We start from the raw sequence: 57,671 nt of genomic DNA on the forward strand, positions 1-57,671 counted from the left end.
GAAGGTGGTGACGGTGAAGCGTTCCGGATCGCCGTTGGGGATGAGGATACCGACCTGCTCCGCCGACACCGCGCCATCGAAGCGCCAGCGCACCAGATTGCCCGGGTAATAAGCATTGCGGCGATGCGCGACCCCGCCAAGCCGGGTGCGTTGCAGGATCTCGCTCGGCACCGCCACGCGGTCCGACCACAGATGCGCGTCGGTTAGGACCGGCATACGGTGGCGATCGGCAAGGATTTCCGCGCCATACAGATCGGCGAGGATGCCGGTGTCGCCGCGCTGCTGCCATGTCACGAAGCGCGCGAAATCCTTGTCGGTCGATCCGCCGAGATTGCGGTCGATCTCGCCGCCCGCGCCGGTGATCTTGCCCGCCGCGACCGTGGCGGCGAGCGACGCGCCACCCGGCGTGCGCGCCATCAGATCGGCGTTGAGCGCCGACACCCCACTGAGGTCATGTCTCGCCATGTCGCTGGCCATCGGCCGCAGATAACGCGTGTCCCCGGTCCAGTCCCATGCTGCCCAGAACGCATTCGCGGCGCTCGCCACGCCAGTGCCGGTGGCGGCGTCGGTCTTCCATTCGATCTCGGCGGGGAAGCGCCAGCCACCCTTGTCGTCCTGCTTGCCATGCGCGAGCCAGCCGTCGAGCACGCCGAGCACGGTGTCCTTCACCGCCGGTGCGCCGTTGTAATTGACCAGCAGCAGCCCCGGGTGCAGCACCAGCAGGCTGTACGGCTTCTGCCACCCCCACACGCCTTCACGGACAACGTCGGTGCCGCTGTAATAGGAGGTGACGAAATGGCGGTGCCCGGCGGGATTGACCTCGGTCAGCCGCTGATAGTTGCGCGCCACCGCCATGCCGCGCTCGATCGCGCTGGGGTCGCCCCAGTCGAGTTGCATCGCCTGCGCGACGGTGTTGATGCCGTCCTCGTAGCTGTGGAGCTCATCGGCGCGTATGCGGCTCAACCCATTCGACCACATGCCATTCTCGAACGTCGCGTCGAGCACGCGGCGCTGCGAGGCGGCGAGCCGCTCCGGCTCGACCCCCATCAGCGCGAGCGGCACCCATTGGTTGACGAGATCGGTATCGTCGGACAGCCCGCCGCCGAACTCGCCGTCGGCGATCTGGCGGTGGTCGATCCACCAGTCGACGAACTTGCGGTAGAGCTTTAGGTCCTCGGTCTGGCGGAACGCCCATAAAGGCACGCCGGCGGGAGCTGGCTCCAGCGCGAGCGGGGCGTAGGGCTGATCGGGGTTCTTCTCGACCCAATAGGCGCGCGCCACCGCGTTGTCGGGATCGACGCGCAGCACGTCGCCGATGTCGCGCGCGTAGCGGGTGAAGATCGGATAGGTGTCGGTGTTGGGCTGTTCCTCGACCAGGAAGGCGAGGTTGTCGCGCGACTGCTCGAGCCGGTCGGCGACGTGTTCGGCCTTAGCGGCGGCGGCCGGTTTGTAGACGAGGCGGACGTGTGTGCCGGCGAGTGCTGCGGCATCGAAATCGGGCGCGGCCGAGGCGATGACGATGTGCAGGCTGGCGCTTTCGGGCAGGATACGGTCGCGCGTGTCGAGCCACAGCGTGCGCGCCTCGCCCGGCTTCACCGCGACGTTGATGTCGAGCAGGTCGCGGTCGTCCCACGTCGGGTCCTTGACGCGGATGTTGAGCGGCACGAGGCCGTCCGCCCCCGCCGTCACCTTCAGCGCGGGCAAGTCGATCGCCACGCCGTCAAGGCCACCGCCGAGATTGACCGCACCGTAGGAGAACCGCCCGCCCTGCCCGATCCGGCTGGTATCGCGGAAATCGCAGGGGACGAGGATGTGAACGATCGGCATCCCGTCGCTAGCGCTGGCAACGACAGGCCGCCGCGGCGCACCGGCAGGCAAAGCGACGGCGATGCGGCGCTCGTCCGCGACGAAGCGGCCGGCGATATGCGCGCGCACATCGTCGAGCGGCGGGTAAGCCGATGGGTCGGCGGTCGGGTCGACCACATAGTCGAAGCTAGCGAGGCCGGCGGGCACTTGGCCGGGTGCGACGTGGTAGACGCCGATCTCCTCGATCGGGGTCTCCTGCGCGATATTGTCGAAGCGGATCACGCCACCGTGACGGTCGCCGCCAAGCTGGGTGGAGGTGCGCTCCAGCCCGGCGGCGCGGGTCAGCACGGTGGCGGCGCCGTCGCCGCTCTCGCGCGCCAGTGTGCCATAGGCGGGGCCGTTGATCTCGACGCGGTTCCACGCCTCGTCAGGCAGGGTGAGCGTGTAATGCTGGCCGCCAGTCGCGTAGACGTTCCAGTCGGGCAGCTCGAAATAATCATGCCGGCCGAGCAGACGCGAGCGGTTGTAGACGCCGGGCCACGTTGTCTCTCGGATGCCGTCGGCGCCGCGGAACATCTTTTCCTTCTCGTCGCGGGTATCGGTGAACTCGACCTTGCGGATCGCGGTGACCGGATTAGCGAGGTAAAGCGGCGCACTGCGCTGGTTCCAGCCGTAGCGCTGTGCCCAGTCGGCGCGCACCGCCGCATCGGCGAGCGCGCACGGCGGCGCGGCGGCGGCGGGCGTCTCGGCTTGGGCGAGCGTCGCGACGGCGGCGTCGTCGAGCGCATGGTCGTAGACACGCACCTCGTCGATATCACCGGTGCGCAAATAATTGTACGCGCTCTGCACCTGATAGGGGGCGATGACGCGCTGGAACGGGCCGAAGCCGAACAGCCCGGCGTCATACACCGCCTTGCGCTCGTTCCGCGCGACCGGCTTGCCGTCGATCCACAGCCGAACGCCGCCCTGCTCGTCCCACGCGAAGGCGATGTGCGTCCACGCATCCGGCGCGGGTGGCGTGGCGACCCGGAACGACACGCGGGTGCGCGCTAGGCCGGTGTCGGTGACGAAGGCGTCGAAGCCGTGGCCGTTCCAGTCGATACGCAAGAACGTCATGTCCCAGCTCGTCCCGTCCGCGCTGCCCGCGCGGAAGATCGGGAACGGGGTGGTGCCGACCGGCGTGCCGGCGCGGAAGAAGAACGACAGCGTGCCGTGCTGGGCATACATGTTGCCGGGCGCCGGCCACGCCAGCGCGAAGCCCGACGCCGGCCGCAGCGCTTTGCCGACGCGCCCGTCGGGCGTGGTGCCGACCTTGCTGACGATCAGCGGCGCGGTGCCGCCATGCCCGGTCTCGGCGGTGGTGCCGTGTTCGCCCGACAGCGAGAACAGCAAACCGTCGTCAGGACTGTCCTGCGCCATCGCCGCACCGGCCCAGCAGGCCGAGGCGAGGATGGCGATGCGAAGCGTGCGAGCGAACATGAGCACCCCTTCAAAGATGGTGTCAGGCGGGGATCGTCACCCGCGCGAGGCGTGGCGAGAGGACCTGCACCACCAGCAGCGCGACGAAGTACGCGGCGGCGGCGACCAGGAAGATCGGCGCGTAGCTGCCGAGCTTGTCGAGCACCTGCCCGATGTACAGCGAGAAGATCATACCCCCGACCCCGCCGAGTGCCCCACCGATGCCGATCACCGACCCGACCGCCGAGCGCGGGAACAGATCCGAGGGCAGCGTGTAGAGGTTGGCCGAGAATGCCTGATGCCCCGCCGTCGCCAGCCCGATGATGCCGACCGCCACCCACAGGTTGTCGACCGACTGCACCGCGAAGATCGGCAGGATCGCGAACGCACAGATCAGCATCGTCGTCTTTCGCGCGGCGTTGACGCTCCACCCCGCCTTCATCAACCGTCCCGACAGCCAGCCACCCGCGATCGAGCCGACATCCGACAGCAGATACACCACCACTAGCGGCGGCCCGAACGATTTGAGATCGAGATGATAGCGGTCGCCGAGATAGCCCGGCAGCCAGAACAGATAGAACCACCACACCGGATCGATGCAGAACTTGCCGATCGCAAACGCCCAAGTCTCACGGAAGCGCATGATGTCGCGCCAGCGCATAGGGGTGGTCGGGTCGGCCGGGTCCTGCTCGATCCACGCCAATTCGTCCGGCGTGACGCGGCTGTGCTTGGCGGGCGAGCGGTACATGATGACCCAGGCGATCAGCCATACGAAGCTGACCACGCCGGTGATGACGAACGCCGGGCGCCAGTTGCCGCCGTAGATCGCCACCAGCCACGGCACCAACAGCGGCGTGACGATCGCGCCGACGTTGGAGCCGGCGTTGAACACGCCGATCGCCAGCGCACGTTCGCGCGCGGGAAACCATTCGGTGACGGCGCGGATCGCGACCGGGAAGCTGCCGGATTCGCCGATGCCGAGCGCGAACCGCGCAATCGCGAATTGCGTGATGGTGTTGACCGCGCCGTGCGCGATGTGCGCCAGCGTCCAGATCGTGAAGGCAACGGTATAGCCGATGCGCGCGCCGACCACGTCAACGAAGCGCCCGAACCCGATATAGCCGATCGCATAGGCGCACTGGAACCAGAACACGACGTTGGCATAGTCGATCTCGGTCCAGTGGAGATCGTTGGCGAGCACCGGCTTCAGCACGCCGATCATCTGGCGATCGACATAGTTGATCGCGGTGACGGCGAACAACAGGCTACAGATTACCCAGCGGTAGCGGCCGGAGGGGGGCGCCATTGCGGCAGCACCATTGCCGGAAACCGGTGTCAATGCTTCATCGGCCGAACTGCTCATCCATCTCCCTTCCACGTGTCTGGTCGGTTCTGTGTCGAAAGCTGTTCGCCTCGATCTGCCGATTCATCAGTGATTTCCAATATATGGGCTGTCTGCCAGATACTGTCGTTTTCCGCCGCTGTATAGCCGTTTCACCAGCGTCAGGCGCGCGTCACAGCGTAACGCCCCGTTTCCAGATAGCCAGCCCGCGTTCCTCGTTCCGTTCGTTGCGGGTCGGTTCTCCGGAGGCGATCGCGACGATCCGATCGAGCAAGCGATCTGCGGCGACGTCAAGCCCGTCGTCGAGCACCGCGCCCGCATCGAAGTCGATCCAGCCGGGTTTGGCGGCGGCGAGCGCGGCATTGGAGGCGATCTTTACAATCGGCACCGGGCTGCCGAGCGGGGTGCCGCGCCCAGTGGAGAACAATGTCAGCGTCGCACCGGCGGCGGCAAGCGCGGTGGTCGATACGGCATCGTTGCCGGGTGCCTCCAGCAGGGTCAGGCCCGCACGGCGGGCTCGCCCAGCATAGGGCAGCACGTCAGTGACAGGAACGTGCCCGCCCTTTTGCACCGCGCCGAGCGACTTCTCCTCCAGCGTGGTGATGCCGCCACGGATGTTGCCGGGGCTGGGATTCTCCGACACCGGCTCACCGTTGCGGACGAAATAGGCTTTGAAATCATTGACCAGATCGACCAGCGCATCGAACGTATCGCGGCTGGTGCAGCGGTCCATCAGCATCTGTTCAGCGCCGAAGATCTCCGGGATTTCGGTGAGGATGACGCGGCCGCCCGCATCGCCCACCCGGTCGGCGATGCGGCCGATCACCGGGTTGGCGGTAAGACCGCTCAAGCCATCCGAGCCGCCGCACTTCACCCCCAGCGTCAGCCGGGAAAGCGGCACCTCCGTGCGCACATCCTGCGCGGCCAGCGCGACCAGTTCGGCGATCGCCGCCTGCCCCTCCGCCATCTCGTCCGCCGAAGCCTGTGCGCCGATCACACGAACCCGCTCCCGCCGCTCCGCTGGGATCAGATCGAGCATACCGGTCAACTGGTTGGATTCGCACCCAAGTCCGACCAGCAGCACACCACCGGCATTGGGGTGCGACGCCAGCGCGCTGAGGATGCGCGTGGTGCCGGCAAGATCGTCGCCAAGCTGCGAACAGCCGAACGGATGCGGGAAAGCGACCACCGCATCCACCCCGGCGGGCAGTCCCTCGTTCGTGCGCGCGGCGAGCCGTTCGGCGGTGCGACCGACGCAGCCGACCGAGGGAATGATCCAGATCTCGTTTCGTGTACCGACCGATCCGTCGGCGCGGACATATCCCCGGAAGGTCGCCGTGCTCGGCGCCTGCACCGGCGCAGGCGGTGCCGGATCGTAGCGATAGCTGCCGTTGGTGGCGAGCGCGGTGGCAACGTTGTGCGTGTGAACATGCATGCCGGGCGCAATGTCGGATCGCGCGGTACCGATCGGGAAGCCGTAGCGCAGCACCGGCTGCCCAGCTGCCACCGGTGTCACGGCGAACTTATGGCCGGCCGGAATTGCATCGGTCAGCACCACGTCGGCGCCATGCACGTGGATCACCTCGCCCGCCGCGAGCGGCTCCATCGCGACCGCGACGTCATCCTCGTTCTTGACCTTGATCGCCCGCATTTCGCACCTCTTTTGTCTGAGTAATATGTGTAACCCTGGTTTTCAAGCAGCGCGGTCACGCACCCAGGACGGTTCGCGTATCGTCCAGCGCGAGCGACACCAGTGCCGTCATCGTCTCACGCGCTTGTGCAGCGTCCCCTAGCGCGATCGCTTCGAACACCGCGCCATGATCGTCAATCGGACTCCGCGGAATCGCGTTCTTGCGATACTTGAACACGGTGGTCCACCGCACCGCCGCCGTGATCGTACTCGACAGGGCGGCGAGCGGTTCGTTGTCCGCCGCGAGCAGGATCAGGTTGTGAAAGTCGTGATCGGCCTGGCGCCCCGCTGGCGTGGAAAGGCCGTGCCGCCCCATTTCTTCCAGCGCATGACCAAGCTTTGCGAGCTGCGCCGCGCTGCGACGCGTCGCCGCCAGTGCCGCCGCCGCCGGCTCGATAATGAGCCGCAGTTCGAACAGGCTGCGCACGAATGCCTCAGGCGGCTCGTTGACGAACGCCCAGGCGAGTACTTCGGGATCGAGCATGTTCCAGCGCGACCGTTCGCTGACGCGCGTTCCGGTCTTGGTGCGGCTTTCGACCAGCCCCTTGGCGGCGAGGATTCGCACCGCCTCGCGGTAGGCGCTGCGCGATACCTTGAGCTGCGCGCTGAACTCGACCTCACCGGGCAGGATATCACCCGGCTGATGCTGACCGCTGACGATCGCCACGCCGAGATCGCGGGCGATGGTGGTGTGGATACGCGTGACCGGCTGCCTGCCGGACGCGCCCGATGCGCCCCCGCTCGACCTGTCCGTCACGTCCGTTTCCTCGCCATGCCCCGCTATGACCATACCGGAACCGGCTGTCGAGGCCACCGCGCAGGCGGTGCCCTCGACGCCGACAGAGCACGGTCGATCAGAAGCGGTACGATGCGCCAAAGCTGATCGTGCGGCCGATGTTGGTCTGGAACAGCGTGTCCTGCCGCACGCTGTCGGTATACAGGTTGTTCTGTTCGTTGGTGAGGTTCTGCCCCTCGACGATTACCTTGATATGGTCGTTGAGGTTGTACGAAGCGGAGGCGTCGACATAGAGCGTCGGCGCGTTGCCTTGCAGATCGCTGCCGGTCGAGGCCGGGATGCCACGGATGAAGCGGTCACGCCAGTTGGCCGTGCTGCGGATGCTGAACTTGCTGTCCTCGTAATAGATCGTGCCGGACGCGGTATTGCGCGACAGGCCGACCAGATCGGCGGTGGTGGTGACGGTCGGCACGCCGTTCACGCTCGCCAGGATGTAATTGATGTTCGAGGTGACGTGCGTGTAGTTCCCCAGCACGCCGAGGTTGTGCAGGAAGCCCGGCAGGAAGGTGAGCGGCACCTGCGCGTTGATCTCGACACCCTTCAGCTTGCCGCCCGGCGTGTTGAACGGCTGCGTCACCGTGAACAGTTCGTTGGGTGAGGTGTTGGTGTTGTTGAGCAACGCGACCGGCAGGCCAAGCTGCGTGAACGGCACCAGCGACGTCACGTTCTGCACGAAGCTGCCGATGTCCTTGTAGAAGAACGCCGCCGACAGCAGGCCACCCGGCTTGTAATACCATTCGAGGCCGGCGTCGAAGGTCTTGGCGCGGATCGGGTTCAACTGCGGGTTGTTGATCGTGCCGGTGCGCGTCACGCCGTTGACGCCGCTGGTCGGCGTGAGCACGCCGAGTTCCGGCCGCGCCAGCACCTTTGACCCCGACAGGCGCAACAGCACGTTGTGGATCGGCTCGATCACCAGATTGGCGGAGGGCAGCCAGTCCTGATAATCCTTCTGCGCGGAGGCGAACTGGCCGATCACGCCGGTCGGCGACGCCGCATTGGCGACGTTGATATAGCCGGACGAATGCATCTCGGTCTTGATGTAGCGCACGCCGGCGTCGCCGCGGATGCCCCAGCCGATCACGTCGCCGAGGTTGAACTCGGTCATCGCGTAGGCGCTCGACTCCTTTTCGAACACGCGGGAGCGCACCCCGCCGCAGCGGTAGTCGCAGTAGCGCACGCCGGCGAAGTTGAACGCCTGTTCCCACTTGGTGTGGTCGATCACCGCCCAGCTTGCAGGCGCGCCATTGCCCCACAGGTTGTTGACGCCGCTCACCTGCGTGGTGATGCTGGCGAGCGACGTGCCGGCCGGCAGCGCCTTCACCGCGAGGTCAGCGGTGTATGGCGCCAGCGAACTGGCGAGATAGTTGCTCGACCGGTACTGGCCGCCGAACTTCAGCTTCACGACCGGCGAGAACGTCCAGATGCCGTTCAGTTCGCCGGTCAGGCCGGTGGTGCGGTTCTTGGCCGGACGCGCCTGGAAGCTGAACCCGCCCAGCACGGTGCCATCGCTCCGACCCGGCGCATAGTTGAAGTTGTTTGGGTTGGAGACGTCGAAACCGAAGCCGAGCAGCGGGGTGCTGCCGCCATTGCGGTAATCCAGCGTGAACGGCTGGTCGATCGCATCCATATAAGTTTGCAGCCGCTCCTTACCATCGAGCAGCGACTCGTTCATGCCGAACAAACCTGAAATCTCGAGGTGCTCAGTGAAGCGGTGATAGAAGTTGAGGTTGGCCTGTTTGAAGGTCGAGACGAAGTGATCGTACAGGCTCTCCGCGCGGACATCGACACCCTTGAACGCGCCGTATACGATCGAGCCGTTCTTATCGAACTGCACGTCCGTCACCGAGGTCATCGGCTGGCCGTTGTTCGAGGCCGAGCGACCGAACGACACCGCCTCGATATAGCTGTCGGTGCGCTTCACGTCGAAACGCGAATACAGCAGATCGAGCGAGATGTCGGTGTCTTCGTCCGGCTTGAACTGTAATGAGACCGTGCCGCCGATGCGCTTCTGGTCCTGCTGCGAGTTGAGATACCGCGGGATGCGCGGGAAGAACGCGCCGCTGCCGGGTGCGCCACCATTCTTGGTAAGAGACCGGATCGTGTTGTACGCCGCGACGCTGCCGCTGCGCGGATTGCCGGTCGAGCAGTTCGCCGCGTCGGTGCCCTTAGCCACGCTGGTCACTGGGTTCTGCGGCGTCACGCCGATCGGCGAACAGAAGCCGCCGTTAACCGTCGAGGGCAGTAGATCGACCGCCGAATATCCGACTTCGCGGATGTCACGCTGCTGATAGGCACCCGAAGCGAGGATGCCGAAGCCGGAATCGCCGAACTTCTTGGAGATCAGCCCCGAAAAGCGCGGGTTCACCTGCTTGGAGAGCGTGTTGTAGACGCCCTTGCCGGTGGCGGTGAACACGAAATCCTGCTTACTGTCGAACGGCTTGGGCGCCTTGAGGTCGACAGTCGCGCCGAGCGAGCCTTCCTCGACATCCGCCGAAGGAGTCTTGCGCACGGCAAGCTGCGAGAAGATTTCCGAGGGGAACACGTTGAAGTCGAAGCTGCGCCCCACCGCGCCGCCGCCGTAGATGTCCGACGATCCGGTCTGCGACGTGCCTTCCATGCCGTTAATGCGGATGCGGGTGAAGCCGGCGCCAAGGCCGCGCACCGAGATGTTCTTGCCCTCGCCGCCGTCGCCGCGCGCCAGCGCGATGCCGGGGATACGCTGCATGGACTCGGCGAGGTTGGTGTCGGGGAACTTGCCGATGTCCTCGGCGACGATGCTGTCGATCGCAGCCGTCTCGGTGCGCTTCTCGTTGAGCGCGGCGTTAAGCGAGGCGCGGAAGCCAGTGACGATGATGTCCGGGGTCGCGGTATCGGATGCTGGCGGTGCGCCGTCCGCTGTCGGCGGAGCAGGTTCGGCAGGCACCTGCGCCGGGCCGGTCTGCGCGACAGCCGGATTGGCAAGCGCGATCATCAACGCGAAACCGGAGACGGCAGCGCAATAGACGGCAGACGACGTGACTTGCTTGGACACTTGCAGATCCTCCCCATGTAATCCCGGCGTTTTCGCCGGCGTGCCATTCACGTCTCGTGATGGCAGGCGCCACTATGCCGAGCCAACCATCCCGATCAATCATGTTTTGCAACCAAGTACCACAAAGTGGTACTAAACGTGACAAAATAGTCACGTATGGCAGCCTCTCGGAAAAATTGTGCCGGATCGGCTCGATTCGTGCTCAGCCCAGCCCGACTGCCGCCACTGCTTGACCACTGCCTAGCCAAGGACTTCGGGACCTAAGGTAGCGCAGGTGCCGAGCGGAATATGTCAATCGAGCACCAACTGCTGTTGCCAGGACCGCAGACGTAGCGCTGGCACTTTGCGAGGTCGTGTTCCTACAATATGGCGGACTCGTTCAAAACGTGAAAACAAGCTGACGGCTACGATAGGAAATCCATGGGCTTCCCTGCTGCAATCGCATCTGTGCTGCTCGTGCTATCGGGGGTCACCCCTCCGGTCAGCTTCGCGCTCGATGGAAAAATCAGCGGCCCTGCTTACGAAGCCGGTACCGCCGGGTTCGAACCAGGCGGCGATGCGGGCGGCTTCCTGTGGTCGGCGCCGGTCGCGGAGGGCAACTACCGCGTTACCGTGACACTTGGAGATCCGCGACACGCCTCAGTGACAACGATCAAGGCGGAATCGCGGCGGTTGATGCTGCGAAACGTCGTTACCCGACCGGGCCAGATCCTGACCCGCAGCTTCATCGTCAACGTGCGCCGGCCGGAACTCGCGCCACCGCCGCCGACCGCGCCGGGCGGCACCGGCGTCCGCCTCAACACGCGCGAGGATGGCAGCTATGATTGGGATGAGAAACTGACGCTTGAGTTCCTCGGCAATCCCAAGGTGCAGAGCATCTCAATCGCCCCCGTCGACGTGCCGACGGTTTACCTGGTCGGTGATTCGACGGTGACCGATCAGCGCTTCGAGCCGGCGGCAAGCTGGGGGCAGATGCTACCCGCCATGTTCGACACGTCCGTCGCGGTCGCCAATCACGCGGAATCGGGAGAGACGCTGAAGTCGTTCATCACCGAACTGCGGCTCGACAAGGCGCTGTCGCGGATGAAGGCAGGCGATTACCTGTTCATCCAGTTCGGCCATAACGACCAGAAGCAGCAGTGGCCGCAGACCTATGCCGATCCGAAGCTGACCTACCCCGCTTACCTGCGCGCCTATATCGCCGAGGCGCGGCGGCGCGGGGCGCAACCTGTCCTGGTGACGCCGCCCGATCGCCGCAACTTCGATGCGGCCGGCAAGATCACCTCGACACTGACCGAGTATGTCGCCGCGATGAAGCGCGTGGCGACGGAAGAGCACGTGGCGCTGATCGACCTCAACGCCGACAGCCGCATGCTTTACGAAGCGCTCGGTCCGGCGGTGTCGCCACGCGCGTTCAACGATGGTGGTGCGGACAAGACGCATCACGACAATTACGGCGCGTTCCTGCTGGCGAACGCGGTGGCGACGGACATCAAACGTCAACTTCCGTCGCTCGCCGGTCACATCATCGCCGCACCGCTCGATCTCGCACACCCGCCGTTACCCGACGCGCTGATGATCGCGCCGAGCCTCGCGCGTAGCGCACAGCGCCCGGCGGGAAGTTGAGCCCGTTCGGCACCAGTTCGTGACAAAAGCTTCATCAATCCACATTGACGCGCCCGAACCATTGACCTACAAATTATAGAATATAATCCCATTTATTGGGAGACTAAGGAGGGGCAATGTCGATTCACGCCTTCAGGATGCAGCTCAAGCCGGGCGTGCTCGACGAATATCGTGCGCGCCACGATGCGATCTGGCCCGAACTCTCCGCCCTGCTTACGGCAAGCGGCATCTATGATTACTCGATCTTCCTCGACGAACAGACGCTGAGCCTGTTCGCGGTTCTGAAACTGGCCGAGGACCATGATCGCGAAGCGCTGCCCGACCATCCGGTGATGAAACGCTGGTGGGACTATATGGCGCCGCTGATGGAGGTCGAGCCCGATAACCGGCCCAAGGAATGGCCGCTCCCGCTGATCTTTCACCACGCATGAACACGCGTCACATGCTAACCGCCGCATTGCTCGCCGCAAGCGCTCTGCCCGGCATCGCCACCGCGCAGATCGCCCGACCGGTGTTCAACGCGCACGCGCCGGTCAGGACGTTCGGGCGCGTGTCGTACGACAGCCGCTCGCTGATGATCGACGGCAAGCGCACGATCATCTGGGCGGGCGAGTTCCACCCGTTCCGCCTGCCCAGCCCCGACCTGTGGCGCGACGTGTTGCAAAAGATGAAGGCGAGCGGCTTCAACGCAGTGTCGCTGTACTTCGACTGGGGGTATCACAGCCCCAAGCAGGGCGTGTACGATTTCAGCGGGATCCGCGATATCGACCGACTGCTCGACATGGCCGCGGAGGAAGGGCTGTACGTCATCACCCGCGCCGGGCCATATGTGAACGGCGAGCTGACGCGCGGCGGCTTCCCCGGCTGGCTGGTCAACCAGAAGGCGCGGGCGCGCACCGACGATCCCACCTACATGGCCGCAGCCGACGAGTGGCTGCACCGCATTGATGCGATCATCTCGCGCCACCAGATCAACGGCGACGGCAAGGGCCACAAGGGCACTGTCATCCTTCACCAGATCGAGAACGAACTGTCGGTGACGGGCGCGTCGCAGCGCCGCTACATGGACCACCTCTATGCCGGAGCGCGGGCGGACGGCATCAGCGTGCCGATCTTCCACAACGACCAAGGCCGCAACGGCTATTGGACGCCGCAGAGTAGCACGGTCGACAAGGTGGTGACCGGCCCCAACGACCTGTACGCGTTCGACGGCTATCCCGGCGGCACCTGCACCGTCGGCGGGCAGCCGACACGCGGATCGGCCGCGCCGGACTGGGGCTATTACGGTCCCGGCGGCGCGAAGGGCGGCGCCTCCGCCTCGCCAGACACGCCCGGCTATCTGGCCGAATTTGGCGGCGGCTGGTTCGATTACTGGGGATCGAACGGCGGGTACGAATGCAACGCGGTGCAGCGCGGCAAGCGTTTCCAGCGGGTGTTCTACGGCACCAATCTCGCCAACGGCATCGGCATGCAGAGCTTCTACATGACCTATGGCGGCACCAGCTGGGGCTGGTTGCCCGCGCCAGTGGTGTTCACCAGCTACGATTACGGCGCGGCGATCTCCGAGGCACGCGTGCTGCGGCCCAAGGCGGCGGAGATGAAGCAACTCGGCGAACTGATCGCGGTGGTGCCCGATCTCGCCGGGATGGTGCCGGCGGCGCCCGTCGCGGTGAGCGGCGGCGCGGTACAGGTCTATCATAACCGCAATCCCGAGAGCGATGCGCGCTTCCTGCTGGTGACGCACAAGCCGTCTAACGGACAGAGCAAAGACGCCTTCACGATAACTGCCGATCTGCCGGACGGGCATTATGCCTTCCCGATGCAACTGAACGGGTTCGACGCGAAGTGGCTGGTGGCAGGGGTGAACCTCGGCGGGCAGCGGCTGGTCTACTCGACGTCGGAATTGCAGACCGCGCTAACTGTCGATGGTGGCGATGTCATGCTGCTCTACGGCCGCGCCGGTGAGCCGGGCGAGACGGTGCTGCGTTACAAGACCGCGCCGAACGTCACTGTGCTGTCTGGACAGGTGACCAGCGCGTTCGATGCGGCGAAGGGCGATCTCAAGCTCGGCTACACGCACAGCGGCCTCGCCCGCGTGCGGATCAGCGGCGGCGGGCGTCCTGCGCTGACGCTGCTGCTCGGCGACGAGGGGGCGGGCGTGCAGTTCTGGCGCACCGACAGCAATGCCGGGCCGGTGCTGGTGCGCGGACCGGCGCTGGTGCGGCATGCGGTCGCCACCGGCGGCGCGCTGGCGTTGACCGGTGATACCGAAGAAGACAGCCCGCTCGAAGTCTGGGCGCCGAAGCTCGCGCGCGTGACGTGGAACGGGGCGGCCGTGGCGACCGCACGCACCGCCTCCGGCAGCCTAGAAGCGACCACGCCCCTGCCCAGCCCCGCCGCGATCGCGCTGCCGGCGCTGACCGGCTGGCGAAGCGCACCCGGCTCGCCCGAGGCGGCACCCGAATACGACGACAGCGGCTGGCAGTCGATCGACCGCCGCGCCAACGCCTCGACCACCGCCGCGCCCGATGGCCAGCCCAATCTCAGCATGGACAGCTACGGTTTCCACGATGGCGACGTATGGTATCGCGGGCGCTTTACCGGCAGCGCAGACGCGCGATCGGTGAAGTTCACTTATGGCGGCGGCGGCGCGGGCATGATGCAGGTCTGGCTCGACGGCGTGTTCCTCGGCCAGCATGAGATCCCGACCGGCCTGCCCCGCCCGATCACGCTCGGCGCCGCCGGGTTCGATCTGCCCGCCTCCGCGCAGACCGGCGCGCATGTGCTGTCGGTGATGGTGCGATCGAACGGGCATAACTGGGATCTCGATGCGGACGATTTCCACAAGGAACAGCGCGGGCTGATCTCCGCGTCGATCGAGGCACCGGGCGGGCGGTCGTTCGGCGTGCCCATCGCGTGGAAGATCCAGGGCAATCGCGGTGGCGAGGATATCGCCGATCCGGTGCGCGGCGTGCCCAACAATGGCGGCCTCGCCGGCGAACGGCTCGGCTGGTATCTGCCCGGCTTCGACGATGCGCGCTGGGCCCAGGCCGCCGTGCCCGCCGCGCGCGTGACCGCCGGCACCACCTGGTATCGCACCGGCTTCGACCTTGCCGTACCCAAAGGGCAGGACGCGACGATCGGCGTCAGCTTCGGCGACGCGAGCGCGCCACGTTCGGTGGCCCGCTATCGGGCCTTGATCTTCGTCAACGGCTGGAACATGGGGCAGTTCATCGCGCATATCGGCCCGCAGCGGACCTTCCCTATCCCGGAGGGCATCCTCAACCACCACGGCCGCAACAGTATCGCGCTGGCGGTGACGTCGGACGGCGCAGCCGGTGATGCGCTGGAGGCGGTCAAGCTGGTGACGCTGCACAATGCGCGCGGTGGCGTGCCCGTGAAGATTGTCGCCGCACCCCGGACACCCGCCGACCTCAAATAACCCTCAAGATTTATCCCCAGGAGACCCGATAGTGGCCGCGCTCACGCACGACATCCCCCGTACCGAAGTTACCCGTCAGATCGCCAAGCTGATCGACAATCTCGTCAACATCACCGACGAGACCGGCGAGTTCCTGCTCCGCCTCGAAGACGGCCGGGTGATCGACACCAAGGGCTGGAACGACTGGGAGTGGACGCACGGCGTCGGCCTGTTCGGCCTGCTGCGCTATTACGAGCAGACCGGCGATCTCGAAGCGTATGACGTCATGGTCAACTGGTTCGAGGATCGCTTCGCCGCCGGCACGCCGACCAAGAACATCAACACGATGGCGCCGTTCCTGACGCTCGCCTATCTGTACGAACAGAGCGGTGAGCAGCGCTATCTGCCGTATCTCGACACCTGGGCCGAGTGGCTGATGGCCGACGACGGCCTGCCCAAGACCGAGGAGGGCGGGTTCCAGCACATCGTCTTCAACGACGAGAACCCCGGCGAGCTGTGGGACGACACGCTGATGATGTCGGTGTTGCCGCTCGCCAAGATCGGCCAGTTGTTGGGGCGCAACCATTATATCGAGGAGGCCAAGCGCCAGTTCCTCATCCACATCAAGTATCTCTACGACACCAAGACCGGGCTGTGGTTCCACGGCTGGGACTTCACCGAGCGCCATAATTTCGCGGGCGCACTGTGGGCGCGCGGCAATTGCTGGGTGACGATCGCAATCCCCGAGATCCTCGAAATGCTCGATCTGCCGGTGGGGGATGCGTTCCGCACCTTCCTGATCGATACGCTGAACGCGCAGGTCAAGACGCTCGCCAAGCATCAGGACGAGAGCGGGCTGTGGCACACGCTGATCGTCGATCCGACCAGCTACCTCGAAGCGTCCGCCACGGCCGGCTTCGCTTATGGTATCCTGAAGGGCGTGCGAAAGGGCTATCTGCCGCGCGAATACGAGCAGGTCGGCATCAAGGCGGTGCGCGCGGTGCTGGCGAACATCGACGATGCCGGCGAGTTGAAGCAGGTCAGCTTCGGCACCGCGATGGGCAGCACGATGCAATTCTACAAGGACATCGCGCTCACCTCGATGCCGTATGGTCAGAGCCTCGCGATCTGCGCGCTCGGCGAGTTCCTGCGCAGCTACATCTGACACCGACTGCCCCTGCCCCGCCGCGTGCGGGGCAGGATTGCAAAAGGCTCCGCAACGAGGGCCGACGCCACAACCACAGAGGAGAGACCGCCGTGATCGATCGTCGTCTGCTGTTGGGAGGGGGCGCCGGATTGCTCGCCGCCACCGCTCTACCCGCCTTCGCCAAGCGCAAGCCGCTCGTTGCGGCGCTCGGCTTCGTCGATGTGCGCGATCATGGCGCCAGGGGCGACGGGGTGACGATCGATTCCCCCGCGATCGACCGCGCGATCGCCTTCGCGGCGGCGCGGGGCGGTGGCACGGTGTATTTCCCGCCCGGCAGCTACGCCAGCTATACGATCCACCTGATGAGCAACATCACGCTCCACCTGGATCGCGGTGCGGTTCTGCTCGCCGCGCCGGTGCCGATCGAGGGCACGACCACCGGCGGCTACGATCCCGCCGAACCGCAGGACCTAGCGATCGAGCCGTTCCAGGATTACGGCCACAACCACTGGCGCAACAGCCTGATCTACGGCGAGGGGCTGCACGACATCGCCATCACCGGCGAGGGGCTGATCTGGGGCAAGGGGCTGAGCCGGGGCCATCCCGATCCCGGCGTCGCACGCGCGGAGATGCCCGGCGTCGGCAACAAGGCGATCGCGCTGAAAAAATGCCGCAACGTGCAGTTGCGCGATTTCTCGGTGTTGCAGGGCGGGCATTTCGCTCTGCTCGCCACCGGGGTCGATAACCTCACCATCGACGGGCTGACCGTCGACACCAATCGCGACGGGTTCGACATCGACTGCTGCCGCAACGTGTTCGTGTCGAACTGCCGGCTAAACACACCCTATGACGATGCAATCTGCCCGAAATCGTCGTTCGCGCTTGGCTATGCGCGCGCCACCGAGAATGTCGCGATCAGCAACTGCCATGTGACGGGCGCGTATGAGGTCGGCTCGTTCCTTGACGCGACGTATCGTCCGCTGGTCAAATCGCGCGACACCTGGCTGACCGGGCGGATCAAGTGCGGCACCGAGAGCAATGGCGGGTTCAAGAACATCACCGTCAGCAACTGCGTGTTCGAGAAATGCTGGGGCTTGGCGCTCGAATCCTGCGACGGCGCGATGATCGAGGACGTGGCGATCAGCAACATCACCATGCGCGATTGTCAGAGCGCGCCGATCTACATGGTGCTCAACAAGCGGATGCGCGGGCCGCAAGGCGCGGCGATCGGCGCGATCCGGCGGGTGCTGATCGACAACCTCACCTGCATGAACGCGTCGGCATATCCTGCGCTGCTCACCGGGCTGGACAGCCGCCCGATCGAGGACGTCAAGATCAGCAACGTCTTCTTTGAGCAAGCCGGCGGCGGCGACAAGGCGATGGCGGCGCTCGTCCCGCCCGAGCTGGAGATGACCTATCCTGATCCGGATCGCTACGGGCCGCTGCCCGCGACCGGCTTCTTCGTGCGGCATGTCCGCAATCTCGAGATGAGTCATGTCGAGGTGCGCACCCGCGCGGCGGATGCGCGCGCGGGCTTCTGGTTGCGCGACGTGGACGGCTTTGACGGGTCGTTCCTCAAGGTGCCGGCTGGGGCGGCCGCGTTCCACCGCGAGGGCGTGCGCGATTTCCGCGCGATCGCGAATGGGGCGAGCGTATGACGATTGACCGGCGCGCGGCGCTGCTCGCGCTGGCGGCGGCGGGGGTGGTGCCGATGCTGCCCGCGCAGGCCGCGCCCGGTGGCCAGCGCTTCCTGCTCGGCGCGGACGTGTCGTGGCTGCCCGAGGACGAGGCGGCGGGGGCGGAATATTGGTACGGGGGCAAGCGCTGGGATCTGCTCGCGCTGCTCGCCTCGGTCGGTTTCAACGAGATCAAGGTGCGCGCGTTCGTCGATCCGTCCGCGCCGGACGGCTATTCGGCGGATGCTCCCAAGGCGGGGTGGACCAGCCTCGCCCACGCGATCGCGCTCGGCAAGCGCATCACGCGCGCCGGCATGGGATTTACCCTGTCGCTCAACTTCGCGGATAACTGGGCCGATCCGCAGGGCCAGCCCAAGGCGCTGGCGTGGAAGGATCTGCACGGCGCTGGGCTCCAGCAGGCGGTGCATGATTATGCGCGCGCGACACTCGCCACGGTGCGGCGCGCGGGGCTGCGGCCAACGATGGTCTACGTCGGCAACGAGACCACGTTCGGGATGCTGTGGCCGGACGGCCGCGTGCCGCTGTCGCGCGCCACCGGCAACCCGGTGACCGACAAGACGCACCTCGACCCCGGCAAGGTCGGCGGGATGGACGGGTTCGCCGCGCTGCTCAAGGCGGCGATCGCCGGCATCCGCGCCGCCGATCCCGCCACGAAGATCGTCGTCCACAATCATCTCGGCCGGCATTGGCTGATCCTGCGCGATTGGGTGGATGCTTTGCGCGCGCATGATGTACCGTTCGATGCGGTGGCATTGTCGTGCTACCAGCAGGCGGCGGAGGGGGATTGGGCGACGAGCTTCACCAACTTCTGCACCCGCTATCCCGGCACCGGGCTGATGGTGGCGGAATATTCGAGCCGCAAACGCTACCTCAACGATCTCGTCCATGATCTGCCGAACGGTCAAGGCTGGGGCACGTTCATCTGGGAGCCGGTGCACTATCAGGAGGCGATCTTCGACAAAGACGGTCGATCGGCCGGCGAAGGCCCGCGCCCGAACCTGATCTCGCAAGGCATGAACAGCGCTGAGGCACCCGGCGGCGGCGCGCCCAAGCCGGTGAAGCCGGAGCCGAAGCATTTCGGCGTTGGTGGCCGGTTTGAGGGGAATGCATTTCTGGACCTGTATCGGCGCATTGCCACGGATTATGGTTTGCGCACCGCTTCCTGAGCCTTCCGTCGAGTAACGAGAAGAAGAGCGTCCCCATCGCTTGCACATGTTCCACATATTGCTAGTATGCGCCACATAATGACGGCTTAGCCGCACATCATACGCAGGGTCCTGCGTGAAATCGCAAAGCGCGGGAGCGGACGATGGCAGAGCCACACGGTATGACAGCGGCGACCGGCCCCCGGCCGGTCAAGCTGGTCAACTACCTCGCCTACGGGTCGAACGACGTGCTCGGCGCGGGATCGATGGCGGTCATCTCCGGCTGGGTGCTGATCTTCTACACGCAGTTCTGCGGATTGAGCGCGGGCGAGGCAGCGACGATCTTCGCGGTGGCGCGCTTCCTAGATGCGTTCGCCTCGCCGATGCTCGGCTATCTGTCCGATAACTTCGGCGGCACGTGGCTAGGCCGCAAGTTCGGGCGGCGGCGGTTCTTCATCCTCGCCGCGATTCCGCTGTTGCCGAGCTTTGCATTGATGTGGCTGCCGGGGCAGACCTTCTGGTATTATCTCGTCAGCTACGTGCTGTTCGAGCTGGTCTATGCGATGGAGATCATCCCGGTCGAGACGCTCGCCGCCGAAATGTCGAGCGATTACGGCAGCAAGGCGAAGTTCGCCGGCTGGCGTATCCTGTTCGGGCAGGCTTCCGCGATCCTCGCCGGGTTCCTGCCGCTGTGGCTGATCGGCTATCTCGGGCGCGACAGTGCCGACACGTTTTTCTACATGGGCATCCTGTTCGCCGCCTTGTTCATGGCGACCGCCACCTTCCTGTACCTGTTCAGCTGGGAGCGGCACATGCCGGGCGGCATGGCCCCGGTGCGGTCCGGTGCGGCACCGACCAGCGCGTTCGCGGCGTTCAAGGCTTTGTATCGAAACCTGTTTTCGACCATGCGGATCCGGGCGTTCCGGCTGCACCTCGGCATGTATCTGGGCGGCTATATCAGCCAGGACGTGTTCAACGCGGCCTTCACGTTCTTCGTGATCTTTGCGCTCGCCGGCACGACCGCGCTCGCCTCGGGGCTGCTGGGGACGATGTATATCCTCCAGTTCGTGTCGGTGCTGCTCGCGATCAATCTCGCTTTGCGCACCTCGCCCGCCATCGCTTATCGGCTGGCGGCGGGGTTTTTTGCGGTCGGCGTGGTGGTGCTGCTCGGTCTGTGGGCGGCGGGCGTGCTCGCGTCGAGCTGGCTGCTGTGGATCCCGATCGGGCTCGCCGGGCTCGGGCGCGGCGCGCTCAACTACATCCCGTGGGCAACCTACAATTATATGGCCGACGTCGACGAGATCGTCACAGGCCAGCGCCGCGAGGGCAGCTTCGCCGGCGTGATGACGTTCGTACGGAAAGCGACGCAGGCGGTGGCGGTGGCGGGCGTCGGCTTCATCATGGAGGCTGGCGGGTTCGTCTCCAAGGCGAGCGTGCAGACACCGCAGGCGATCCTGACGATCGCGCTGCTGCTCGGCATCGGCACGATCGGACTGCTCGCGTTCGGCGTGATCGTGTCGCTGCGCTTCCGCCTCGGGCCGGTCACGCACAGGATCCTGATGGAGGAGATCGAGCACCTGCGCACCGGCGCGACCGAGCCGACCGACGCCGCACACCGGGCGGTGGTGGAAGATCTGTCGGGCTGGCGCTACGATCAACTGTGGGGCCGCAATTCGGTCGCCGCGCCTGTCGCATGACGCTGGGGAGGAATTCGATGAAAGCCGGATGGCCATTGCTGATCGTTGCCGTGGGCGCGCTGCCCATGCCTGCCGCCGCGCAATTCTGGTCCCGCAGCTGGGCGGTGGCACCGCAAGCCGCCTCCACGCGCGACCCGCTGCCGGACCTCAAGGGCAAGACGCTGCGGCAGGTCGTGCGGATCAGCAGCGGCGGCACGCGGATCCGACTGCGGCTGAGCAACGAACTGTCCGCCACCGCGCTGAAGATCGGTAGCGTGCACGTCGCGCTGGTGGACGCCGGCGGCAGGATCGTACCCGGCAGCGATCGTGCGGTCACGTTCGGCGGCGTCGCCGCGCCGGTGGTACCGGATCGCGCGCCGCTGGTGAGCGATGCAGTCGCGCTCCGCGTCACCCCGCTCGCGCATATCGCGGTCAGCCTGTACTTCCCGGACGGTGCCGCGGATGCGACCGTGCACGGCTATGCCGCCGCCACCGCCGCGATCGCAAGCGGCGACCAGACCGCCGCCGCGACGCTGACCGACGCGACGCCGTTCAAGCAGCGCATGATCGTCGACGGAATCGATGTCGAGACTGCGCGGCCCGGATCGACGGTGGTGGCGTTCGGCGATTCGATCACCGATGGCGTGCGCGCCACAGCGGATGCCGACACGCGCTGGCCCGACGATCTTGCCGCCGCGCTTCAGAAGGCGGGGCGCGCGGATGTCGGCGTCGCCAATCTCGGCATCAGCGGCAACCGCGTGCTGGCCGAAGGCGCGGGCCCCAACGCGCTCGCCCGGTTCGATCGCGACGTGCTGGCGACCCCCGGCGTCAGCCATGTCATCGTGCTGGAGGGCGTCAACGATATCGGCGGCGCAACCCGTGACAAGACGCCGATCCCGACCGCCGCCGACCTGATCGGTGCGTATCGCCAGATGATCGCGCGCGCGCACGACAGGCATGCGAAGATGATCTTCGCGACGATCCTGCCGTACAAGGGTGCGGGCTACTGGGGCGCGGAGGCGGAAGGCGTGCGCAAGCAAGTCAACGCCTGGATCCTCACCAACCACGAAGCGGACGGCGCGGTCGATTTCGCGCGTGCGGTGGCCGATCCGGCCGATCCCGACCGGTTCGCGCCCGCGTATAACAGCGGCGACGCGCTTCACCCCAACGATGCGGGCTTCCGCGCGATGGTCGCCGCGATCGACCTCAAGCTGCTGCGCTAGTCCAGAAAGCCGACCTGCCGCAGCCATGCCTCGCATAATGTAGGCCATACCGAAACCGGCAGTCCCGGCGTATCGAGCGCGAAGCCGTGCGGCGCATCGCCAAACACGTGGAGTTCGGCCGAGCCGCCTTTCGCCTCTAACGCAGCGTGCAGCCGGCGTGCGTTCTCGACCGGGACGACGGGATCGTTGCCGGCATAGACGATGAACGCCGGCGGCGGTTTATCCAGCAACCGCGCGTCGGGCTGGAGCCGGTCGTACATCGCCTGTTTCTCGACCGGCGGCAGCGGCGGCTTGTCGGCGACGATCTGCCGCCCGGCGGCGTTGGTGGAGATCGGCGCGTAGCCGATCACCAGCACGTCGGGCGGCGCGATCGGCTCCCCGCTCCATTCCGGCGGATATTCGGCGGCCAGGCAAGCGGCGAGATGCCCGCCCGAGGACAGGCCAACCACGCCCAGCCCCTTCGCCGCCGTCCCGCTCGCGCGGATCGCCGCCAGCGCCGCGCGGGCATCGTCCAGCGGCGCGGAGAGGCCGTGTTCTGCGTTCGGGAAGCGATGCACCAGCACGTATGCGACATAGCCGAGCCGGTTCAGCCAGCGCGCCACCTGCACGCCCTCGCGCCCGACCATCAACTCGACGTAGCCGCCGCCGCCGAGCACCAGCATCGCCCGGCCATTGGGTCGTTCGGGCAGATAGCCGAACAGCCGTGGCTCCGCGACCGTCTTGACCACCGACGCCGTGGGTGCGGCGTCGGGATTGGCGAGCGTGAAGGCGACGGGAGCGTCGCCCGCGCCGTCCATCCGTAGCGTCAGATCCGCGCCGAGCCGGTGTTCCATCGCAATCCCCTTCGTTTGGTCGGCCTTATGCGGCGAGGCTGTTGCCGTAGCCGATCACCACCGTCGCCAGCACGAGCAGGCCTATGCCGCCCCACACCATTGCACGCACGCGCGGCGCCGCCGCCTTCCACTCGTTGAAGGCAAAACCCCACAAAGTGCCGAAGATGATGATGCTCGCCATGTGCAGCGTCCAGCTCGAAAAGCCAAAGCGGCCCATCTGGCTTTCGCCCATCGTGTAGAAGAAAAACTGGAAATACCACATCGTGCCGGCGAGCGCGGACAACAGATAGTTCTTGGCGAGCGGCGCGCCCGCCGCGACCGCGCCGCGGCCGAGCCACTGGCCGGCGCTGCGGTTCTTCGCGATCAGCCACGCGCACCACAGGCCGTTGGTGACGAGCCCGCCGAACATGACGAGGCACAGGATCGGCAGGCCGGTCCACAGCGGGCCGGTGCCGGCCTGCGCGGAGATCGCCTTGATCGGCTCGCCCGCGGCAAGGCCGAACGCAAAGCAAGACGACATGATGCCGGAGAACACCGCGACGGCAACGCCCTTGCGGAAGTTGAATTCGGCGACCGTTTCGGCCTTCTCCGCATCGCTCAACGCCGCATCCTTGCGCGCGCCGGCGAAGGCAACGACGCCGATCCCGGCGAGCGTTATGGCGAGGCCGAGCAGCACGATCAGCCCGGATGGCGTATCGAGCAGCTTGGCGGCGAAATCGCCCTGCACCAGCGGCGGGATCAGCGTACCGAACACCGTGCACAGCCCAAGCACCACCGCCATGCCGAGCGACAGGCCGAGATAGCGCATGGTGAGCCCATAGGTCAGCCCGCCGAAACCCCACAGCAACCCGAAGAACACCGGCCACAGCAACGTCGGCGTGGGCGCCCGTCCCAGCACGCCGAGCAGATCCTCGGTCTGGACGGACGCGAAGAACCACGGCGCAAGCAGCCAGGAGAAGATGCCCCCGGTCAGCCAGTAGATTTCCCACGACCACCGCTTCACGCCGCGATACGGCACGTAGAAGGTCGCCGACGAGAAACCGCCGAGCCAGTGGTAGATCACGCCGATCAGCGGGTTCGGGGTGCCGTTCATAGTGTCAGGCCCAGTCGATAGATGCGGTTGGCGTTGGCGGCGAACAGCGCGTGCTGTTCTTGGCCGCTGAGGTCCGAGACGATCCCGGCATAGGTGTCGAGATGCTGGGCGAAGCTGCCGAACAGTTTGTCAGTCGGAAAATCGCTGGCGAACATCGCGCGGTTCGTACCGAACAGGTCGATCGCGGCGCGGATCTGGTCGCGCGCGAGGTCCGCCGTCCAGCGCCGATCGCTGAAGCCGATGCCGGAAAGCTTGACGGAGACGTTGGGCAATGCGGCGAGCGCGGCCATGCCGGCGCGCCACTCGGCCTGTTCGCCCGGCACCATCATGCCCATGTGGTTGATGATGACCGGCGTTTCGGGGTGGCGCTCAATCAGCGGCACGAGACCTGCGAACTGGCCGGCATAGGCTTGCAGATCGAAGCTGAGGCCATGTCTGCCGAGCGCTGCGAAGCCCGCCGCCCACGCTTCATCCTGCGTCACGTCGCGCGGGGTGTAGGTGCGGTTGGCATCCGCATGCCAGTTGACGATGTGGCGAATGCCGCGAACGTTCGGGCGCTTCACATGCGCCGCCAGCAGCGCGTCCACATCGGGATCGTCGAGCGCCGCGAACGCGACGATCGCGTTCGGCATGCCGCGTTCATCGGCGATACCCTGCAACCAGTCGGTTTCCGCCAGCGCATCCTCGGGGTGCGCGCCGGCATCGACATGGACGATACCGCGCACGTCCCAGCCGGCGGCATCGGCGAGGTAGTCGTCGAGCCGGTACGTCTTCGCGATCGGCTCGACGCTGCCGTTCGGCCCGGCGTCGCTGAACGGCGGGGTCAGCCACGCATAGCGCAGGTGCGCCAGATCCCACAGATGGACATGCGCGTCGACGAAGGGCCGTGTGTCAGGCAATGCGCTCTCCCAGGGCAAGCAGAGGGCGCGCCGCCTCTTGGCGGACGGTCGCGCACCGGTCGGTCAGAAGGTGGTGCGGCCGCCCGACGTGTCGAACGTGGAGGCGGTGGTGAAGCTGCACTCCTCGCTCACCATGAAGCACACCATCGCCGCGCTCTCGTCGACTTCGCCGAGGCGACCCATAGGGATCTTGGAGCGCATGTAGTCGACCTGGCTTTGCGGAAGCTGCGCTAGGATCGGGCTTTCGAACGTCGCCGGGGTCAGCGCGTTGGCGATCACGCCCTTTTCCGCGAGTTCCTTGCCGAGCGACTTGGTGAGGCCGATCACGCCCGCCTTGGAGGCCGAATAGGCCGAGGCGTTGGGATTGCCTTCCTTGCCCGCCACCGAGGCGAGGTTGGCGATGCGGCCGTAGCCGTTGGCGATCAGGAAAGGCACCACCGCGCGGCAGCAATAGAACAGGCCGTTGAGGTTAATGTCGATCACCCGCTTCCAGCTATCGAGCGGAAACTCGTGCACCGGCGCGGTCGCACCGGTGATGCCGGCCGAATTGACGAGGATGTCGATCTTGCCGAGCGCGGCGTTCGCGGCGGCGGCCGCTGCCTCGACCTGCGCCTGATCTGACACGTCGAGCGCGTACACATCGGTCGCGCCGGTTTCGGCCTTGGCCGCTTCCAGCGCGTCTGCGTTCACGTCCCACAGCACGGCCTTGCCACCCTCCGCGACGATGCGCTTGGCGACGGCCCTGCCTAGGCCCGACGCGCCGCCGGTGACGATCGCGCAGCGGCCCTCAAAACGTCCCGCGTAGTTCATGCCAGCGTCTCCGCGCCGAGCTGTTTCCATGCGACCACCTGCTGGCGCTGCGTGCCGAGCTTGTCGATCGCCAGCTCCATCACGTCGCCAGCCTTGAGGTAGATCGCTTCCGGCTTCTTGCCCTCGCCCACGCCCGGCGGGGTGCCGGTGATGACGAGATCGCCCGGATACAGCGTGATATATTCGCTGACATAGGAGATGAGCTGCTTCACGTCGAAGATCATCGTCTTGGTGTTGCCGGTCTGCACCCGCTCGCCGTTCACGTCGAGGCTCATGCCGAGATCCTGATGGTTACCCACCTCATCCGGCGTGACCAGCCACGGGCCGGTCGGGCAGAAGGTGTCGTGGCCCTTGCCCTTCGACCACTGGCTGCCGCGCTGCTTCTGGTTGAAGCGCTCCGACACGTCGTTGACCAGCGTGAAGCCGGCGACGTGATCGAGCGCCGCATCCTCCGACACGTAGCGGCAGGTCTTGCCGATGATAACGCCGAGTTCGACTTCCCAGTCACCGTGCGTCGAACCCTTGGGCAGCATCACGTCGTCGTTCGGGCCGGACAGGCTCGACAATGCCTTCATGAACATCATCGGTTCGGTCGGGATCGGCAGGTTCGATTCGATCGCATGGTCACGGTAGTTGAGGCCGATCGCGACGATCTTGCCGATGCCCTTGATCGGCACGCCGTAGCGCGGCGTCCCCTCGACGACCGGCAGCGACGCGGCGTCGGCGGCGAGCGCCTGCGGCAGCGTCTCGATGGTGAGTTCGGGGATCACGCCCGACAGGTCGCGGATGGCGCCATCGGCATCGACGATGCCCGGCTTTTCCTGGCCCAGCGGGCCGAAGCGGCAGAGTTTCATGGGTTTGGTCTCGCTTGTGGATCAGTGGATGTAGGGGCGGTGCTTGGCGATCTCGGCGTTCCATTCGACGCCGAAGCCGGGCTTGTCGAGCGCGCTTGCCTTGAGGCGGCCGTTCTGCGGCACCGGTTCGTCGAGCAACTGCGGGGCGAACATCGGCACCACCTCGGTCGGGCCGGGGTGCATCATCAGGAACTCGGCGAACGGCGAATTGTGGCGGGTGATGACGAAATGGTAGCTGTAGACCGACGATCCGTGCGGCACGACCATCTTGCCCTTGGCATCGGCGAGCGCGCTGATCTTTATCAGCTCGGTGATGCCGCCGCACCAGCCCACGTCGGGCTGGATGATGTCACAGCAATCCATCTCCATTAGCATGCGGAAGCCCCAGCGGGTCGCCTCATGCTCGCCGGTGGTAACGAGCATGCCCTTGGGCACGTTGCGCTTCAGTTCGGCATAACCCCAGTAATCGTCGGGGCTGATCGCCTCCTCGATCCATTTGAGGCCGTATTTGTGCGCCGCAATGGCGAGGCGGGTGGCGTACTCGACATCAAGCGCCATCCAGCAATCCCACATCAGCCAGAAGTCCGGCCCGACCTTCTCGCGCATATCGGCGAGTTCGGCGATGTTCTTCTTGAGGCCCTCGACGCCCTCCGCGGGTCCGTGGTGGAGTGCCATCTTGCCGCCGATGAAACCGAACTCCTTGGCGAGATCGGGGCGTGCGCCGGTCGCATAGAATTGCAGCTCGTCGCGCACTGCGCCGCCGAGCATATGATACACCGGCTCCTGCCGCAGCTTGCCGAGCAGATCCCATAGCGCCAGATCGACGCCCGAAATCGCGTTGATGACGAGGCCCTTGCGCCCGTAATATTGCGTTGAGAAGTACATCTGATCCCAGATCTTCTCGTACTCGAGCGGCGAACGCCCTTCTAGGAAGCGCGCGAGGTGTTTCTCTACGATGTAGCACGCCGGCTCGCCGCCGGTCGTCACCGCGAAGCCGACCGTGCCGTCCTCCGCCTCGATCTCCACCACCAGCGTGCCGAGCACGTTGATGCCGAAACTCTGCCGGCTCTGGCGGTATTCGGGATAGCGGCTCATCGGCGTGGCGATGTGATTGTCGATCCAGTGGCCTTCGCCCTGATCGTGATAATCGGCACCGCCGCCGCGTACCGTGAAGGCGCGAACATGCTTGATCTTCGACAGGGTCTTCAACGTCACCAGCTATCTCCCGACAAGGGCAATGTGTTCATATCCAGAATGTGAAAGGAATCGCCAGCCGGTTTCACATTATGATACATTGATCCCGCAAGTGGACGTTGCGGGACCGTGTGGATCAAAAAGCGGCTCTGCTCCCCCGGTTTACTGTTTACTTTCTCACTTTATGGGATAGGATATTAGGTGATGAGACAAGGCGCGTCAAATGAAGAATCCGAAGGCGGCGAGGAACGCTCCAAGATTCAAGGCAGCCAGACGCTGCTGCGTGGCCTCGACATGCTCGACAAGGTGATCGACGGGCCGATCAAGCTTGCCGATCTGTCGGCGGCGATGGGGCTGACCCGCTCCACCACGCACCGGCTCGCCAATGCGCTCACCGATCGCGGCTTCCTCACCTTCCTGCCGCGCGAGGGGTATCAGCTCGGGCCGAAGCTGTTGCAGCTCGGCTTCCTCGCGCAAAGCCAGGCCGACGTGGTGCAGATCTCCCGCCCACGACTGGAGGAGCTTGCCGCCAGGAGCGAGGATACCGTGCATCTCGGCCGGCTCGATGTCGATCTCGCGCTGTACCTCGACAAGATACCGGGCCGGCGCCGCGTCGATATCTCCAGCCGGATCGGCGATCGCCACCCGCTCACCTCCACGGGGCTTGGCAAGGCGCTGCTGCTCGACACGCCGGAAAGCGCGTGGCGCGGCCTGTTCGAAACCTCGCGGCAGCACGGTGCGCCGGTTACCGATTACGACGTCTGGGCGGAACGGATGCGCGGCTATGTCGCCAGCGGCCACGCTTACGATCTTGAGGAGAACGAGGATCTGGTCCGCTGCGTCGCCGCTCCGGTGCGCGACGCGTCCGGTCGGATCATCGCCGCGATCAGCCTGTCGAGCGCGGCGCAATATCTCGACGACGACCGCATGAGCGCGATCAGCCAAGACGTGCGTGAGACCGCCGAGCAGATCAGCGCCGACCTCGGCTGGATCGCCGGCACCCGACCTCCCCGCCGCCTCCCGCGGCGCTAAACACCCGAGAAGGAACGCGCACCAATGAAGCTGCTCGAAGGCAAGACCGTCCTCGTCACCGGCGCATCGACCGGTATCGGCCGCGCCGCCGCGATCGGTGCGGCGCAGCATGGCGCCGATGTCGTCATCAACTATCACAGCCGTGACGACGATGCCGAAGCGTGCGTGGCGGCGATCGAGGCGACCGGTCAGCGTGGCCTTGCGGTGAAGGGCGACGTCGCCCTGCCCGAGACGGCGAAAGAGTTCGTTGCCAAGGCGGTCGAGCGGTTCGGCAAGGTCGACGTGATGGTCAACAACGCCGGCATCTGCCCGTTCCATGCCTTCCTCGACATGCCGGTCGAGACGTTCGAGCGCACCATGCGCGTCAACATGCACGGCGCGTACTTCATGGTACAGGCCGCCGCGAACCAGATGGTCGCGCAAGGCAACGGCGGGTCGATCGTTGCGGTGTCGTCGATCTCCGCACTCGTCGGCGGCGAATACCAGACGCATTACACGCCGACCAAGGCGGGCGTGCATTCGCTGATGCAGTCCACCGCGATCGCGCTCGGCAAGCACAAGATCCGCTGCAACTCGCTGCTGCCCGGCACAATCCTGACCGAGATCAACAAGGAAGACCTCGCCGACACCAAGAAGCGCGAGGCGATGGAAGGCCGTGTGCCGCTCGGCCGGCTGGGCCAGCCCGAGGATATGGTCGGGCCGATCGTGTTCCTCGCCTCCGACATGGCGGCATACGTCACCGGCGCGGCGCTGCTGGTCGATGGCGGCCTGTTCGTGAACCTCCAGTGATGCGCGCGCGCCGCACCGCCCTGCTCGCCGCCGCTGCCGCGTTGCTGGTCGGCGCGGCGCCAGCGCCCGACCCTGCCCCGGCGCCGGTGTTACCGGGTTTCGGCAAGATCCTGATCGCCAGCGATTCCACCGCGTCGGTGTATGGCGAGGATCGCTATCCGCAGACCGGCTGGGGGCAGATGCTGCCGTGCGCACTCGACGCCGGCACCGAAGTGGTCGACCTCGCCATGGCGGGACGCAGCACCAAGACGTTCATCGGCGAGGGCCGCTGGGACGGGCTGATGGCGCGCGTCCAGCCGGGTGACGTAGTACTGATCCAGTTCGGCCATAACGACGCCTACAAGGCCAAACCGGAACGCTATGCCGATCCCGCAACCACCTATCGCGACAATCTGCTGCGTTTCATCTGGCAGGTGCGCGGCGCGCGGGCGATCCCGGTGCTGGTGACCCCGGTCGGTCAACATATGTTCGGCCCGGATGGCAAGGCCAAGGCGAACTTCGCCGACTGGTCGGCGGTGATGCGTGAGCTTTCCACCACCACGCAGACGCCGCTGATCGACCTTGAGGGATTGTCGCGCGCGTGGCTGGACCAGACCGGTGAGGCGGCTTCGCGCGGCTATTACCTCCACGCTCCCGCCGGTGCGTTCCCCGGCTTCCCCAAGGGGATCGACGACGACACGCATTTCAGCGAGCTGGGCGCGCGACGTATCGCTGATCTCGTCGCCGGTGCGTTGAAGGGACTGAACCTGCCGCTGTCGGGGCATGTGCTGGCCGAGCGCCCGCTGTTGCTGCGCACCACGCCGCTAGGCCACCGGGGATGCCAATGACGATTCATCGCAGGACGTTGATCGCCGGCGGCGCAGCGCTCGGCCTCGCCGCTGGCGCGGCGCGCGCCGCGACGCCGGCTCCGGGCGAGACGCTCAGGCTTTGGCCGGCGGGCCCGCCCGGGGGCGTGCCGGCCGGCCTAAGGCAGGAGGACACCAACCCACTTAACAAGGCAGGCGTGCCGCAGCTGCACGTCGCGCATACCACCAATCCGACACTGACCGTACAGCGTGCCGCCAAACCGAATGGCGCGGCGCTGCTGCTGATCCCCGGCGGCGGCTACCGTTTCGACTCGCTCCAGCATGAGGGGTTCGACGTCGCCGCGCGGTTGGCGCAGGATGGCTATACCTGCTTCTCGCTCACCTACCGGATGCCCGCCGATGGCTGGAAGGCTGGCCCCGAGGCACCGCTTCAGGACGCGCAGCGGAGCTTACGCATGGTGCGTTCGCTGGCCGCGAAATACGGTTATTCGGCGGACCGGATCGGCGTGGTCGGTTTTTCGGCAGGCGGGCATCTCGCCGGCTGGCTGAGCACGCGCCAGTCGCTCGCCACCCAGGCGGTAAACGATGCGATCGATCGCGAGCAGCTCTCACCCCGCGCCACCGCGTTGATCTATCCGGTCATCACCATGACCGGGCCGTTCGGGCACAGCGGCTCGCGCATCGAACTGCTCGGGCGCGATGCCAGCGTAGAACAGCGCCGCGCCTATTCGCTGGAAAACGGCATCGAGCCGACCGCCCCGCCGACCTTCCTCGCGCAGGCGATCGACGATCAGACGGTGCCGGTCGAGAACAGCCTGATGATGCTCGCTGCGCTCCGTGCCGCGAAGATCCCGACCGAGGCGCACCTGTTCGAAACCGGCGGGCACGGCTTCGGCCTGACGCTGCCCGACGGCACCGCCTCGCCGTGGCCCGACCTGTTCAACATCTTCGCCAAACGTCACGGATTGCTGTGACGACGCCCGCCCCCTCCCCGCGTGTCGCGTTGTTCGTGACGTGCCTGGTCGATCTGATCCGCCCGCAGATCGGCTTCGCCGCGCTGCGCACGCTGGAGGCGGCGGGCTGCACCGTGGTGGTGCCGAGCGGGCAGACCTGTTGCGGCCAGCCCGCGCTCAATTCCGGCGCGCGCGACGAGGCGGTCGCCATCGCCAAGCGCACCATCGCGCTGCTGGAAGGGCACGACGCGGTGGTGGTGCCCTCCGGCTCCTGTGCGGCGACGATCCGCGTGCATTACCCCGAACTGTTCGAACATGACGCCGCGTGGTTGCCCCGCGCCGAGGCGGTCGCGGCGAAGACCTACGAGATCATGGCCTATCTCGACGAGGTGCGCGGCTGGCGGCCCGACACCACGCTCGCCGCCACCGCGACCTATCACGACAGTTGCTCGGGCCTGCGCGAACTCGGCGTCAAGGCGCAACCGCGCCGGCTGCTGCGCGGGGTCGAAGGGCTCACCCTCAAACCGCTCAAGGGCGAGGAGACGTGTTGCGGGTTCGGCGGCACGTTCTGCGCGAAATACCCGGCGATCTCCAACGCGATCGTCACCGAGAAGGCCGATGCGATCGATGCGAGCGCGGCCGACCTGCTGCTGGCGGGCGATCTCGGCTGCCTGATGAACATGGCGGGCAAGCTCCACCGCGAAGGATCGGGCGTGCGCGCGTTCCACGCGATCGAGGTGATCGCCGGCATGGGCGACGGCCCCGCGATCGGCGAGGACGCATGAGCGCGACCGCCTTCACGCGCCGCGCCGATGCCGCGCTTGCCGATCCGATCCTGAAGATCGCGGTCGAGCGCACCGCCGGCAACGCCGTGGCGAAACGCGCGATCGCGGTGGAGAACTTCGCGCATTTCGAGGAGGCGCGCACCCGCGCCGCCGCGATCAAGGATCATGTCGTCGCGCACCTCGGCCACTATCTCGAACAGTTCGAGGCGGCGGCGACGGCAGCGGGTGCGCAGGTGCATTGGGCGCGCACCGCCGATGAAGCCTGCAAAATCGTCGTCGACATCTGCAAGGGCGCCGGCGCGAAAACGGTAGCACGATCGAAGTCGATGATGGGTGAGGAGATCGGCCTGCCGCACGCGCTGGCGGAAGCCGGCATCGGCCGGATCGAGACCGATCTTGCCGAGCACATCATCCAGTTGGCGGACGAGCGCCCCTCGCACATCGTCTGGCCGGCGATGCACAAGACCAGCGAGCAGGTCTCCGCGCTGTTCAAACAGCATCACCTCGAGCCCCATGCCGAGGAGACGATCCCGGCTATGGCCGAGAGCGCACGCCGCCATCTGCGCGACGGGATGCTCGCGGCGGATGTCGGCATCTCCGGCGCGAACTTCCTGATCGCGGATAGCGGTGCGGTGTGCACCGTCACCAACGAGGGTAATGCCGAACTATCGCTGGTGCCGCCGCGCGTGCATATCGTGACGGCGGGGATCGAGAAGCTGGTGCCGTCGATGGGCCATGCTGTGCAGTTGCTGCGGCTGCTCGCACGCTCCGCGACGGGCGCGACGCTGACGCAATATACCACCTTCTACACCGGGCCGAAGCGCGCCGCCGATGCCGATGGCCCGGACGTGATGCACATCGTGCTGATCGACAACGGCCGCTCCGCGATGCGCCACGATGGGCTGGCCGAGATGCTGCGCTGCATCCGCTGCGGGGCGTGCATGAACCATTGCGTGGTGTTCCGGCAGATCGGCGGCCATGCCTATGGCGGCACCTATCCGGGGCCGATGGGCGCGGTGCTGACGCCGGCGCTCGATGGGCTGGCGAAGAACCGCGATCTGCCTAACGCCTGTACCCTCAACGGCAAATGCCAGGAGGTCTGCCCGGTAAAGATCCCGCTGCCGACGCTGCTGCGCGGCTGGCGCGAGCGGAGCTGGCGCGAGGGGCTGGAGCCGGTCAGCGTGCGGCAGGGCATCACCGCCTGGGCGTGGGTGGCGCAGCGGCCCCGCCTGTACCGGGCGGCGGTGCGTGCAGCGATCTTCGGCATGCGGCGGTTCGGGCGCGGCTGGATACGGGCGTTGCCGATGGCGAGCGGCTGGACCGCGCACCGCGACCTGCCCGCCCCGGCGGCGGAAAGCTTCATGGCGCGCTACGCAAAGGGCGAGCGATGAGCGCGCGGGGCGACATCCTCGCAAAGCTCGGCACCGCCGCGCCACCGCCGGGCGCGGCCGACGCGTTGCTCGCCGATCCGGTGCGGCCGGTAGTGGCGGGCGATCTCGTCGCGACCTTTCTCACCGCGCTGGAACTGCCGGCGAGCGGCGCGACGCACGACCGGATTGCCGACCTCGCCGATCTACCGCGCGCGGTGGGGGCGTATCTGGACGGGCATGAGCTGGCACGCGCGGTCTATCTGCCGCCCGATCCGCGTCTTGCCGCCGATTGGTCCGGCTTCACGCTCAGCCCGGCGATCGCGCCCAACGAGCCGACCGTGCTGGCGGTGGCGCGGCTCGGCATCGCCGAGACGGGGTCCTTGGTGTTCGAGACCGGGCCGAGCGCGCCAATGCTGCCGAACTTCCTCGGCCTGCACCATATCGTCGTGCTGCCGGTCACTGCGGTAGTCGCGCATCTGGAGGATGTCGCGCTGCCGGGCGAGCAGCCGCGTGCGCATTACTGGGTGACCGGCGTCAGCGGCACCACCGATATCGAGGGGCAATATATCCGCGGCGCGCACGGGCCACGGTTTCTGCACGTGGTGCTCGCAGGGTAACGCCTTCCCTGGCGCGGGCCGGGGAAGGCGAAGGTGATGGCTGCTTCAGCGGCGAACGTCGAACTCACCGGACAGAAACGCATCGATATCGCCTTGCGCGAACAGGCTCGCATCGCCGGGCAGCGAGTGTTTGAGCGCGGTCAGCGCGAGGCCGGATTTCGCCGCGCCGTCGAGATCGTCCGCGCTGCGCAGCAAACCGTGCAGCACGCCCGCCGCGAACGCGTCGCCCGCGCCGATCCGGTCGACGATGCCGGAGACGGCGATTTCGTCGGTCTGCGCGACGCGGTGGCGGGTTTCGACGCGGGCGGAGAGCAGGTGCTGGTCCGCCGCCGCGACATGGCGTGCGGTCGAGGCGAGCACCTGGACGTTGGGGAAGGCGGCGAACAGCGCCGCCGAGGCCGCGCGGCGGCGTTCCTCGCCGTCATTGTCGAACGACGTGCCGAGCAGCAGCGCGATGTCGCGGTGGTTGCCGAACATGATATCCGCCAGCCCGACGAGTTCGCTGAGCGTCGCGCGCGGGTCGCTGTCCCACGCCGCCCACAGCAAGCCGCGATAATTGCCGTCGAAGATCACGCTTAGCCCGCGCGCCCTGGCGGCCTTTGCCGCCGCGATCGCCAGCGCCGACGATACCGGCCCGAGTGCGGGGGTGATGCCCGACAGGAACAGGTGCGTCGCGCCGCCCAGCACGGCGTCCCAGTCGAAATCGTCGGCACTGGCCCTCGCGAACACGCTGCCGGCACGATCGTACACCACCTCGGACGCGCGCAGACCAGCGCCAGGGGTGAGGAAATACAGCCCCATTCGCCCCTCGCCCTCGGCAACGTGCGCGCAATCCACGCCTGCGCCCATCAACACCGATCGTGCCATCTGACCGAGCGGGTTGGCGGGTAGTCGGCTGATCATGCGCGTGGCACGGCCAAGGCTGGCGAGGCCGATCGCCACGTTCGCCTCCGCGCCGCCGACCGCGAGATCGAGGCTGCGCGCGCTGCGCAGCAACATCTTGTCAGGCGGCGACAGCCGGACGAGCAATTCGCCGAAGAAGGCGAGGTTCGGCGCGGGCGTGGATGCCATCAGCGTGCCAGCCAGCCGCCGTCGACCGCGAGGATGTGGCCATCGACATAATCCGACGCCGACGACGACAGGAACACCGCCGCCCCGCCGAGATCCGACGCCTTGCCCCAGCGCCCCGCCGGGATGCGGCCGAGGATCGCGGCGTTGCGATCCTGATCCTCACGCAAAGCCGTCGTGTTGTTGGTCTCGATATAGCCCGGCGCGATCGCGTTGACGTTGACGCCCTTGGCCGACCATTCGTTTGCGAGCAGCTTGGTGAGCCCACCGACGCCCGATTTGGACGCGGTGTAGCTCGGCACGCGGATGCCGCCCTGGAAGGTCAGCATCGAGGCGATGTTGATGATCTTGCCATGACCTTGGCCGATCATGTGCTTGCCCGTCGCCTGGCACAGGAAGAACACCGATTTGAGGTTGGTGTCGATCACCGCATCCCAGTCCGCCTCGGTGAAGTCGACCGAATCGGCGCGGCGGATGATGCCGGCGTTGTTGACGAGGATGTGTAAGCCCCCGAGCTGCGCCACCGCCTGCTCGACGATGCCGTTCACCGGCGCGATCGTCGACAGATCGGCAGCCAAGAACACCGCCTTGCGGCCGAGCGCCTCAACCGCGGCGACCGTCTCGTCGCACGACGAGCGGCCGACTGCGGCGATGTCCGCGCCCGCACCGGCCAGCGCGAGCGCGATCGCCTGGCCGATGCCGGTATTGGCACCGGTGACGACCGCGACCTTGCCCGTCAGATCGAACATCGCGTTCACGCCAGTTGGCAGATATCGAGGACGTTCATATCGGTATAGTCCTGGTTCTCACCCGCCATCGCCCAGATGAAGGCGTAGGCCTTGGTGCCCGAACCCATGTGGATCGACCATGGCGGCGAGATCACCGCTTCCTCGTTCTGCATCACGATGTGACGGGTCGCCTCGCCCTCACCCATGAAGTGCATGACGCGATCCTTGTCGAGATCGTCCAGCTCGAAGTAGAAATAGATCTCGCTGCGGCGCTCGTGGATGTGCGGGGGCATCGTGTTCCACACCGAGCCGGGCTTGAGCACGGTCAGTCCCATCACCAGCTGCGCGCTGTCGCACACGCCGGGGATGACGAGCTGATAGATCGAACGCTCGTTCGATTCCTCAAGGCTGCCGCGATCGAGCTTGTTGGCGTCCGCGATCGACAGCTTGCGCGTGGTGAAGCCCTTATGCGCGGGGCAGGACGCGAGATAGAAGCGTGCGCCGTCGCCGGAGAACTGCACGTCCTTTGCGCCCATCGTGACGTAGAGGCAGTCCTTGTTGCCAAGCGTGAACGTCTCGCCATCGACGGTGACGGTGCCGTCGACCTTGCCGACATTGACGATCGCGAGTTCGCGGCGTTCTAGGAAGGGATGGCCGGCGGCGGAGGCCGGCTCGGTCTGGTCGGGCAGCTTGACCGAACCCGACGCGACCGCGACGCCGCCGATCACGAAACGCTCGGCATGCGTGTAGTTCAGCACGCATTCGCCGTCGCGGAACAGACCCTCGATCAGATAGCGGTCGCGCAGTTCGTCGTTGCTCACGCATTCCATCATATCGGGGTGCGTGCCGTAATAGGTTTTCTCGAACATGGGCATTCCTCGCATTGGCCTTTGTGGCGGCATAGCGGCAAAGCCGCACGGCTGCCAACCCGAGCCGACCGGATTTCGGGTGAAATCGTCCGATTTCTGGCACCCCGTCCCAAAAATAGAGAAACCGGTGTCAGATTGCCGGCAGCGATTCGATCCTGCCGGCTAATCCTGCATTCACACCACGGCATGCACCGGTGTGCCCGCTAAGAAGGAGCCGCACCATGCCGTTGTTGAGCCTGATGATCGCCGCCCAAGCCCTCTCCGCGTCGGCGGCGCTGCCGCCCTGCCGCCTGTCCTACCTGCGCCTGTCGATGGACGGACGTGACGGAGACTTCAACGGCATGTCGCATTCCGGCACCGCGCTCATGATCCGCAACCTCGGCGCGGACTGCATGTTGCCGGCGCTGCCGGTGATAAGCCTGCGCGATGCGCACGGGCGCGCACTGCCGGCCATGCGCCGCGCACCCGTCGGCATGCATCCCGGCCCGGTGATGTTGCCGGTCCGCCTTGCCGCCGGTCATCAGGCGGAGACGGATTTGCGCTGGGTGGCGGGTCCGGTGTTCGCCCACAACCGCGCGGTGAAGCCGACCCGCCTGACCGTGCAGATCGGCGCGGGCACGCTGCACACGCCGATCACGGCGACGCTGTACGGTGAAGCCGGCAAGCCGGTCGCGTTCGAGCAGACGCCGCTGCACGTCGTCGAGGGCATGCCTGCGAGGTAGCGATCCGAAGATTGATATGTTGTAACATCGTCTGCCATGCGCTAGGTCGCCGCGCATGGCGGGCGGCACGGACATGGCGGGAGGTATAGCGCACACGGCGGCCAGGCGACGGCGCTCCGTCCATGCGGTCGTGTTGTTCGTGCTGCTGCTGGCTTTGTCGTGGCAAAGCTTTCTGGTCGGCACCCACGCACATCGGCCCCCGGCGTTATCGGCGACTCCTGGCGAGACGCTGCACCGCGCGCCGACGCAGGACCGCCGCCCGCCGCTCGCCCCCGATTCCTGCCCGATCTGCCAGCAGATCTCGATCGCATTCGCCTATCTTCCCGCGCCGCCGGTCGACTTCACCGCGCCTGCGCAGGCGCTCGCCTGGTATGGTGCGAGGGCGGCGCTGCACGCGCTTCCCCGCCAGCGTTCGCATGGCTGGCGCAGTCGCGGGCCGCCGTCCGCTTCGATCCCACTCTCCTAACGCGCCGGGGCGGCTTCCGCCCCGCGCACCCGGCTGCCGGCACTTTAAGACCGGCGCCGCTCCAAGGTTCCCGGAGTTTTCCCATGCGACACATGCTTTTCACGGGCGCGGCCTTCGCCGCGCTCCTGCCCGCCGCTGCCTTTGCGCAAAGCGACACACCCGCGCACGACCACACCACCGCGCACGCCGCCGGTGCCGCCGCCGTGCCGCCGGTGCCGCGCGACATCATCGTCACCGCCTCCCCCTTCGCCCTGTCGCGCGATGACGTGCCGACCATCGTCGCCAAGGTCGACCGGCAGCAGATCCTGGAATCGGGCGGGTCGAGCATCGCCGATTCGCTCGCCACCGTGCCCGGCATTTCCGCGACCGGGTTTGCCGCCGGCGCGAGCCGCCCGATCATTCGCGGCATGGACGCGCAGCGCGTCCGCATTCTGGAGGACGGATTGAGCAGTTCCGACGTGTCCGACGTCGGACCCGATCACGGCATCCCGATCGACCCGCTGTCGGCGCGCAGCATCGAGGTGGTGCGCGGCGCCGCGACGCTGCGTTACGGCAGCCAGGCGATCGGCGGCGTGGTCAACGCCATCAACGATCGCGTGCCGCTCTCGCTGCCGTCACGCGCGCTCACGGGTGAACTGGTCGGCAGTTACGGCACCGTTGCCAACACCGGCGAAGGCTCGGCGCTGATGGACGGTCGCGCGGGGGACATCGCGGTGCATGTCGACGGCTTCTACCGCCACACCGACGATTACGACACGCCGCTGGGCACGCAACAGAACTCGTTCTTCCGGGGCTATGGCGAGACGGTTGGCGCGTCGTATTTCTTCGGACCCGACAAGGCGAGCCACGTCGGCGCGGCGATCATCCAGTACAATGCGCAATACGGCATCCCCAGTGACGACACCTATATCGATATGCGCCAGACCAAGGTGCTCACGAAATCCTCGTTTGAGCTCGGCTCGGGCGCGGTGCGCACGCTGAACATCGACGGCAGCTACGCCGACTACACGCACAGCGAGGACGAGCCGGACGGCACCGTCGTCACCACGTTCCGCAACAAGGAGTTCGACGGACGCGCGGAATTGTTGTTCGGCAAGCTCGGCTTTATCGACAACAGCGCGCTTGGGGTCGAGGTGCAGAACCGCAAGTTCCAGGCGATCGGTGAGGACAGTTCGTACCTGTTCCCGACCGAAACCCAGTCCGAGGCTGGCTATCTGTTCACCGAGACGCAACTCGTCAAAGGGCTGAAGGTGCAGGCGAGCGGCCGGGTCGAGCATGTTCGCGTCACCGGCACGCCGCTGTCGGACCAGTTCACGCGCGTCGGCTATACGCCGATCAGCGGCGCGATCGGCGCGCTGTACGATGTCGGCGGCGCGGTGAAACTCGGCCTGACCTTCTCCAGCACCGGTCGCGCGCCGGGCATCACCGAACTGTTCGCGCGCGGCGGGCATGACGGGCCGCAGACGTTCGAGACGGGCGATCCCACGCTGAAGATCGAGCGTGCCAATTCGATCGAGGGCACGCTGCGGTTCAATAGCGGCCGGTTCCGCTTCGAGGGCAGCGCGTACAGCACGTGGTTCAACAACTACATCTTCGGCGATCTGACCGGCCGCACCTGCGACGATGACGGCGTCTGCACGCTCGGCGACGGCGGCGAGTTGAAGGAACTGTTCTACCGCCAGCAAGGCGCGCATTTCCGCGGGCTGGAGGGTGAGGCCAATTACACCTTCTTTGACACCGGCACGGGCAAACTGGAGGGCCGCGCGATCGCCGATTACACACGCGCCACGCTGGACAACGGCGGCAACGTGCCGCGCATTCCGCCGTACCGGTATGGCGGCGGGCTGACATGGACCAGCACGGCGTTCGACCTGGGCTTCCTGATGCTGCATTCGGGACGGCAGGACAAGTTCGGCGCGTTCGACACGGCGACGCCAGGCTTCAACGCGCTCAACGCACATGTCTCCGTGCGGCCGTTCAAAGCCTATCCCGGCATCGAGCTGGCGGTGGTCGGCCAGAACCTGACCAACGACGTGCAGCGCGACGCGGCGGCCCTCAACAAGGATCTGGTGGTGCTGCCGGGCCGCAACATCCGCTTCGTCCTGAAAGTCGCAACCCTGTGAACACCATGCCGCCGCCGCCACGCACAGGCGGCGGCGGCATGGACCAGCATTACTATTGTGGCGTTGACCTTGCCCGGTTAAACCAAGCGGCTGCCGTGCCTGCGACAGGGCCGACGTTGCAGTGGTGGTTCGCAGAAGTTTTAGGGGGAGAAAAGCCGCCCCTGCGATGGCAACCGACCGCAGCACTCCGACCCGCGCCATCTTGCCAAATCCCGGCCATGGCGTACTCAACGCCGACACAGCAATCCCTGGAGGCCGCGTGGACAAACCCGATCGTCGGGCGCGAAGTGCCACGATCATCGACGTAGCAGCACGCGCGGGCGTTTCCGCGATGACGGTCTCGCGCGTGATCAACAATCGCGAAGGCGTCCGCCCCGAAACCCGCGAGGCGGTGGAAAGCGCGATCCAGGCGCTGTCCTATACCCCCAACGCCGCCGCGCGCAGCCTCGTCACCTCGGCGGAGCTGCGGATTGGCGTCGTCTATTCCAATCCCAGCGCCGCGTTCATGAGCGAGTTCCTGACCGGCATCTTCGAGGAAGCGTCGACACGCGGCGCCCGCCTGATCCTGCTGAAAGGCGACGGCGGCGCGCCGCCGCACCGCGACGCGCTGGAAAAGCTCGCCAACGCCGGCCTGTCGGGCATCATCCTGGCGCCGCCGCTGGGCGAGGCGGCGATCGTCCGCAATGTGCTGCGCGGCATCGGCCGGCCGCTGGTGGCGGTCGGTGCCTATGACGTGGCCGACGCGACCTGCGTGCGGATCGACGATCGCCGCGCCGCCTGCGCGATGACCCGCCACCTGCTCGAACTCGGCCACCGCCGGTTGGGGTTCGTGCTGGGCAACCCGGATCAGGCGGCCAGTGCCGAGCGGATGGCCGGCTTCTACGATGCGGTGCGCGAGGCGAGCAACGTGGAGGTCAAGGTGGCGCAGGGCGATTTCAGCTACGCCTCCGGCCTGATCGCGGGCGAACAGCTCCTCGACGGGCCGTCACCGCCGACCGCGATCTTCGCCAGCAACGACGATATGGCGGCGGCGATCGTCTCGGTCGCGCACCGCCGGCAATTGCACGTGCCCGAGGCGCTGAGCGTGGTCGGCTTCGATGATACCGTTGCGGCGGTGACGTTGTGGCCGCCGCTCACCACCGTCCGCCAGCCGCTGCACCAGCTTGCCGCCGAGGCGCTGGCGGCAGTCGTGGCGGGTGGCGACGTGATCGCCCGCAAGACACGTCGCCAACCGGACCGCGTGCTCGATCACAGCATCGTCACGCGTGCGTCGAGCGCACCGCCCGGCAGCTAGGTCGCCGCCACGTCCGTCGCTTCGTAGCGGAAGCTCTCGAAATCGGCCGCCAGCCCGGTACCGGACACATCCTGGCACGCCATGCCGATGAAGGTGCCGGTGAAATTGGGCAGGCCCGGCGCGGTCACCTCATCCGACAGGATGCTCGCGTCATACACCGTCGCCACGTTTTCCCATGTCTGCGCACCGGCGATGCGCCACGCGAAGGTCAGCGCGTCCGCCGCGATCGTCGCGCGCAGGTCGATCACGCCATCGGGCAACACCGGCACGATCACGCTCGCCTCGCACCCGGCATCCGGGCTCGCGCTCAGCATCTGGAGCTGGCGAACGCCGTCATCCACGGTCACGTTCAGGTAGAAGAACTTGCTCGCGTTGTAATAGCAGATCAGCCCCGCCGCCTGCTGGAACGTGACCGGCGCGAACGCCATGCGGGTGGTCGCGACGCAGTGAAAATGCTCCTGCCTCCGCGCGACCAGCGCTTGCCGGAAGTGGCTGCCGACCGTCTCGCGTCCATACAGGCGCAGCCAGCCCGGCCGCTCGGTCAGGCTGAACAGCGCGGACGGATCGGGCGTGCGCAGCCACTGGAACGCTTCGGGCAGATCGGGTTGATCGAACCGCCCATCCCACGCGCGCTGCGGCCACGGCGCAGCTGGCAACGCCGGTGCAACCGGCGCCGGATCGGGCGCACCACTGCCGTCGAGCGTGCGCAGCCAGCCGTCCTCGCCCCAAACCACCGGCTGGATCGCGCTCTCGCGACCGAGCACGCAACGCTCCCGCCCCGGCAGCGGTCGACCGCACAGATACGCAAGCCAACTGCTGCCGTCCGCCAGCTCGACGAGATCACCATGCCCGGTCCGCGTGATCGCACCGTCGCGCGCGCCGTTCGCGCTCAGCACCGCGCCATCCGGGTGGACCTCGTACGGCCCGAACAGCGATCGCGATCGCGCCATCACCACGGCGTGATCCCAGCCGGTGCCACCCTCAGCGACCAGCAGGTGATACCAGCCGTCGCGCTTGTAGAGGTGCGGCCCCTCGGTGAAGCCGCGCTCGGTGCCGGCGAAGATCAGCCGCGCCTCCCCCACCAGCCGCAGCGCCGCGCGGTCGAATTCCTGGAGGACGATGCCCGCGAATCGGCCGCGACCGGGCCGATGGTCCCACAGCATGTTGAGCAGCCAGCTACGCCCGTCATCGTCGTGGAACAGCGCCGGGTCGAAGCCGCTGCTGTTGAGGAACGCGGGATCGGACCATGGGCCTTCGATCCGGTCGCTCGTCACCACATAATTGTGGAAGTCGCGCAGCGATGCGCCCGCTGCACCGTTTACCGTGGTGTGGCCGTAACGCTTTACCTGCGTGTAGATCAGCCAGAACTTGCCGTGCGCGTAACTGAGGTCGGGCGCCCAGACGCCACACGAATCGGGGTCGCCGCGCATGTCGAGTTGCGCCGCGCGGTCGAGCGGGCGCGCCGCCAGTCGCCAGTGCACCAGATCGCGGCTGTGGTGGATTTGCACACCGGGAAACCACTCGAACGTGGAGGTCGCGATGAAGATGTCGTCGTCGACCCGCACGATCGACGGATCCGGGTTGAAGCCACGCAGGATGGGGTTGTGAAGTCGGGTCATGCGGGTTTGCGTACCAAAGTCCAAAGCAGGATGGCACCGGCAAGGTCGAGCCCGCCGAGCAGGATGAAGAACGGCCCGTAGCCGACCACGTCGACCATCCGCCCGAGCACGAGCGAGAACACCAGCACGCCGAGGTTGCCAGCCAGCCCGGCGAGCCCGGCAGCAGTCGCCACCTCGTTGCGGCGGAACAGGTCCGACGCCATGGTGATAACCGTCACCGACAATGTCTGGTGCGCGAATCCGCCCAGGCACAGCAGTGCGATCGCCGCATAGGGGCTGGTGACGGTGCCGACCAGCGCCATGCCGGTCATCATCACCGCGCCGAGCGTGAACGCGCCACGCCGTGCGTTGACGAGGCTCACGCCGCGCCGCCCGAGGAACGCCGCCACCGCCGGTCCGAACAGGCAGCCGAGGTCTGCCGCGAGGAACGGCAGCCACGCAAAGATCGCCAATTGGGTCAGATCGAAATGGCGTACCCGCACCAGATACAGCGGCATCCAGAACGACAGCATCCCCCAGGCGGGATCAGCCAGAAGGCGCGGCAAGGCGATGCCCCACAGGTTGCGTCGCCGCAGCAGCGCGAGGATCGATGGCCGCTCGGTATCCGCCGCAAGCGCCACCTCCTGCCCGGCGAGGATATGCGTGCGCTCCGCGTCGCTCAGACCTGTGTGACGCTGCGGCGCGTTATACCAGCGCAGCCACGTCAGCGACCAGACCAGGCCGAGCAGGCCGGTCACCACGAAGGCGAGCCGCCAGCTCTGTACCGCCACCGCCCACGCGACCAGCGGCGGTGCCAGCACCGCGCCGAACGACGCGCCGATATTGTAGATGCCGCCCGCCGCACCGCGTTCGCGCGCCGGGAACCATTCCGCCACCAGTTTCTGCCCGGCCGGTTGCGCCGACCCTTCGGCCAGCCCCAGCAACCCGCGCAACGCCGCGAAGCTGACCCAGCCGCCGGCAAAGACGTGCGCCATGGTCACCAGTGACCAGATCGTCGCGCACAGCCAGAAACCGATACGCAAGCCCGTACCGTCGAGCAGATAGCCGGCGAGCGGCTGAAGCATGACGCCGATCTGAAACGCGCCGGTGATCCAGCTATATTGCTGCGTGCTGATCGACTGTTCGGCGAGGATGACGGGAGCGGCCACGCCCAGCACCGAGCGGGCGAGGTAATTCAGGATCATCGCGCCGACGAACAAGGCGAGAATCATCCAGCGCAATCTTGGCATTCGCGTCAATCGCAACACCGCCTCCGTTAACGTAACCATCAACATACCCGACTTGGGCATGTCCCGCCCCCGTCTCGGGATCAGACATCAGGGCTCGTCGATACCACACGACCTAAACGAGCCCGCATCGCCTTGACAAGTGAAACCGTGGAAACTAACAACAAAGATGTTAACGTAAACATTGTGCGCTGCACAAGATAAGCTTCAATGGATCGCCGTCATGGCTGTCGAACGGACAGGCGGAAATCGATCCATTTGAGACGGGGGAGAGTGATCGCTGTCACCGCGCAGCCTGAATGCACGATCTACACTTTACCGCCACGTCGTGAACACCATGGCTGGCATGATGATGAGACGAACGGCCCGTCAGAGGCCGAAACGAGGCACCACCCAAAGGTCGCTCGCACGCGGCTGCCGGGCTGGGGAAATTAACACAGGGGAGATCAAGATGCCGTTGAAAGCTTTGGATTGCCGCAAGTCCCTTCTGCACAGCGCTTCGCTGGCCGCAGTCGCGATATGCCTGCCGTTGCCCGCCTTTGCGCAGGCGCCGGTCCTGCCGACCAACCAGCCGCCTGCCGCCGAGGCTCCCACCGCGCTCGACCGCGCCGGGCCAGAGGCGTCACGTGCCGATGCAGCAGCCAGCGATATCGTGGTGACCGGCTCGCGCATCGCGACGCGCGGCTTCACCGCACCGACGCCAACGACCGTGATCGGCGCGCAGGACATCGCGCAGAACGCGCAGCCCAACATCTTCAACACGATCGCGCAGTTGCCGTCGCTGCAAGGCTCGACCGGCACGCAGGTCAACACGTTCAGCACGTCGAGCGGCCAGCAGGGTCTCAGCTCGTTCTCGCTGCGCGGCCTCGGCGCGATCCGCACGCTGACGCTGCTCGACGGCCAGCGCGTCGTCGGCGCGAACGTGACCGGCGTACCCGATGTCAGCCTGTTCCCGCAGTTGCTGGTGCAACGTGTCGACGTGGTCAACGGCGGCGCGTCGGCCTCCTACGGCTCGGACGCGGTCGGTGGCGTGGTCAACTTCATCACCGACACGCGCTTCACCGGGATCAAGGGCAACGTTCAGGGCGGCATCACCACCTATGGCGACAACAAGCAGATCCTTGCGCAGCTCGCGATCGGTCACGCCTTCGGAGACGGTCGCCTGCATTTCGTCGCCAGCGGTGAATATGCGCATGACCAGGGGGTCGACGGTGGCGATTACGGGCTGAAGATGGCGGGCGGCCGGACCTGGTTCGACCAAACCTCGATGATCGATCGCGGCATCCTCAACGACGGATCGCCGCAGTTCATCATCCGCAACAACGTCCAGTCGAACAGCTTTACCAAATACGGCCTCATCACCGGCGGCCCCCTTCAGGGGACCGCATTCGACGCGTCGGGGCAGCCGTTCCAGTTCCAGTACGGATCGAACGGGACGCCGACGCGCAAACCGACCGGCGGCGTCAACGGCTGTTTCGGTGGCCTCTGCCTAGGCGGCGATCTGTCGGGCAACATCGATGTTGGCCGTTCGCTGCAATCGGCTTTGCAACGCGTTGGCGGCTATACCCGTGTCGGGTTTGATATCGCGCCGGATAACGAGCTGTATTTCACCGTCAACGTCGGGCAGGTGAAGACCAACAACCAGCCGGTCAATGGCATGAACAAGCCGGGCCTCACGCTGCAATGCGCCAACCCGTACGTCCCCGCCTCGATCCAGGCGGCGTGCGCGACTGCCGGCATCTCCAGCTTCCAGTACGGAACCAGCAACGCCGAACTGGGCAACACCCGGGTCTATACCAACCGGCGGCAGTACCGCTTCGTCGGCGGCGCCAAGGGCAAGGTGCCGTTACTCGGCAGCGAATGGTCCTACGACATCTACGGTGAGCACGGAACGAACTACACCAGCGTCGACGTGAACAACATCCTGCTCACCCCGCGCTTCAACGCCGCGATCGACGCGGTGCTGCTGAACGGCGCGATCGTCTGCCGCAGCGCGGTCGCACGCGCCAATGGCTGCCAGCCACTCAACATCATCGGCAACAACCCGTCCGCCGAAGCGCTGAGCTATGTCACGCCCGACGCCGGCCCTTACCAGCGCACCCGGCAGACGCAGGACGTGCTGAGCCTCAACTTCTCCGGCGCGCCGGTCAATCTGTGGGCGGGCCCGCTCTCGATCGCGTTCGGCGGCGAGTTCCGGCACGAATTCTACAAGGTCCGTGCCGACCCTTATGGTGCAGGCTTCGCCAACAGCGGACCCAGCAATGACTATCCGCTCGATCCGATCCTCAACGCCAGCGGCAACGGCAACTGGTATGCGGGCACCTACAAGAACGGGCGCGGCGCCTACAGCGTGAAGGAAGGCTTCTTCGAGGCCAATCTGCCGATCCTCGACTCCGAAGCGCTGGGCAAGGCGAACGTGAACGCCGCCGCGCGCTACACCGACTACAGCACTTCGGGCGGCGTATGGGCGTGGAAGGTGGGCGGCACCTGGGCGCTGCCGATCGACGGCTTCCACATCCGCGCCGTAACCTCGCGCGACGTGCGTGCGCCGAACCTCTCGGAGCTGTTCGCGGCCCCTGTCACACAGACGCTGCCGAACTTCTTCGATCCATATACGCGCACCAACGTGCTGGTCGTGCAGAACCAGATCGGCAACACAGCGCTCAAGCCGGAAATCGCCCGCAACACGACCGCCGGCATCACCCTGTCCAATCCCAAGTGGTTGCCGGGACTCAACCTGTCGTTCGATTACTACAAGATCAAGATCAACGGCGTGATCTCGGGCCTCGGCGCCAACGACATCGTCAATTTCTGTTTCCAGAACATCCTCACTTCGACCTGCAATTCGTTCAACCTGAACCCGGCAAACGGCCAGACCTTCATCAACGTGCAATCGTTCAACCTGGCGTCGATCGACACGGATGGCTTCGATATCGAGGCTAGCTACCGCTGGGCGCGACCGCTTGGTCTGCCGGGCAATTTCACGGTGCGTGCGCTCGCCACCCACGTCATGAAGTTCGTGACCGACACCGGCCTGCCGGGCACCATCCCGGTTGACAGCGCTGGCGACAACACCAGCAACACGCCCGACTGGAAATGGCTGGCGATCCAGAGCTACGATACCGACAAGTTCTCGTTCCTGTTGCAGGAACGCTGGTTCAGCGATGGTACGTTCGGCAACAAATACATCGTCTGCGCACCCGGCTCCTGCCCGGTGTCGAATAACAACCACCCAACGATCGACCAGAACTTCTACCCCGGCCGATTCTACATGGACGTAGGCGGCAGCTACAACATCCGCAAGGATCTGACCGCCTATTTCAAGATCGACAACATGTTCGATGTCGATCCGGCATCGTCGACGATCTTCAACAACCCGTCGCTGTACGATCAGCTCGGCCGGACCTTCCGTCTGGGCGTCCGCTTCAAGATGTAACTCCCCCCGGAGCTTGGGCGCGGCACCCCCGCCGCGCCCTTTTTTCCATCTGCCACGGGACCGACGACCATGAAAGCGATCCTCGCCACCGCCTCCGTCGCAGCTCTGGTCGCCGGCACGCCGCTTGCCGCCGCGCCTGCGCCGGTCGCGGCCAGTATCGATATTACCCGGCGCGCAACCCCGGTCAGCGCGCACGAATACGGGATGTTCATCGAACCGATCGGCGGACTGGTGAACCGCACGCTCTGGGCCGAACTGCTCGACGATCGTAAATTTTATTATCCGGTCGTGTCGCCAGCGCACGACACGCCGCCACCGCTCAACGCGGAGGGCAAGCCCGGCGTCGAATATCGCAAATGGCGCCCGGTGGGCGCTGACGATGCCGTGACGATGGACACCGCCGCGCCGTACGTGGGCGCGCAAAGCCCGAGCGTGACGCTCGCCGGCAGCGCACCGCGCGGGCTGGCGCAGAGCGGCTTCGCGGTGCTGGCCGGCAAACGCTACACCGGCCATCTGTGGATCAGCGGTGATGCCGGCGCGTCCGTGCAGGTCGCGCTCGTGTGGGGGACGCGTGCCGACCAGCGGCAGAGCATCGCCCTGCCCGCCCCCGCCGCCGGCTGGCGTCAGGCGGACTTCGCCTTTACCCCCACCGCAGGCACGGCCGATGCACGGCTGGAGATCACCGGCACCGGCACCGGCCGTTTCCGGATCGGTGCGGTGTCGCTGATGCCGGCCGACAATATCAACGGCTGGCGCGCGGATACGACCGCGGTGGCGCGCTCGCTGAAATCGGGCTTCTGGCGGCTGCCGGGCGGCAACTTCCTGTCCGATTGGGATTGGCACGAGGCGCTGGGGCCCCGCGACCAACGCGCACCGATGTTCGACCATGCGTGGAGTGCGATGCAGACCAACGACCTCGGCATGGACGAGTGGATGGAGCTGTGCCGCATCATCGGCGTGGAGCCCTATGTCACCGTCAATGCCGGGCTTGGCGACGCCAATTCGGCGGCGGAGGAGGTCGAGTATCTCAACGGCGCCGCCACCAGCGACTGGGGCGCCAAACGCGCCGCCAACGGTCATGCCGAACCCTATAAGGTGAAATGGTGGAACATCGGCAACGAGCCGTTCGGCTGGTGGCAGATCGGCAAGACCTCGCTCGATTACTACACAATCAAGCACAACGACTTCGCCGCGAAGATGCGCGCCCGCGATCCATCGATCGTGCTGATCGCGTCGGGCGCGATGCCGGACCAGCTCCATGCCAAGGGTGTGAAGCAGAACTCCACGCTGGAGAGCATCCAGCCCAAATTCGGCACCGAGGAGGATTGGACCGGCGGCCTGTTCGCCAGATCCTGGGGCAATTTCGCCGGCATCACCGAACATTGGTACGATCGCGGCGAGGATCGCCCCGACGCCCCGCCTGCCGACGCTTTAATGGAGTTCGTGCGCTCACCCTCCAACCACGTCCGCATGGAGGCGCTGGAATGGGGCATCTACCAACAGCGGTTCCCCAAGCTCAAGGATTCCGGCGTGTTCCTGTCGATCGACGAATATGCCTATATGGCCGGGCCGCCGACGCTGAAATCCTCGCTCGCCTACGCCAGCGTGTTCCAGGAAATGCTCCGCCATACCGATTTCCTGAAGATGGCGGCGTTCACCACCGGCGTCTCGACGATGAACATCACACCCGAAGGCGCGACGCTCAACGCCACCGGCATGGTGTTCAAGCTGTTCGGTGAGCATTTCGGCGCAGGAACCATCCCGGTCGCGCTCGACGGCGCCTCGCCGCAACCGGAACCCCGATACCCGATCGGCTACGCGCATCCGAAGGTGGTGGCGGGCAGCCCGACCTACCCACTCGACGTGATCGCCGGTCTCTCGCCCGATGGCACGATGTTGCGCGTCGCCGTGGTCAACGCGACCTTCCAGCCGCAGCGGCTCGCACTGTCGCTTGCCGATGCGAAGCTGCGTGGCTCCGGTACGCGCTGGCTGCTCGCCGGCAAGACGCTGGCGGCGGAGAACAAGGTCGGCAAACCGGCCGGCGTGACGATCCGCGAGAGCAAGGTGAGCGGCGCGGGCCGCGGGCTGATCGTGCCGCCCACGTCCGCGGCGATCTACGAACTGCCGCTGACGCGGTAACCGGGCGCGACCTCCCGCCGCGCCCGCGATTTAAATCGCCGTCCCGTACAGCGCGTGATGGGTGAGGATGAACAACGTCCGCCCGTCACGCCCGCCCAGCACCAGTTGCAGCGGCCGCTCGGGCGTATCGATCCGCCGCAGCTCCTTGCCGTCCGTGCCATAGACGAACACCTGCCCGTCGGCCACGTACAACCGGCCATCCGGGCCCTGCACCGCGCTCTCGCCGCCACGCGGCGCGATGATCTTGAGGTCGCTCAACGCCCCGTCCGCGCCGACCAGCCCGCTATAGGTGCGATCCTCGGAGGAGTTGTTCAGCACCACGCGCGATCCGGTCGCCGCCCCGACCAGCCCGTAGGCGTCCAGCGGATCGGACCAGCGCCAGCCCCGCTGATCGTCCGGCCCCTGGTTCCACACCCGGAAGGCGGGCAGCACCAGCGATCCGTCCGGCGACACATATTGCCGTGCCTTCGCCTCCCCCATCTTGGTGGTGAAGAAGTCGGCCAGCGTCGGATAGGTGTACGTCTTGGGATCGATCCGGTCGTCGAATTCGCCGTTCGCCCACACGTTACCGGGCAACAGCGTCGTCGCGCCGGCGTGCGGGGCGGTGTCGGTCGGCGCGATCACGTGCACCTGCGCCGGCTGTTTGGGGTCGATGCTGTACACCGTGCCATCACGCCCGGCGGAGGATAGCACCAGCAGCTTGCCCGACCGGTCCACCGCCAGGCTGACCGGATCGAGCGGCAGGTCGGTCACCGTCGTCAGGCCGGCGTCCCGCGTCCAGCCATGGATGCGGTTGTAGAACCGGTCGATGAAATAGAGCTTGCCCTCGGCATCGACGCTCGCGCCCGCGATCGAGTAGAAGCCATCCGCCAGTTTCTCGACGCCCTGCATGACCGGCACGCCGCTCGCGGTTGCCGCAGCGCCTGCCGCCGGCACGTCCAACTGCGCGAAGTTGCGTTCGCGCACCTGTACCTGGCGGGTCACGTCGGTGATAGCATTCTCGAACGGATATTTGCTCGCCCGCGAAAACGTGCCGCAACCCTTCATGTCGCAACTGGCGAAGCCGCTTTCGGCGTTCACCAGCACGTTGCGGAAGCGGAGGTCGCCCGAGTTGAACAGCCGCACCGCAGTATCCATCGGCTTGGCGGTGCGCGTCACGCGGTACGAGTGATAATTGGCGAACAGGACGTTGCGGGAATCGTGGAATTCGGTTGAGATCGCGTTGACGCCGTCGCGCACCTCCTGCTCGGTCTGCGGCGCGAGGAACTCCCAGTTGGCGACATTCTCCAGCACGATCTCGTGCCGGTAGTGATGTTCCGCCGACAGTTCGTAGACATGGCCCGGCGTGGTGGTGTTCGACACCCGGAAACCGGCCGAGGCAAGCGTGTTGGGCGACCAGATGCCCGAGAAGGTACCACCGCCGCCGTCCGTCACCCAGATGCTCGCCTGCTGACCGTCCGGCCGCACGCGCGGATCGCCGGGCTTGGCCTGCGTGGTGCCATCGCGCAGCATCGGCCCCTCGATCCGCACGTCATCCACCAGCGACGCAGCACCCGCCCTCCACACCAAAGCGCTCGCACGCGGGTTGATGCTGCCCGCCCACAGGCCAAGGCCGGACACGATCGCAGCGCCGCCCTTCGCGCTTTGCAACAGCGCCTTCGGGCTGCCCACGCCGGCAAACGCGGCCTCGTCGTCGCGCAGGAACAGCCGGGTGCGCGCGGGGTGCAGCGCGATCAGAACGCTGTCCGGCCGTAGCGTCAGCGTATCGCTGATCCGGTAGCGGCCACTCGGCAGGTACAGCACGCGGTGGGTGTCGATCGCGCGCTGGAGCGCGGCGGTGTCGTCACTCTCGCCGTCGCCCCGCACGCCCAGATCGCGCGCGTTCGCCCACTCCGCTACCGGCGGCAGCGGCCGGATCGCGGGCGGCATCGCTACCGGCATCTTCGCGAGCGGCACGATGTTCGCCTCGGTCGCATACGCGCCCATCTGCCCAAGCGCGCCGATCTTCAGCCCATAGGAGAAGTCCCGTACCCGGTATTGCGCACCCTTGCCCGGCACGGTTACGCCGCTTTCCCGCATCCGCGCGAACACCGGCACGCCGCGTGCCACCGCATTGTCGAAGCCGATCTGGGTGTGGACGTTGTTCTCGTTGGAGATCAGCACGGCTGCGTTCGACACGTTGTCGAACCGCACGTCCTTGCCCCACAGCGAATCCGAATAGCCGGGATCGATCTCGATCCCGACCGGCGTGTTGCTGATGCCGACGTTGACGAGCGTCAGCCCGGCCTCATGCTCGCGTATGGCGGCGTCGCGCTGGCCCTCGAAGGTCGTATCGAGCAGCGTGAAAGGCCACATCGGCGCGGTCTTCTCGGTGACGATACCGTAGCGCCCGCCGTAAAAGTGCAGGTCCTGGCAGGCGTTGCCGACCTGATACACGCCCGCGAGACCCGACCCCATGTGGAAGTCGATATGCCGCAGATAGGCATGTTGCGCGACGCGGAAGCGCACCGCCACCGCGCCGGCATTGCCGCTGCCGACCTCGAAATCGACGTTGGCGAGGGCCGAGTAGAAGGTCGTCTGCGTCGCGTCGAAGATGGTGGGGTCGAACGGCACGGTGGTACGCGGCGGCACCGCGGGTTTGCCGGAGCGGAACTGATCCTCCCCTGTGAAGGCGACCATCGCGGCGATGCCGCTGCCGAACCCCGGCGTATCGTCCGCCAGCACGATCACCGGCCGCGTCTTGCCAACCCCGAACACGCGGACGCCCGAACGCAGCAGGATGCTCCGCGTGATCCGGTAGCGCCCGCTCGGCAGGAACACGAGGCCGCCACCGTCCGGCGTCGCCGCCGCGTCGATCGCGCGCTGGATCGCGGCGCTGTCGTCCGTCCGGCCATCGCCGATGCCGTGCACGGTCACCGCGCGCGCATCCGGCGGGGCGGTGCGATAGACCGAAGCGCTTTGCGCTGCCGCGATCGCGGGCGTTGCCGCCGCCAACATCGTACACACCAGAAAAACTGCCTTCATCGTCGTCTTCCCCTGTGACGCCGCGTGAGCAACGCTTGAACATCCGCCTCGATCTGACACCTAGTCGATGTTAACGTCAACATCTTGTCTGCGACGCGGGTGGGGTTCTGCTGCACCTCGTGGACCCCACGCTTGCTTTCAGTAGGACTAATGAAACACAACGCGTTAGGAACCGCATCAAGGTCAGATCAATGGCCACGAGAGGGAGGGCGACGGATGCTGAGGTTCTGGGCCATGATGGGGGGTGCCGCGCTCCTCGTCGCGCCGATCGCGGCGGCAGCTTCGGAAACGCCGATGGCTGCGCCAGCGCAGAAGCAGCGCTTGATCGTGCTAAGCGATATCGAGGCAGACCCGGACGATACCGAAAGTTTCACCCGCCTGTTCCTGTATGCGAGCGAGATCGACCTGGAAGGGCTGATCGCGACCACCTCGGTCCACATGAAGACGGCGATCCACCCCGATTCTATCCGCCGCATCCTTCACGCCTATGGCAAGGTGCAACCGAACCTCGCGCTGCACGAAACCGGCTATCCGGGTGCCGATCGGCTGCTCGCGCTCGTGCGCGACGGGCAGCCGGGCTACGGTATGGCGATGGTCGGCGCGGGCAAGGACACCGCCGGCTCGCGCCTCATCATCGCGGCGCTGGAGCGGCCCGATTCGCGACCGCTGTGGGTGACGGCATGGGGCGGCGTGAACACGCTGGCGCAGGCGCTCTACACCATCCGCGAGATGCGCAGCTCCGCCGAGGCGAAGCGGCTGATCGCGAAGCTGCGCGTCTATACCATCTCGGACCAGGACGACAGCGGCGCGTGGATCCGCCGCACCTTCCCCAACGTGTTCTTCATCGTCAGCCCCGGCGGCTACGGTGCCGGCACGTGGACCGGCATCAACACGCTGATCGACGGCGCCGACAACACGACGATCAGCAACACATGGCTGCGCGACAACATTCAGCAAGGCCACGGCCCGCTCGGCGCGGTCTATCCCGATGTCGCCTATGGTATGGAGGGCGATACGCCGTCCTGGCTGTCGCTGATCCCCAATGGCCTGAGCGTACCCGAGCATCCCGATTGGGGCGGCTGGGGCGGCCGCTACGAACTCTACACGCCACCGGTCGCCACCACCGATCCGAGCGGGTTCAGCAATGTCGCCATTGAGCCGGAGACGCGCCCGATCTGGACCAACGCGATCGACAGCTACATGCCGTGGCAGCAGCGCGAATATGGCCGCGCGCAAACCCCGTCGGATCGGCAGATCAAGGATTTTCGTGCCGGCATCTGGCGCTGGCGCGACGATTTCCAGAACGACTTCGCCGCACGCATGATGTGGACGACCGAGCCGTTCGCCCACGCCAACCACCCGCCGGTGGTCAAGCTCTCCACGCCCGAGCGCGTTACCGTTAAATCCGGCCAGCGCTTCGTGCTGAGCGCAATCGACAGCACCGATCCCGATGGCGACAGCCTCAGCTTCCAGTGGTTCCATTATGCCGAGGTCGGCCACTGGCGCACGGTGATCCCAAACGGCATCGCCGCCAACATCCATACGGTCGATTTCACCGCGCCCAAGGTGACCGAGCCGCGCGAGGCGCATTTCATCGTCCGCGTGAGCGACAAGGGTTCGCCGCCGCTCACCCGCTACGCGCGCGTGATCGTCACCATCACACCCTGATCCGGGAGACTTCTCCATGCCACGCCTCGCCCGCCTGTTCGCGCCCGCGCTGCTCGCCGCGGCAGCGCCGCTTGCCACCGCGCAGGCGAGCGCGCCGATCATCCAGACGCGCTTCACCGCCGATCCCGCGCCGATGGTGCATGACGGCGTGGTCTATCTCTACACCAGCCACGACGAGGACGATGCCGAGGACTTCAGGATGCTCGACTGGCGGCTGTACAGTTCGACCGACATGGCGAACTGGACCGATCGCGGCGTGGTCGCATCGCTCAAGACCTTTCCCTGGGCGAACCAGACCAACGACGCCTGGGCGCCGCAGGTGGTCGCGCGCAACGGCAAGTTCTATCTCTACGCGCCGATCACCGTGGCGGGATCGCCGCGCAACGTGATCGCGGTCGCGGTCGCCGACAATCCCGCCGGGCCGTTCCGCGACGTGCTCGGCAAGCCGCTGATCGCGCCGGGCGAAGGCTATTTCGATCCGACCGTGTGGATCGACAGGCAAGGTCAGGCCTATCTCTACTGGGGCAATCCGGACCTGTGGTACGTCAAGCTCAACCCCGACATGGTGAGCTATTCCGGCCCGATCACCAAGGTACAGCCGCGCATCACCGATTATCAGGAAGGTCCATGGTTCTACGGTCGCGGCGGCCATTATTACATGGCCTTCGCCTCAACCTGCTGCTCGGAAGGCATCGGCTACGCGATGAGCGACCGCCCTACGGGTCCGTGGACGTACAAGGGGCCGATCATGGACCACGATATGCGCGCTACCGGCAACCACCCCGGCATCATCGACTATAAGGGCGGATCGTACCTGTTCGGCTTCAGCTACGAGTTGAACTTCGCGGTGACGCCGATCCATCACGAGCGCCGCTCGGTCTCGATCGCAAAGTTCGATTATAACCCGGACGGCACCATTTCGAACCTGCACTGGTGGGACAAGACCAGCGCGCCGCAGATCGGGACGCTCAACCCCTATGCCCGCGTCGAGGCGGAGACGATCGCCTGGACCTCACGGATCAAGCGCGACCGTGACCGGCCCTATGCCTGGACGCCCGGCGTCACCACGGCGCAGGATGAAGGCGGCGCGGTGTACGTCACGCGGACCGCCGATCGCAGCTACATCAAGATCGCGGGTGTCGATTTCGGCGCGAGCGGCGCGAAAGCGTTCCGCGCGCAGGTCGCCCACGGCACGCCACACGCGGCCATCGAGTTGCGGCTCGACCGGACGGACGGGCCGGTCATCGGCACTCTTCCTGTCGCCGATGCGCGCGCATGGCAGAAGAAGACCGCTGCAGTCTCGAGCGCGGTCGGCGTCCATGACCTGTACCTGATCTTCCGGGGCGGCGGCGCGCCGTCGCTGGTCGATATGAATTACTGGCGGTTCGACCGCTGACGTGAACGGGAAAGGGAAACGCATGAAAGCACGCTGGATCGCCACCGCCGCCATGATGGTCGCGGCGAGCCCCACGCTCGCGCAAGGCGCTGCCGCGCCGACGGGGCTCGATCCGCTCGGGCAGATGCAAGCCGTCGCGCCCGCCAAGGATGCGGCGTTCCACTTCCAGCGCTTGCGGAACGGCGTGCAGTTCACGCTTGGCGGGGTGACGAAATCGGTGATCTTCTATGCACCCGGCGTGGTGCGGGTGACCGCCAATCTAGGGCAATCCTACTGGACCGCGCGCAGCCTCGTCGTGATCCGCACGCCCGGCGACGTGCCCTTTAAAATTACCGAAAGCGCCGACACGCTCACCCTCAACGGCGCCAAACTGCGCGTCACGATCGACAAGCGCACGGGTGCAGCCAGCTATTACGATGCCTCCGACCGCCTGCTCACCCGCGAAAAGGCGGACGCGCCGCAGACGATCAGCAAGCGCACGATCTCCAACGCGCCGACTTACGAGGTCGAGAACCGCTTCACGCTCAAACCGGACGAGGGCATCTACGGCTTCGGCTTCACCAGTGACGACGACGTGAACCGGCGTGGCAAGGATCTGCTGCTCGTCCAGACCAACGTCGGCATCATCATCCCGGTGATGGTCTCGACGGAGCGCTATGGCGTGCTGTGGGATACCTATTCGCAGATGCGCTTCAAGGACGATGCCGATGGCGCGCGGCTATGGGCGGAAAGCGCGCCGGGTGGCGTCGATTATTACATCATGGCCGGCGATACGATGGACGGCGTGGTCGGCGCCTATCGCTGGCTGACCGGCGACGCGCCGATGTACCCCAAACAGGCGTTCGGCCTGTTCATGAGCAAGGAGCGCTACCCGACGCAGGATCGCATCCTTGAGGTTGCCCGCACTTTCCGCCGCGAGCAGTTCCCGCTCGATTACATCGTGCAGGACTGGCAATATTGGGGCAGCGACAAGGACGGCACCTGGTCGGGCATGATCTGGGACCCGAAACGCTATCCCGACCCGGCGGCGATGAGCCGCGAGATCCACGATCTGCACATGAAACTGATGGTGTCGATCTGGCCGTCGGTCGGCAACGACACGCCGCTGGCGCATGAACTCGACCGTTATGATTTGCGCTTCAAGCCGCTGCACTGGATATCGAAACAGGCGCGCGTGTACGATGCGTACAGCCCGCTCGGCCGCAAGATCTACTTCAAATATGTGAAGTCCGGCCTGCTCGACAAAGGCGTCGACGCGCTGTGGATGGACGGCACCGAGGTCGAGGTCAGCTCGGCGATGTGGAACCCGGTCGATAATATCCGCGACACCAAGGCGCTGGGCAGCAACGCGCTCGGCGACTTCACGCGCTACCTCAACCCATATTCGCTGGAGACGACGCAAGGCACCTATGACGGCGAGCGCGCGACCAGCGACAAGCGCGTCTTCACCCTAACCCGCTCGGCCTGGGCGGGGGCGCAGCGTACCGCTGCGGCATCCTGGTCGGGCGACATCTACGCCAACTGGAAGACGTTCGCACAGCAGGTGTCGGGCGGCGTCAACGTCACCATCACCGGCAATCCGTACTGGACGCAGGACACCGGCGGCTTCTTCGTCAGCGATTTCCCCGGTGGCGAGAAGAACCCGGCATGGCGGGAGCTGTTCGCGCGCTGGTTCCAATATGCGACGTTCAATCCGATCATGCGCGTGCACGGCACCAACGTCGAACGAGAGCCGTATATCTTCAAGACGCTCGATCCGGCGGTGTACAAGACGCTGCTCGACAGCGTGCACCTGCGCTA

41 protein-coding genes (2 of these 41 only partly in view) are annotated in these 57,671 nt (G+C 66.2%); 24 read left to right on the top strand and 17 right to left on the bottom strand.

The window, feature by feature from the left end; translation table 11 throughout:
* From OXR00_RS13315 to OXR00_RS13335, 5 genes are all read right to left on the bottom strand, one after another.
* Positions 1 to 3,285, bottom strand: the 5' portion of a protein-coding gene (locus tag OXR00_RS13315; protein WP_267388739.1) for a LamG-like jellyroll fold domain-containing protein. 600 nt of this gene lie to the left of the window's left edge; 3,285 of the gene's 3,885 nt are visible here — the first part of the coding sequence; it begins with the start codon at positions 3,283 to 3,285; the stop codon falls past the left edge of the window.
* 22 nt (positions 3,286 to 3,307) lie between these two features.
* Positions 3,308 to 4,570: an MFS transporter gene (locus OXR00_RS13320; protein ID WP_267388805.1), complete on the bottom strand. Its 1,263-nt coding sequence runs from the start codon at positions 4,568 to 4,570 to the stop codon at positions 3,308 to 3,310.
* Positions 4,571 to 4,778: 208 nt separating this feature from the next.
* Entirely contained in the window at positions 4,779 to 6,257 is a 1,479-nt protein-coding gene (locus tag OXR00_RS13325; RefSeq protein WP_267388741.1) for an altronate dehydratase family protein, read from the bottom strand.
* 55 nt (positions 6,258 to 6,312) lie between these two features.
* A complete protein-coding gene (locus OXR00_RS13330; RefSeq protein WP_267388743.1) occupies positions 6,313 to 7,053 on the bottom strand; it encodes a FadR/GntR family transcriptional regulator in 741 nt (246 codons plus the stop codon).
* 97 nt (positions 7,054 to 7,150) lie between these two features.
* Positions 7,151 to 10,123: a TonB-dependent receptor gene (locus OXR00_RS13335; RefSeq protein WP_267388745.1), complete on the bottom strand. Its 2,973-nt coding sequence runs from the start codon at positions 10,121 to 10,123 to the stop codon at positions 7,151 to 7,153.
* Between the two features lie 420 nt (positions 10,124 to 10,543).
* Here OXR00_RS13335 and OXR00_RS13340 point away from each other — a divergent pair, with 420 nt between their 5' ends.
* The 8 genes from OXR00_RS13340 (at position 10,544) to OXR00_RS13375 (ending at position 22,058) form a co-directional block, all read left to right on the top strand.
* A complete protein-coding gene (locus OXR00_RS13340) occupies positions 10,544 to 11,749 on the top strand; it encodes a rhamnogalacturonan acetylesterase (protein ID WP_267388746.1) in 1,206 nt (401 codons plus the stop codon).
* 116 nt (positions 11,750 to 11,865) lie between these two features.
* Complete coding sequence (locus tag OXR00_RS13345; RefSeq protein ID WP_267388747.1) at positions 11,866 to 12,180, top strand: L-rhamnose mutarotase; 315 nt, start codon at positions 11,866 to 11,868, stop codon at positions 12,178 to 12,180.
* An 11-nt stretch (positions 12,181 to 12,191) separates the two neighbouring features.
* Positions 12,192 to 15,191 carry a beta-galactosidase gene (locus OXR00_RS13350; protein WP_267388748.1) on the top strand — a complete coding sequence of 1,000 codons (3,000 nt, stop codon included), beginning with the start codon at positions 12,192 to 12,194 and terminating at the stop codon, positions 15,189 to 15,191.
* Between the two features lie 31 nt (positions 15,192 to 15,222).
* A complete protein-coding gene (locus OXR00_RS13355; protein WP_267388749.1) occupies positions 15,223 to 16,335 on the top strand; it encodes a glycoside hydrolase family 88 protein in 1,113 nt (370 codons plus the stop codon).
* Between the two features lie 92 nt (positions 16,336 to 16,427).
* Positions 16,428 to 17,975: a glycoside hydrolase family 28 protein gene (locus OXR00_RS13360; protein WP_267388750.1), complete on the top strand. Its 1,548-nt coding sequence runs from the start codon at positions 16,428 to 16,430 to the stop codon at positions 17,973 to 17,975.
* A complete protein-coding gene (locus OXR00_RS13365) occupies positions 17,972 to 19,180 on the top strand; it encodes a glycosyl hydrolase 53 family protein (RefSeq protein ID WP_267388751.1) in 1,209 nt (402 codons plus the stop codon). Before OXR00_RS13360 ends, OXR00_RS13365 begins: the two co-directional genes overlap by 4 nt.
* Before the next feature lie 143 nt (positions 19,181 to 19,323).
* A complete protein-coding gene (locus tag OXR00_RS13370) occupies positions 19,324 to 20,856 on the top strand; it encodes an MFS transporter (protein ID WP_267388752.1) in 1,533 nt (510 codons plus the stop codon).
* Between the two features lie 17 nt (positions 20,857 to 20,873).
* Complete coding sequence (locus OXR00_RS13375; RefSeq protein ID WP_267388754.1) at positions 20,874 to 22,058, top strand: SGNH/GDSL hydrolase family protein; 1,185 nt, start codon at positions 20,874 to 20,876, stop codon at positions 22,056 to 22,058.
* On the opposite strand, the gene OXR00_RS13380 is transcribed toward OXR00_RS13375, so the two are convergent.
* From OXR00_RS13380 to rhmD, 6 genes are all read right to left on the bottom strand, one after another.
* A complete protein-coding gene (locus OXR00_RS13380) occupies positions 22,055 to 22,891 on the bottom strand; it encodes an alpha/beta hydrolase (RefSeq protein WP_267388755.1) in 837 nt (278 codons plus the stop codon). The genes OXR00_RS13375 and OXR00_RS13380 overlap by 4 nt on opposite strands.
* A 25-nt stretch (positions 22,892 to 22,916) precedes the next feature.
* Positions 22,917 to 23,984 (bottom strand): L-rhamnose/proton symporter RhaT, encoded by a 1,068-nt coding sequence (gene rhaT / locus OXR00_RS13385; protein ID WP_267388756.1) that lies wholly within the window; start codon positions 23,982 to 23,984, stop codon positions 22,917 to 22,919.
* The gene (locus OXR00_RS13390; RefSeq protein ID WP_267388757.1) at positions 23,981 to 24,883 is read right to left on the bottom strand and encodes an amidohydrolase family protein; all 903 of its coding nucleotides are present in this window, start codon (positions 24,881 to 24,883) and stop codon (positions 23,981 to 23,983) included. Before OXR00_RS13390 ends, rhaT begins: the two co-directional genes overlap by 4 nt.
* 63 nt (positions 24,884 to 24,946) lie before the next feature.
* The gene (locus OXR00_RS13395; protein ID WP_267388759.1) at positions 24,947 to 25,693 is read right to left on the bottom strand and encodes an SDR family NAD(P)-dependent oxidoreductase; all 747 of its coding nucleotides are present in this window, start codon (positions 25,691 to 25,693) and stop codon (positions 24,947 to 24,949) included.
* Positions 25,690 to 26,547: a fumarylacetoacetate hydrolase family protein gene (locus OXR00_RS13400; protein ID WP_267388760.1), complete on the bottom strand. Its 858-nt coding sequence runs from the start codon at positions 26,545 to 26,547 to the stop codon at positions 25,690 to 25,692. The genes OXR00_RS13395 and OXR00_RS13400 overlap by 4 nt, the downstream gene beginning before the upstream one ends.
* A 21-nt stretch (positions 26,548 to 26,568) precedes the next feature.
* On the bottom strand, positions 26,569 to 27,762 hold the full coding sequence (gene rhmD / locus OXR00_RS13405; protein WP_267388761.1) for an L-rhamnonate dehydratase: 1,194 nt from the start codon (positions 27,760 to 27,762) through the stop codon (positions 26,569 to 26,571).
* Positions 27,763 to 27,945: 183 nt separating this feature from the next.
* On the opposite strand from rhmD, the gene OXR00_RS13410 reads away from it, so the two are divergent.
* The 7 genes from OXR00_RS13410 to OXR00_RS13440 are packed head-to-tail and all read left to right on the top strand — an operon-like array spanning position 27,946 to position 34,093.
* Positions 27,946 to 28,773: an IclR family transcriptional regulator gene (locus OXR00_RS13410; protein WP_242149093.1), complete on the top strand. Its 828-nt coding sequence runs from the start codon at positions 27,946 to 27,948 to the stop codon at positions 28,771 to 28,773.
* Between the two features lie 24 nt (positions 28,774 to 28,797).
* A complete protein-coding gene (locus tag OXR00_RS13415) occupies positions 28,798 to 29,562 on the top strand; it encodes an SDR family NAD(P)-dependent oxidoreductase (RefSeq protein ID WP_267388763.1) in 765 nt (254 codons plus the stop codon).
* The gene (locus tag OXR00_RS13420) at positions 29,562 to 30,389 is read left to right on the top strand and encodes a rhamnogalacturonan acetylesterase (protein WP_267388806.1); all 828 of its coding nucleotides are present in this window, start codon (positions 29,562 to 29,564) and stop codon (positions 30,387 to 30,389) included. The genes OXR00_RS13415 and OXR00_RS13420 overlap by 1 nt, the downstream gene beginning before the upstream one ends.
* Entirely contained in the window at positions 30,386 to 31,342 is a 957-nt protein-coding gene (locus tag OXR00_RS13425) for an alpha/beta hydrolase (RefSeq protein ID WP_267388765.1), read from the top strand. The genes OXR00_RS13420 and OXR00_RS13425 overlap by 4 nt, the downstream gene beginning before the upstream one ends.
* Positions 31,339 to 32,106 carry a (Fe-S)-binding protein gene (locus tag OXR00_RS13430; RefSeq protein WP_267388766.1) on the top strand — a complete coding sequence of 256 codons (768 nt, stop codon included), beginning with the start codon at positions 31,339 to 31,341 and terminating at the stop codon, positions 32,104 to 32,106. Before OXR00_RS13425 ends, OXR00_RS13430 begins: the two co-directional genes overlap by 4 nt.
* The gene (locus OXR00_RS13435; RefSeq protein WP_267388768.1) at positions 32,103 to 33,497 is read left to right on the top strand and encodes a lactate utilization protein B; all 1,395 of its coding nucleotides are present in this window, start codon (positions 32,103 to 32,105) and stop codon (positions 33,495 to 33,497) included. The genes OXR00_RS13430 and OXR00_RS13435 overlap by 4 nt, the downstream gene beginning before the upstream one ends.
* Positions 33,494 to 34,093 (top strand): LUD domain-containing protein, encoded by a 600-nt coding sequence (locus OXR00_RS13440; protein ID WP_267388769.1) that lies wholly within the window; start codon positions 33,494 to 33,496, stop codon positions 34,091 to 34,093. The genes OXR00_RS13435 and OXR00_RS13440 overlap by 4 nt, the downstream gene beginning before the upstream one ends.
* A 45-nt stretch (positions 34,094 to 34,138) precedes the next feature.
* Here OXR00_RS13440 and OXR00_RS13445 read toward each other — a convergent pair whose 3' ends face one another.
* The 3 genes from OXR00_RS13445 to kduI are packed head-to-tail and all read right to left on the bottom strand — an operon-like array spanning position 34,139 to position 36,758.
* Entirely contained in the window at positions 34,139 to 35,164 is a 1,026-nt protein-coding gene (locus tag OXR00_RS13445; RefSeq protein WP_267388770.1) for a sugar kinase, read from the bottom strand.
* Positions 35,164 to 35,919: a 2-dehydro-3-deoxy-D-gluconate 5-dehydrogenase KduD gene (gene kduD / locus OXR00_RS13450; protein WP_267388771.1), complete on the bottom strand. Its 756-nt coding sequence runs from the start codon at positions 35,917 to 35,919 to the stop codon at positions 35,164 to 35,166. The genes OXR00_RS13445 and kduD overlap by 1 nt, the downstream gene beginning before the upstream one ends.
* Positions 35,916 to 36,758: a 5-dehydro-4-deoxy-D-glucuronate isomerase gene (gene kduI / locus OXR00_RS13455; protein WP_267388772.1), complete on the bottom strand. Its 843-nt coding sequence runs from the start codon at positions 36,756 to 36,758 to the stop codon at positions 35,916 to 35,918. The genes kduD and kduI overlap by 4 nt, the downstream gene beginning before the upstream one ends.
* Before the next feature lie 221 nt (positions 36,759 to 36,979).
* Here kduI and OXR00_RS13460 point away from each other — a divergent pair, with 221 nt between their 5' ends.
* The 4 genes from OXR00_RS13460 (at position 36,980) to OXR00_RS13475 (ending at position 41,363) form a co-directional block, all read left to right on the top strand.
* Positions 36,980 to 37,480 carry a DUF4232 domain-containing protein gene (locus tag OXR00_RS13460; RefSeq protein ID WP_267388773.1) on the top strand — a complete coding sequence of 167 codons (501 nt, stop codon included), beginning with the start codon at positions 36,980 to 36,982 and terminating at the stop codon, positions 37,478 to 37,480.
* A gap of 55 nt (positions 37,481 to 37,535) precedes the next feature.
* Entirely contained in the window at positions 37,536 to 37,946 is a 411-nt protein-coding gene (locus OXR00_RS13465) for a hypothetical protein (RefSeq protein WP_267388774.1), read from the top strand.
* 83 nt (positions 37,947 to 38,029) lie between these two features.
* Positions 38,030 to 40,069: a TonB-dependent receptor gene (locus tag OXR00_RS13470; protein WP_267388775.1), complete on the top strand. Its 2,040-nt coding sequence runs from the start codon at positions 38,030 to 38,032 to the stop codon at positions 40,067 to 40,069.
* Positions 40,070 to 40,328: 259 nt separating this feature from the next.
* The gene (locus tag OXR00_RS13475) at positions 40,329 to 41,363 is read left to right on the top strand and encodes a LacI family DNA-binding transcriptional regulator (protein ID WP_267388776.1); all 1,035 of its coding nucleotides are present in this window, start codon (positions 40,329 to 40,331) and stop codon (positions 41,361 to 41,363) included.
* On the opposite strand, the gene OXR00_RS13480 is transcribed toward OXR00_RS13475, so the two are convergent.
* Positions 41,360 to 42,982 carry a glycoside hydrolase family 43 protein gene (locus OXR00_RS13480; RefSeq protein WP_267388777.1) on the bottom strand — a complete coding sequence of 541 codons (1,623 nt, stop codon included), beginning with the start codon at positions 42,980 to 42,982 and terminating at the stop codon, positions 41,360 to 41,362. The genes OXR00_RS13475 and OXR00_RS13480 overlap by 4 nt on opposite strands.
* On the bottom strand, positions 42,979 to 44,250 hold the full coding sequence (locus tag OXR00_RS13485; RefSeq protein ID WP_267388778.1) for an MFS transporter: 1,272 nt from the start codon (positions 44,248 to 44,250) through the stop codon (positions 42,979 to 42,981). The genes OXR00_RS13480 and OXR00_RS13485 overlap by 4 nt, the downstream gene beginning before the upstream one ends.
* Positions 44,251 to 44,659: 409 nt before the next feature.
* On the opposite strand from OXR00_RS13485, the gene OXR00_RS13490 reads away from it, so the two are divergent.
* Positions 44,660 to 47,644 carry a TonB-dependent receptor gene (locus OXR00_RS13490; protein WP_267388779.1) on the top strand — a complete coding sequence of 995 codons (2,985 nt, stop codon included), beginning with the start codon at positions 44,660 to 44,662 and terminating at the stop codon, positions 47,642 to 47,644.
* 69 nt (positions 47,645 to 47,713) lie between these two features.
* Entirely contained in the window at positions 47,714 to 49,783 is a 2,070-nt protein-coding gene (locus OXR00_RS13495; protein WP_267388780.1) for an alpha-L-arabinofuranosidase C-terminal domain-containing protein, read from the top strand.
* Positions 49,784 to 49,813: 30 nt separating this feature from the next.
* Here the strand turns inward: OXR00_RS13495 and OXR00_RS13500 are convergent, their stop codons facing one another.
* Positions 49,814 to 52,807, bottom strand: a complete 2,994-nt coding sequence (locus tag OXR00_RS13500; RefSeq protein WP_267388781.1) for a glycosyl hydrolase family 28-related protein — start codon at positions 52,805 to 52,807, stop codon at positions 49,814 to 49,816.
* Between the two features lie 216 nt (positions 52,808 to 53,023).
* On the opposite strand from OXR00_RS13500, the gene OXR00_RS13505 reads away from it, so the two are divergent.
* The 3 genes in view from OXR00_RS13505 to OXR00_RS13515 are tightly spaced (at most 22 nt apart) and all read left to right on the top strand, a layout consistent with a single transcriptional unit that may run on beyond the window.
* Positions 53,024 to 54,475: a nucleoside hydrolase-like domain-containing protein gene (locus OXR00_RS13505; protein ID WP_267388782.1), complete on the top strand. Its 1,452-nt coding sequence runs from the start codon at positions 53,024 to 53,026 to the stop codon at positions 54,473 to 54,475.
* Between the two features lie 16 nt (positions 54,476 to 54,491).
* Positions 54,492 to 55,871, top strand: a complete 1,380-nt coding sequence (locus tag OXR00_RS13510) for a glycoside hydrolase family 43 protein (RefSeq protein ID WP_267388783.1) — start codon at positions 54,492 to 54,494, stop codon at positions 55,869 to 55,871.
* A 22-nt stretch (positions 55,872 to 55,893) separates the two neighbouring features.
* Positions 55,894 to 57,671: the 5' portion of a TIM-barrel domain-containing protein gene (locus OXR00_RS13515; RefSeq protein WP_267388784.1), read on the top strand. Its footprint extends 1,150 nt past the window's final position; only the first 1,778 of its 2,928 coding nucleotides appear in the window; the start codon lies at positions 55,894 to 55,896; the stop codon falls past the right edge of the window.

The sequence above is a fragment of the Sphingomonas sp. GC_Shp_3 genome, from assembly GCF_026540945.1.
In the GTDB taxonomy this organism is placed as follows: Bacteria; Pseudomonadota; Alphaproteobacteria; order Sphingomonadales; family Sphingomonadaceae; genus Sphingomonas.

Bases quoted from the DNA above. Each gene is read 5' to 3' on its own strand.
- OXR00_RS13345 (WP_267388747.1), top strand. From the start codon at position 11,866: ATGTCGATTCACGCCTTCAGGATGCAGCTCAAGCCGGGCGTGCTCGAC.
- OXR00_RS13380 (WP_267388755.1), bottom strand. From the start codon at position 22,891: ATGGAACACCGGCTCGGCGCGGATCTGACGCTACGGATGGACGGCGCG.
- OXR00_RS13400 (WP_267388760.1), bottom strand. From the start codon at position 26,547: ATGAAACTCTGCCGCTTCGGCCCGCTGGGCCAGGAAAAGCCGGGCATC.
- OXR00_RS13410 (WP_242149093.1), top strand. From the start codon at position 27,946: ATGAGACAAGGCGCGTCAAATGAAGAATCCGAAGGCGGCGAGGAACGC.
- OXR00_RS13340 (WP_267388746.1), top strand. From the start codon at position 10,544: ATGGGCTTCCCTGCTGCAATCGCATCTGTGCTGCTCGTGCTATCGGGG.
- OXR00_RS13370 (WP_267388752.1), top strand. From the start codon at position 19,324: ATGGCAGAGCCACACGGTATGACAGCGGCGACCGGCCCCCGGCCGGTC.
- OXR00_RS13465 (WP_267388774.1), top strand. From the start codon at position 37,536: ATGGCGGGCGGCACGGACATGGCGGGAGGTATAGCGCACACGGCGGCC.
- OXR00_RS13325 (WP_267388741.1), bottom strand. From the start codon at position 6,257: ATGCGGGCGATCAAGGTCAAGAACGAGGATGACGTCGCGGTCGCGATG.
- OXR00_RS13490 (WP_267388779.1), top strand. From the start codon at position 44,660: ATGCCGTTGAAAGCTTTGGATTGCCGCAAGTCCCTTCTGCACAGCGCT.
- OXR00_RS13495 (WP_267388780.1), top strand. From the start codon at position 47,714: ATGAAAGCGATCCTCGCCACCGCCTCCGTCGCAGCTCTGGTCGCCGGC.
- OXR00_RS13375 (WP_267388754.1), top strand. From the start codon at position 20,874: ATGAAAGCCGGATGGCCATTGCTGATCGTTGCCGTGGGCGCGCTGCCC.
- OXR00_RS13415 (WP_267388763.1), top strand. From the start codon at position 28,798: ATGAAGCTGCTCGAAGGCAAGACCGTCCTCGTCACCGGCGCATCGACC.
- OXR00_RS13510 (WP_267388783.1), top strand. From the start codon at position 54,492: ATGCCACGCCTCGCCCGCCTGTTCGCGCCCGCGCTGCTCGCCGCGGCA.
- kduI (WP_267388772.1), bottom strand. From the start codon at position 36,758: ATGTTCGAGAAAACCTATTACGGCACGCACCCCGATATGATGGAATGC.
- OXR00_RS13395 (WP_267388759.1), bottom strand. From the start codon at position 25,693: ATGAACTACGCGGGACGTTTTGAGGGCCGCTGCGCGATCGTCACCGGC.
- OXR00_RS13435 (WP_267388768.1), top strand. From the start codon at position 32,103: ATGAGCGCGACCGCCTTCACGCGCCGCGCCGATGCCGCGCTTGCCGAT.
- OXR00_RS13480 (WP_267388777.1), bottom strand. From the start codon at position 42,982: ATGACCCGACTTCACAACCCCATCCTGCGTGGCTTCAACCCGGATCCG.
- OXR00_RS13420 (WP_267388806.1), top strand. From the start codon at position 29,562: ATGCGCGCGCGCCGCACCGCCCTGCTCGCCGCCGCTGCCGCGTTGCTG.
- OXR00_RS13470 (WP_267388775.1), top strand. From the start codon at position 38,030: ATGCGACACATGCTTTTCACGGGCGCGGCCTTCGCCGCGCTCCTGCCC.
- OXR00_RS13460 (WP_267388773.1), top strand. From the start codon at position 36,980: ATGCCGTTGTTGAGCCTGATGATCGCCGCCCAAGCCCTCTCCGCGTCG.
- OXR00_RS13440 (WP_267388769.1), top strand. From the start codon at position 33,494: ATGAGCGCGCGGGGCGACATCCTCGCAAAGCTCGGCACCGCCGCGCCA.
- OXR00_RS13425 (WP_267388765.1), top strand. From the start codon at position 30,386: ATGACGATTCATCGCAGGACGTTGATCGCCGGCGGCGCAGCGCTCGGC.
- OXR00_RS13320 (WP_267388805.1), bottom strand. From the start codon at position 4,570: ATGGCGCCCCCCTCCGGCCGCTACCGCTGGGTAATCTGTAGCCTGTTG.
- OXR00_RS13505 (WP_267388782.1), top strand. From the start codon at position 53,024: ATGCTGAGGTTCTGGGCCATGATGGGGGGTGCCGCGCTCCTCGTCGCG.
- OXR00_RS13500 (WP_267388781.1), bottom strand. From the start codon at position 52,807: ATGAAGGCAGTTTTTCTGGTGTGTACGATGTTGGCGGCGGCAACGCCC.
- rhaT (WP_267388756.1), bottom strand. From the start codon at position 23,984: ATGAACGGCACCCCGAACCCGCTGATCGGCGTGATCTACCACTGGCTC.
- OXR00_RS13485 (WP_267388778.1), bottom strand. From the start codon at position 44,250: ATGGTTACGTTAACGGAGGCGGTGTTGCGATTGACGCGAATGCCAAGA.
- OXR00_RS13350 (WP_267388748.1), top strand. From the start codon at position 12,192: ATGCTAACCGCCGCATTGCTCGCCGCAAGCGCTCTGCCCGGCATCGCC.
- OXR00_RS13445 (WP_267388770.1), bottom strand. From the start codon at position 35,164: ATGGCATCCACGCCCGCGCCGAACCTCGCCTTCTTCGGCGAATTGCTC.
- OXR00_RS13365 (WP_267388751.1), top strand. From the start codon at position 17,972: ATGACGATTGACCGGCGCGCGGCGCTGCTCGCGCTGGCGGCGGCGGGG.